This is a genomic window from Micromonospora sp. NPDC005174, from assembly GCF_040608495.1.
Taxonomy (GTDB): domain Bacteria; phylum Actinomycetota; class Actinomycetes; order Mycobacteriales; family Micromonosporaceae; genus Micromonospora.
Genome location: NZ_JBEXIJ010000017.1, coordinates 27,258 through 82,602, shown reverse-complemented (window position 1 = coordinate 82,602; position 55,345 = coordinate 27,258). Strand labels below are relative to the sequence as shown.

Here is a 55,345-nt window from a genome sequence, read left to right as displayed (position 1 = left end):
CCACGAGGGCGCCGCCGTCATGGACTGGATGGAGCAGGAGCAGGAGCGTGGTATCACCATCACCTCCGCTGCCACCAAGTGTGAGTGGAAGGGCCACACGATCCAGATCATCGACACGCCTGGCCACGTCGACTTCACGGTCGAGGTCGAGCGGTCGTTGCGGGTCCTGGATGGTGCGGTCGCGGTCTACGACGGTGTCGCTGGCGTGGAGCCGCAGACCGAGAACGTCTGGCGGCAGGCCGACAAGTACAACGTCCCGCGGATGTGCTTCGTCAACAAGCTCGACCGGACCGGCGCCGACTTCTTCCGCTGCGTGCAGATGATGATCGACCGGCTGAACGCCACCCCGCTGGTGCTCCAGATCCCGATCGGGCTCGAGGGCGACCACATCGGTGTCGTCGACCTGATCGGCATGCGCGCCCTCACCTGGCGCGGGGAGACCCAGAAGGGTGACGACTACGCGATCGAGGAGATCCCGGCCGACCTGGCCGACTCCGCGGCCGAGTGGCGCGAGAAGCTGATGGAGACCCTCGCCGACGTCGACGACTCGGTGATGGAGAAGTACCTGGAGGGCGAGGAAATCTCCGTCGAGGAGATCAAGGCCGCCATCCGGCGTGCCACCATCGCCGGCAAGGCCAACCCGGTGCTGTGCGGCTCGGCGTTCAAGAACAAGGGCGTCCAGCCCATGCTCGACGCCGTGGTCGACTTCCTGCCGTCGCCGCTGGACGTCCCGGCGATCGAGGGTACGGCCACCGACGGTGAGACCCCGCTGCTGCGCAAGCCGTCCAACTCGGAGCCCTTCTCCGGTCTGGCCTTCAAGATCCAGACGGACAAGCACCTCGGCAAGCTCACCTACGTGCGCGTCTACTCCGGCACGCTCGACTCCGGCTCCCAGGTGGTCAACTCCACCAAGGACCGCAAGGAGCGGATCGGCAAGATCTACCAGATGCACGCCAACAAGCGTGAAGAGCGTCCGTCGGCGCAGGCCGGCGACATCATCGCCGTGCAGGGTCTCAAGCAGACCACCACCGGCGACACGCTCTCGGACCCGGCGAACCCGGTCATCCTTGAGTCGATGACCTTCCCGGAGCCGGTCATCTCGGTGGCGATCGAGCCGAAGACCAAGTCCGACCAGGAGAAGCTGGGCACGGCCATCCAGCGCCTGGCCGAGGAGGACCCGACCTTCCGCGTCCAGCTGGACGAGGAGACCGGTCAGACGGTCATCTCGGGCATGGGTGAGCTGCACCTGGACATTCTGGTCGACCGGATGCGCCGCGAGTTCAACGTCGAGGCCAACGTCGGCAAGCCGCAGGTGGCGTACCGCGAGACCATCCGCCGCAAGGTGGACAAGGTCGAGTACACCCACAAGAAGCAGACCGGTGGTTCCGGCCAGTACGCCCGCGTCATCGTGAGCGTCGAGCCGCTGCCGCTGGACAACGACTCGCCGACCTACGAGTTCGCCAACGCCGTCAGCGGTGGTCGCATCCCGCGGGAGTTCATCCCGTCGGTCGACGCCGGTGCGCAGGACGCCATGCAGTACGGCATCCTCGCGGGCTTCCCGCTCGTCGGTGTGAAGCTGACGCTGCTGGACGGTCAGTACCACGAGGTCGACTCGTCGGAAATGGCATTCAAGATCGCCGGCTCGATGGTGATGAAGGACGCGGCCCGCAAGGCCGACCCCGCGTTGCTCGAGCCGATGATGGCCGTTGAGGTCACCACTCCTGAGGAGAACATGGGTGACGTCATCGGCGACCTCAACTCCCGCCGCGGCATCATCCAGGCGATGGAGGAGCGCAGCGGCGCCCGCATCGTGAGGGCTCTGGTGCCGTTGTCGGAGATGTTCGGCTACGTCGGCGACCTGCGGTCGAAGACCCAGGGCCGGGCTAGCTACAGCATGCAGTTCGACTCCTACGCCGAGGTTCCGCAGAGCGTCGCGAAGGAGATCATCGCAAAGGCGACGGGCGAGTAACTTCCCCGAGCAGGTGATTCGTGGTCGGTCGCGGGTGGTTTTCCCGCCCGCGGCCACCACGATCGGATCGCGTGAGACCGGGCCTGTAGGCTTCATCGCCGCAGAACCCACAATGGCTCTCCGGCCGTCAGGCCGGAAAGGCTGTCGACAGAGTCCTAAGCGCCGACCGGCGCGCCGGGCGTACGAACCAAGAAGTCCACAGGAGGACACCAGTGGCGAAGGCTAAGTTCGAGCGGACTAAGCCGCACGTCAACATCGGCACCATTGGTCACATCGACCACGGTAAGACGACGCTGACGGCGGCCATCACCAAGGTCCTGCACGACCAGTACCCGGACCTGAACCCCTACACGCCGTTCGACGAGATCGACAAGGCGCCGGAGGAGAAGGCCCGCGGCATCACGATCTCGATCGCGCACGTCGAGTACCAGACCGAGTCGCGGCACTACGCGCACGTGGACTGCCCCGGCCACGCGGACTACATCAAGAACATGATCACCGGTGCCGCGCAGATGGACGGCGCGATCCTGGTGGTCGCGGCGACCGACGGCCCGATGCCGCAGACCCGTGAGCACGTGCTGCTCGCGCGTCAGGTTGGCGTGCCGTACATCGTCGTGGCGCTCAACAAGAGCGACATGGTCGACGACGAGGAGCTCCTGGAGCTCGTCGAGCTCGAGGTCCGCGAGCTGCTCTCCTCGCAGGAGTACCCGGGTGACGACCTGCCGGTCGTCCGGGTTTCGGCGCTGAAGGCCCTCGAGGGTGACCCCGAGTGGACCGGCAAGCTGCTGGACCTGATGACCGCTGTCGACACCTCGATCCCGCAGCCGGAGCGCGAGGTCGACAAGCCGTTCCTGATGCCGGTCGAGGACGTCTTCACGATCACCGGTCGTGGCACCGTCGTCACCGGTCGCGTGGAGCGCGGCGTTCTCCTGCCGAACGAGGATGTTGAGCTCGTCGGTATCAAGGAGAAGAGCTTCAAGACCAAGGTCACCGCGATCGAGATGTTCCGCAAGACCCTGGACGACGCCCGCGCAGGCGAGAACGTCGGCCTGCTGCTGCGTGGCACCAAGCGCGACGAGGTCGAGCGCGGCATGGTCGTCGTGAAGCCGGGCTCGAACACCCCGCACACGGAGTTCGAGGCGACGGTCTACATCCTCTCCAAGGAGGAGGGTGGCCGCCACACCCCGTTCTTCCAGAACTACCGTCCGCAGTTCTACTTCCGGACCACGGACGTCACCGGTGTCGTCACCCTCCCCGAGGGCACCGAGATGGTCATGCCGGGTGACAACACCACCATGTCGGTGAAGCTGATCCAGCCCATCGCCATGGAGGAGAACCTCAAGTTCGCGATCCGCGAGGGTGGCCGCACCGTCGGCGCCGGGTTCGTCACCAAGATCCAGAAGTGACCTGGGTAACCCCGATTAGACCCGCCGCCGGTCGTGCGGCATACTAGTCAGGTTGCGTAACGACAGATCGTCGCCTGTGTTCGGCTTGCGCTGAACCTCCGGGTGGCGGGACAGTCGAGCGTAGGGTGGTTGGCGGCCCAGTCGCCAACCACCCTCGCACGGCGTTCAGGTCGCGGTAGTGCGATCGGCGCCTTGACCCACCGCGCGGTCAGCACCACTCCGGAAGCTCGGGGCGGAGCCTGGCCCGAGGGCGCGACACGCCCGACCGCGGGGGTCGGCGAAGTGGGCCTGTGCCAGCCGGTGCAGGCGCCCGCAACACAGCGGCATCGAGAGAAGGAACAGAAGCCACCATGGCGGGACAGAAGATCCGCATCCGGCTCAAGGCCTATGACCACGAGGTCGTCGACTCCTCGGCTAGGAAGATCGTCGAGACGGTGACGCGCACCGGGGCGCAGGTCGCGGGCCCGGTGCCGCTGCCCACGGAGATCAACCGTTTCTGCGTTATCCGCTCGCCGCACAAGTACAAGGACTCGCGCGAGCACTTCGAGATGCGCACGCACAAGCGGCTGATCGACATCATCGACCCGACCCCGAAGACGGTCGACTCGCTCATGCGCCTCGACCTGCCGGCTGGCGTCGACATCGAGATCAAGCTGTAGGGACCGGACAAATGGACAGGCAAGTCAAGGGGATCCTGGGCGCCAAGCTCGGCATGACCCAGGTCTGGGACAACAACAAGGTTGTTCCCGTGACCGTGGTCGAGGCCGGCCCGTGCGTCATCAGCCAGGTTCGTAGCGCCGAGAAGGACGGTTACTCCGCGGTCCAGCTCGCCTACGGCACGATCGACCCGCGCAAGGTCAAGAAGCCGGTCAGCGGGCACTACGCGAAGGCGGACGTGGCGCCGCGCCGGCACATCGTCGAGCTGCGCACCACGGACGCCGGGGAATACTCGCTGGGCCAGGAGGTCACGGTCGAGGAGTTCCCGATCGGCGTCACGATCGACGTCACCGGCAAGACCAAGGGCAAGGGCTACGCGGGCCCGATGAAGCGGCACGGCTTCCATGGTCTGCGCGCCAGCCACGGTGTCGAGCGCAAGCACCGCTCGCCCGGTTCCATCGGCGCCTGCGCCACCCCGGGTCGTGTCTTCAAGGGCACCCGGATGGCCGGCCGCATGGGCGGCGTGCGCTTCACCGTGCAGAACCTCACCGTCCAGGCGGTCGACACCGAGAACAACCTGCTGCTCGTCCGGGGTGCCATTCCTGGTCCCAAGGGCGCGCTGGTTCTGGTCCGTACCGCGGCCAAGAGCAAGGTGAAGAAGGGCGGTGCGGCCAAGTGACCACCGTTGACGTGCGCACCGTCGAGGGCACCACCAGCGGCTCCGTGGAGCTGCCGGCGGACATCTTCGACGTGCAGGCCAACGTCGCGCTGATGCACCAGGTCGTGGTGGCCCAGCTCGCGGCGGCCCGACAGGGCACGCACAAGGCCAAGACCCGCGGCGAGGTCGCCGGTGGCGGCAAGAAGCCGTACAAGCAGAAGGGCACCGGTCGCGCCCGGCAGGGCTCGATCCGCGCGCCGCAGTTCGCCGGCGGTGGCGTGGTGCACGGTCCCGTGCCGCGTGACTACAGCCAGCGGACCCCGAAGAAGATGAAGGCCGCCGCGCTTCGCGGTGCCCTCTCCGACCGGGCCCGCGCCGGCCAGGTGCACGTCGTCGAGGCGTTCGTCTCGGGCGAGAAGCCGTCGACCAAGGCCGCCCTGGCCACGCTGACCAAGCTCACCGAGGCCCGTCGGGTCCTGGTCGTGCTGAGCAGCACCGACGAGCTGAACTGGGTGTCGCTGCGCAACGAGCCGCGGGTGCACCTGATCGAGTCCGGCCAGCTGAACACGTACGACGTGCTGGTGGCCGACGACGTGGTCTTCACGAAGGACGCCCTGGACGAGTTCCTGGGTGTGCCCGCCGAGACCACCGAGGAGGGTGGCAAGTGAGCACGATCGCCGACCCGCGCGACATCATCGTCGCGCCGGTCGTCTCGGAGAAGAGCTACAGCGAGCTGAACCGGAACTGGTACACCTTCCTGGTGCACCCGGACGCGAACAAGACCGAGATCAAGATCGCTATCCAGCAGATCTTCGACGTCCGCGTCCTGACGGTCAACACGCTCAACCGCCAGGGCAAGCGCAAGCGCACCAAGACCGGCTTCGGTCAGCGCAAGGCGACCAAGCGGGCGATCGTGAAGCTGGCTGACGGTGACCGTATCGAGGCCTTCGGCGGCCCGGTCAGCTGAGGGGTGTAGACAATGGCTATCCGTAAGTACAAGCCGACGACGCCGGGCCGTCGTGGCTCCAGCGTCGCCGACTTCGCCGAGATCACCCGGTCCACGCCGGAGAAGTCGCTGCTGGCTCCGTTGCCGAAGAAGGGCGGGCGTAACGCCCACGGCCGGATCACCACGCGGCACCACGGTGGCGGTCACAAGCGCCAGTACCGTCTGATCGACTTCAAGCGGGTCGACAAGGACGGCGTGCCGGCGAAGGTCGCTCACATCGAGTACGACCCGAACCGCACGGCGCGCATCGCGCTGCTGCACTACGCCGACGGCGAGAAGCGGTACATCCTCGCGCCGAAGGACATAAAGCAGGGCGACCGCGTCGAGTCCGGTCCGGGCGCCGACATCAAGCCGGGTAACAACCTGCCGCTGCGCAACATCCCGGTCGGTACGACGATCCACAACGTGGAGCTGCGTCCGGGTGGCGGGGCCAAGCTGGCCCGCTCGGCCGGCGTCGGCATCCAGCTGCTCGGCCGTGAGGGCGCGTACGCGACCCTGCGTATGCCGTCCGGCGAGATCCGGCGTGTGGACGTGCGCTGCCGCGCCAGCATCGGCGAGATCGGCAACGCCGACCAGTCGAACATCAACTGGGGTAAGGCTGGCCGTATGCGGTGGAAGGGCAAGCGCCCGACCGTCCGTGGTGTCGCCATGAACCCGGTCGACCACCCGCACGGTGGTGGTGAAGGTAAGACCTCCGGTGGTCGCCACCCGGTCAACCCGCAGGGTAAGCCCGAGGGCCGCACCCGCCGTAAGGGCCAGGCGAGCGACAAGCTGATCGTCCGCCGCCGCTACGCCACGCGTAAGCGCGGCTGAGGGAGATAAGACATGCCTCGCAGCCTGAAGAAGGGCCCGTTCGTCGACGACCACCTGCTCAAGAAGGTGGAAGTCCAGAACGACAAGGGTTCCAAGAACGTGATCAAGACCTGGTCGCGGCGCTCGACGATCATCCCCGAGATGCTCGGGCACACGATCGCCGTGCACGACGGACGCAAGCACGTCCCGGTGTTCGTGACCGAGGCGATGGTCGGGCACAAGCTCGGCGAGTTCGCGCTGACCCGCACCTTCAAGGGTCACGAGAAGGACGACCGGAAGAGCCGTCGGCGCTGACGCCGCCAGGCATACGGATAGAGGGAACAAGGGGTTACAGCGATGCCAGGAAAGGGCGACGCTCCGGTGCTTCCGGGCGCGCGGGCGGTTGCGCGGCACGTGCGCATCTCGCCGATGAAGGCGCGCCGGGTGGTCAACCTCGTCCGCGGCCTGCCCGCGAAGGAGGCGCTCACGGTGCTGCAGTTCGCGCCGCAGGCTGCGAGCGAGCAGGTGTACAAGGTGCTCGCTAGCGCGATCGCCAACGCGGAGAACAACGAGCGGCTGGACCCTGACGCGTTGCTCGTCAGCGAGGCGTTCGTGGACGAGGGCCCGACGATGAAGCGGTTCCAGCCGCGGGCGCAGGGTCGGGCGTACCGGATCCGCAAGCGCACCTGCCACATCACCGTGGCGGTCGAGGCGGTCGCGCCGGCAGCGCCGAGGAAGGCCGCGGCCAAGAAGGCCGCTCCGGCCACGGAGGCCGCACCGGCCGAAGCGCAGAGCAAGACGGAGGATGCCGAGTAATGGGTCAGAAGGTTCACCCCACTGGGTTCCGGCTCGGCATCTCGACCGACTGGAAGTCCCGCTGGTTCGCGGACAAGCTCTACAAGGACTACATCGGCGAGGATGTCAAGATCCGCCGCATGATGTCCAAGGGCCTCGAGCGTGCCGGGATTTCCAAGGTCGACATCGAGCGCACCCGCGACCGCGTCCGGGTCGACATCCACACCGCCCGGCCGGGCATCGTCATCGGCCGTAAGGGTGCGGAGGCCGACCGGATCCGCGGCGAGCTGGAGAAGCTCACCGGCAAGCAGGTCCAGCTCAACATCATCGAGGTGAAGAACCCCGAGTCGGACGCTCAGCTCGTCGCGCAGGGCGTGGCCGAGCAGCTGTCCAGCCGGGTCAGCTTCCGTCGGGCGATGCGCAAGGCCATGCAGTCGGCGATGAAGAACCCGGTCTGCAAGGGCATCCGGGTTCAGGTTTCGGGTCGCCTCGGCGGCGCCGAGATGAGCCGGACCGAGTTCTACCGTGAGGGCCGGGTTCCGCTGCACACGCTGCGGGCCAACATCGAGTACGGCTTCTTCGAGGCTCGTACCACGTTCGGTCGGATCGGTGTGAAGGTCTGGATCTACAAGGGCGACGCCGTCCCGGGCCGGGAGGCTCCGGCCGAGGCCGGTCCGTCCCGCCCGCGTCGTGGTGAGCGTGGCGACCGTCCCGAGCGTCCGCGCCGTGGTCGGTCGGGTTCGTCCGGCACCACGGCTGGTGGCACCGAGGCCGGTCGCGCTGCTGCGACCACCATCGCGCAGCAGGCCGAGACGCCGAGCGGCGAGCCGGTCGACAGCGCAGCTGTCGCCGCCGCTGCTGCTCCGGCAGAGACGCAGCAGGAGGGCTGACAGATGCTGATGCCGCGCAAGCCCCCGAAGGGCTTCCGCAAGCCGCACCACCCGGACCGCAGTGGCGCGTCCAAGGGTGGTAACCGGGTGGTGTTCGGCGAGTTCGGGATTCAGGCTCTCGAGCCGGCGTACGTGACGAACCGGCAGATCGAGTCGGCACGTATCGCGATGACTCGCCACATCAAGCGTGGTGGCAAGGTCTGGATCACGATCTTCCCGGACCAGGCCCTCACCAAGAAGCCCGCCGAGACCCGGATGGGTTCCGGTAAGGGTTCGCCCGAGTGGTGGGTCGCCAACGTCAAGCCGGGGCGGGTTCTCTTCGAGATGTCCTTCCCCAACGAGCAGACCGCGCGAGAGGCCATGCGTCGCGCGATCCACAAGCTCCCGATGAAGTGCCGCATTGTTACGCGCGAAGTGGGTGAATCCTGATGGCAGCGGGCGTTAAGGCGACCGAGCTGCGTGAGCTCTCCGAAGAGGAGCTGGTCACGAAGCTGCGGGAGGCCAAGGCGGAGCTGTTCAACCTCCGCGTACAGGCCGCAACCGGGCAGCTGGACAACAACCGGCGGTTGCAGGTCATCCGTCGGGAGATCGCCCGGATCTACACGATCATGCGTGAGCGCGAGCTGGGGCTCTCGGCCGCGCCGACTGAGGTGACTGCATCATGACCGAAGAGACTGCCACCGCCGCCGCGCGGTCGCGCCGCAAGGTCCGCGAGGGCCTGGTGACCAGCGACAAGATGGACAAGACCGTCGTTGTCGAGGTCGAGGACCGGGTTCGGCACGCGCTGTACGGCAAGATCATGCGCCGTACGGCCAAGCTGAAGGTGCACGACGAGCAGAACGCCGCTGGCACCGGTGACCGGGTTCTCATTATGGAGACCCGGCCGCTGAGCGCCACCAAGCGTTGGCGGATCGTGGAGATCCTGGAAAAGGCCAAGTAGCGAAGGCTCGAGCCCGGCGCTGCGTCGGGCGTAGGTTCCGCCAGGCTCCGGCCGCTCCGGCGGCCGGAGAACCGGCAGACATAGGAGATAGACGTGATTCAGCAGGAGTCGCGACTGCGCGTCGCCGACAACACGGGTGCTCGGGAGATCCTGTGCATCCGGGTTCTCGGTGGCTCGGGTCGGCGCTACGCGAGCATCGGCGACGTCATCGTGGCCACGGTCAAGGACGCGATCCCGGGTGCCGGTGTGAAGAAGGGCGACGTCGTCAAGGCTGTCGTCGTTCGCACGGCCAAGGAGAGGCGGCGGCCGGACGGCTCGTACATCCGCTTCGACGAGAACGCCGCCGTCATCATCAAGGACGGTGGGGACCCGCGCGGTACCCGCATCTTCGGCCCGGTGGGTCGGGAGCTGCGGGACAAGCGGTTCATGAAGATTATTTCCCTCGCGCCGGAGGTGTTGTGACCGTGAAGGTCAAGAAGGGCGACACGGTCGTCGTCATCGCCGGCAAGGACAAGGGTGCCAAGGGCAAGGTCATCGCGGCCTACCCGCGGCAGGACAAGGTCCTGGTCGAGGGCGTGAACCGGGTCAAGAAGCACACCCGAATCAGCACCACCCAGCGTGGCGCCAAGACCGGCGGCATCGTCACTCAGGAGGCCCCGATCCACGTCTCGAACGTGCAGGTCCTGGACTCCGACGGCAAGCCGACCCGCGTCGGTTACCGGTTCGACGACAACGGCCAGAAGGTCCGCATCGCGCGTAGCACCGGTAAGGACCTGTGATGACCACGGCTACCGAAAAGACCATGCCGCGCCTCAAGGAGCGGTACCGCAACGAGATCGTGGCCCAGCTGCGTGAGCAGAACAGCTACGGCAACCCCATGCAGGTGCCGCGGCTGGTCAAGATCGTCGTCAACATGGGTGTCGGTGAGGCTGCTCGCGACGCCAAGCTGATCGACGGCGCGGTCCGCGACCTCGCCACGATCACGGGCCAGAAGCCGCAGGTGCGGCGGGCGACCAAGTCCATCGCGCAGTTCAAGCTCCGCGAGGGCATGCCGATCGGCGCGAAGGTGACCCTCCGCGGCGACCGTATGTGGGAGTTCCTGGACCGGCTGCTGTCCATCGCGCTGCCGCGTATCCGTGACTTCCGCGGTCTGGACGGGCGCAAGCTCGACGGGCACGGCAACTACACGTTCGGTCTGACCGAGCAGTCGGTGTTCCACGAGATCGACCAGGACAGGATCGATCGCCAGCGGGGCATGGACATCACGGTGGTCACCACCGCCACGACTGACGACGAGGGTCGGGCGCTGCTCAAGCTCCTGGGCTTCCCGTTCAAGGAGAACTGAGATGGCCAAGAAGGCGCTGATCCTCAAGGCGGCCGCGAAGCCGAAGTTCTCGGTTCGCGCGTACACCCGCTGCCAGCGGTGCGGGCGTCCGAAGGCGGTCTACCGCAAGTTCGGGCTCTGCCGGGTCTGCATCCGGGAGATGGCCCACCGCGGTGAGCTGCCGGGTGTGTCCAAGGCTTCCTGGTAAGGGCGACCGCTTCCTGGCTCCGGCCGGGAACTCCTGTACCGATTAGGTATTGCTCTTCGCCGTAGGCCCGGGGCTGATGCCCCGGGAACCCCGGCGAGAAAGGCTGACGAAATCCATGACGATGACCGACCCGATCGCAGACATGCTCACGCGTCTGCGTAACGCCAACCAGGCGTACCACGATCAGGTGAAGATGCCCTACTCCAAGATCAAGGCGAACATCGCCGAGGTCCTGAAGGCCGAGGGTTACATCGCCACCTGGTCGGTCGAGGAGCCCGAGGAGGGCGCCGTCGGCAAGCGACTGGTCGTCGAGCTGAAGTACGGCCAGAACCGGGAGCGGAGCCTGGCCGGCATCAAGCGCGTGTCCAAGCCCGGTCTCCGGGTGTACGCCAAGTCGGACGGGCTCCCGCGGGTGCTCGGTGGGCTGGGCGTGGCGATCATTTCGACGTCCCAGGGACTGCTGACCGACCGGCAGGCCCGCAAGCGGAGTGTTGGCGGGGAAGTCCTCGCCTTCGTCTGGTAACGGGAGACTGGTAGAAATGTCGCGAATTGGACGTAAGTCGATCCCGGTGCCATCCGGCGTCGACATCACGATCGACGGGCAGACCGTCAAGGTCAAGGGCCCGAAGGGCGAGCTCCAGCACACCATCGCGGAGCCGATCACGGTCGAGCGCGCGGAGGACGGGCAGCTGAACGTCAACCGCCCGAACGACGAGCGCAAGGCCAAGGAACTGCACGGCCTGAGCCGTACCCTGGTCGCCAACATGATCGTCGGCGTGACCGAGGGCTACCGTAAGAGCCTGGAGATCGCCGGCACCGGTTACCGGGTCACTGCCAAGGGCTCGGACCTCGAGTTCGCGCTCGGGTTCTCGCACCCGGTGGTCGTCCCCGCCCCGGCGGGCATCACCTTCACGGTGGAGCGGCCGACCCTGTTCCACGTGGCCGGCATCGACAAGCAGCAGGTCGGTGAGGTCGCCGCCAACATCCGGAAGATCCGCCCGCCGGAGCCCTACAAGGGCAAGGGCGTCAAGTACCAGGGCGAGGTCATCCGCCGCAAGGCTGGAAAGGCAGGTAAGAAGTGAGCGCCACGCTGCTCAAGCGCCGCCGCGGCGTCGCCGCCAAGCGCGCCGTTGGGCGTGCGCGTCGGCACTTCCGCGTCCGCAAGAACGTCAGCGGTACGGCCGAGCGTCCGCGCCTGGTCGTCACCCGTTCGCTGCGGCACATGGTCGCCCAGATCGTCGACGACACCAAGGGTCACACCCTGGCGTCGGCGTCGACCCTGGACGCCTCGCTGCGCGGTGCGGAGGGCGACAAGAGCGCCCTCGCCGGCAAGGTGGGCGCCCTGCTCGCCGAGCGGGCCAAGGCCGCCGGCGTCTCCAAGGTCGTCTTCGACCGCGGTGGCAACCGGTACGCGGGGCGAGTCGCCGCGCTTGCCGACGCTGCCCGCGAAGCCGGGCTCGAGTTCTAACAACCCCGTCACGAGAGATAAGGAAGGCTGCTGATGCCAGGTCAACAGCGCCGTGGCGGCGGGTCCGGTGGCAACGAGGGTGGTCGCCGCGACAACCGCCGTGAGGGCGGCCGTGGAAACGCGCCCGTCGAGAAGACCCCGCACCTTGAGCGGGTCGTCGCGATCAACCGCGTCGCCAAGGTCGTGAAGGGTGGTCGTCGCTTCAGCTTCACCGCCCTGGTGATCGTGGGCGACGGCGACGGCACGGTCGGCGTGGGCTACGGAAAGGCCAAGGAGGTGCCCGCGGCGATCGCCAAGGGTGTCGAGGAGGCCAAGAAGCACTTCTTCAAGGTTCCGCGGATCGGCCAGTCGATCCCGCACCCGGTGACGGGTGAGGACGCGGCCGGCGTGGTGCTGCTCAAGCCGGCCTCGGCCGGTACGGGTGTCATCGCCGGTGGTCCGGTGCGTGCCGTGCTGGAGTGCGCGGGTATCCACGACGTGCTCTCCAAGAGCCTCGGCTCGTCCAACCCGATCAACATCGTGCACGCCACCGTGGCGGCCCTGAAGGGGCTTGAGTCCCCCGAGCAGGTCGCGGCGCGTCGTGGCCTGCCGGTGGAGGACGTCGCGCCGGCCGCCATGCTGGCGTCGCGTGCGGGGGTGGCGCGCTGATGGCACGCCTGAAGGTCACCCAGCTCCGGTCCGGTATCGGGACCAAGCAGAACCAGCGTGACTCGCTGCGTTCGCTCGGTCTCAAGCGGATCAACGACGTGGTGGTCAAGGAGGACCGGCCCGAGATCCGCGGCATGATCTTCACGGTCAACCACCTCGTGAAGGTCGAGGAGGTCGAGTAATGACGATCAAGGTGCACCACCTGCGCCCGGCGCCAGGTTCCAAGACCGCGAAGACCCGTGTGGGTCGCGGTGAGGGTTCCAAGGGCAAGACCGCCGGTCGCGGTACCAAGGGCTCCAAGGCCCGCAAGAACATCTCGGCGGCGTTCGAGGGTGGGCAGATGCCCATCCACATGCGTCTGCCGAAGGTGAAGGGCTTCAAGAACAGGTTCAAGGTGGTCTTCCAGGTGGTCAACCTGGACCGGCTCGCCGAGCTGTTCCCGAACGGCGGCCAGGTCGGCCCGCTCGAGCTGGTTGAGGCCGGCGCGGTCCGCAAGGGCCAGCCGGTCAAGGTCCTCGGCACCGGGGACCTTGGCGGGGTGGCGCTCCAGGTGTCGGCGCACGCGTTCAGCGCGTCGGCCAAGGAGAAGATCGCCGCCGCCGGTGGCTCCGTCACCGAGCTGTAAGGCGTACGACCTCGGCGCCCGTCCAGTTGCGAGCAACTGGCGGGCGCCTAGGTCTGCCTGGGGCCCATGCGCCCGGTAATATCGGAATCGGTTTATGTAGCCGGGCGCACCTGCCCGGAGCGGGACAGGGCTGTTAGAGTCCCATCCCAGCCATGGATTCCGGGCACTCGCCCGGGATGCACCCCGACCCGCCAGGGATCACCGGCGGCCCGCCTCGCGCAGGAGGAAGAAGTTGCTGTCCGCCTTTCTCAGTGCGTTCCGTACGCCTGACCTGCGCAAGAAGCTGCTGTTCACAGTAGGCATCATCGCGGTCTACCGGCTGGGTGCCACGCTGCCCAGCCCGGGCGTCTCGTACGGCAACGTGCAGAAGTGCCTTGACTCCATCTCGGGCGATACGACGGGCCCGCTGAATCTGCTCAACCTCTTCTCCGGCGGGGCGCTGCTCCAGCTCTCGGTCTTCGCGCTGGGCATCATGCCCTACATCACCGCGTCGATCATCCTGCAGCTGCTGACCGTCGTGATCCCGCGCCTCGAGCAGCTCCGCAAGGAGGGCCAGGCCGGCCAGGCGAAGATCACGCAGTACACCCGCTACCTGACGCTGGGCCTTGGTGTGCTCCAGGCGTCGGCGTTCGTGGCCCTGGCCCGTTCCGGCCAGCTGTTCCAGAACCGTTGCGACCAGTTCCCGATCATCCCCGAGGGCACCGGCATCCCGGACTGGTTGACGCTGGCCATCTTGGTGATCACCATGACCGCCGGCACCGGCATGGTCATGTGGCTCGGCGAGCTGATCACCGACCGCGGTGTCGGCAACGGCATGTCGGTCCTGATCTTCACCTCGATCGCGGCCCGGCTGCCCGGCGAGGGCTGGCAGATCAAGACCAGCAAGGGCTGGGACATGTTCGCCCTGGTCATCGCGCTGGTTCTGGTGGTCATCACCGCGGTCACCTTCATCGAGCAGGCGCAGCGCCGGATCCCGGTGCAGTACGCCAAGCGGATGATCGGCCGGCGGATGTACGGCGGCACCTCGACCTACATCCCGCTCAAGGTCAACCAGGCGGGTGTCATCCCGGTCATCTTCGGCTCGTCGCTGCTCTACCTACCGCAGCTGGCTCTCCAGTTCTTCGACCAGAACGACCCCGGCAAGATCCAGGCCTGGATCCAGAACAACCTGGTCGCACCGGCCAGCCCGATCTACATCACGGTCTACTTCCTGTTGATCATCTTCTTCACGTACTTCTACGTGTCGATCACGTTTAACCCGACCGAGGTCGCGGACAACATGAAGAAGTACGGCGGGTTCGTGCCGGGCATCCGTCCGGGCAAGCCGACCGCCGACTACCTGGACTTCATCCTCAGCCGGATCACCCTGCCGGGCGCGCTCTACCTGGGCATCATCTCGATCCTGCCGAACTTCTTCTTCATCTGGCTGGACAACCAGCAGTACCAGAACTTCCCGTTCGGTGGCACCGCTGTGCTCATCATGGTCGGCGTCGGTCTGGAGACCGTGAAGCAGATCGAGAGCCAACTGATGCAGCGGAACTACGAAGGGTTCCTGCGGTAGATGAGACTCGTTCTGGTTGGCCCGCCCGGCGCGGGCAAAGGCACACAGGCCGAGTTCATCGCCGCACACCTCTCGGTGCCCAAGATCTCGACCGGGGACATCTTCCGGTCGAACGTCACCCAGGGCACGCCACTCGGTGTCGAGGCAAAGCGCTACATGGACGCTGGCGAGCTGGTCCCGGACGAGGTCACCATCAACATGGTCCGGGATCGGCTGGCCGAGCCCGACGCCAGCGAGGGCTTTCTGCTCGACGGCTTCCCGCGGACCACTCCGCAGGCCGCCGCTCTGGACAAGCTCCTCGCTGACCTGGGCACCGCGCTGGATCTGGTCCTGGAGCTGGTGGTCGACGACGACGAGGTGATCCGGCGGCTCTCCGGCCGGCGTACCTGCCGGGGTTGCGGCAAGATCTGGCACGTCGAGTTCGACGCCACCACCCGTCCGGGCATCTGTGACCGGTGCGGCGCCGAGCTGTTCCAGCGCGACGACGACAAGCCGGAGACCATCGCGACCCGTCTGCGGGAGTACAGCGAGAAGACCGCCCCCCTGGTCGACTACTACGGCGCCCAGGGCAAGCTGGTCGGGATCGACGCCACGGGCCCCGTGGAGGACGTCACCACCCGGGCCATCGACGCGCTGCGGTCGTACGGCGGCTGAGGTCCCGCCGCATCGCGGCGGATAGAGTGCGAACAGCGGGGTACGCGAGACGTGCCCCGCTGTTTCGGCAACGAAAGGTAACCGCTCCATGCGTCGTCCCCAGCTGGACATCCAGCTGAAGACCCCTGACCAGATCGAGATGATGCGCGCCGCCGGTCTGGTGGTCGCCGAGGCCCTGCGTCGCATGCGCGAGGCGGTGGCGCCGGGCGTGAGCACCGCCGATCTGGATGCCATTGCCGAGTCGACGATCCGGGAGGCGGGTGCCGTCCCGTCGTTCAAGGGGTACCACGGCTTCCCGGCGTCGATCTGTTCCTCCGTGAACGAGCAGATCGTGCACGCGATCCCCGCGCCGGACCAGGTCCTGGCCGACGGCGATCTCATCTCGATCGACTGCGGCGCGGTGCTGAACGGTTGGCACGGCGACTCCGCGATCACCGTCGGGGTCGGTGACGTCGATCCGGCGCTGCTGAAGATGGCCGAGGTCGCCGAGGACGCCATGTGGGCCGGCATCGCCGCCGCTGCCCGCGGTGCGGCCAACGGCAAGGGCCGCCTCACCGACATCTCGCACGCCGTGGAGACCGCCGTTCGCAAGGGCGGCCGTTACGGCATCGTCGACGGTTACGGCGGGCATGGCATCGGCACTGAGATGCACCAGGATCCGCACGTGCTCAACCATGGCCGGCCGGGCAAGGGGCCGCGTCTGGTCCCCGGCATGGCGCTGGCGATCGAGCCGATGATCACCATGGCCTCGCCGCGCACGGTCGAACTGGCCGACGGCTGGACGGTCGTCACGCGGGACGGGTCGATCGCGGCGCACGTCGAGCACTCGATGGCGCTGTTGCCCGACGGCGTCTGGGTGCTCACCGCCTTCGACGGGGGCCGAGCCCGCCTGGGTGGCCTCGTGACGGCCCGCCAGCCCGCCGAGTCGACGACCTCCTGACCTCCGGCCCCGCCGGCGACCCTCGCCGCGTGACGCCAGCGCCAGCGTGTCGATCGACTCCGTATCGCCGCTGTGGCGGCATCAGATCGCTGGATCACCCTGAGATCGACGATGTGGTCCCGGGGCCGCCCGGCGGGTCGGGCACCGCTGGCGCGGCGGTGGCATGCTTGCCGGCATGGGCGGGCGCGACGAGATGCGGGCGGCGGACGCGGACCGGGAGACGGTGGCCGAGCGGTTGCGCTTAGCGCTCAACGAGGGCCGTCTGGACCTGCACGAGTACGACGAGCGGCTGCAACGGGCGTTTGCCGCGCGCACGTACGGCGAGTTGGACGCGCTGCTGACCGATCTGCCGCCGGTGATGCCGAAGCAGCGGTCTGCCCTGGAGGCGGTGCCGGCCGCCGGTGTGCCGGTCGGCAGTCCCGACGAGCCGGCCGCCGGTGTGGTGCGCAGGGTGACCGCCCGGTGGTTGGCTGAGGTCTGGTTGCCGTACCTGCGGGTGATTGCCGTCGTGGTGACCGTCTGGGCGGTGACCTCCCTGCTCAGTGGCGAGCTGCTGTACTTTTGGCCGGTCTGGGTGGCCGGGCCGTGGGGGGCGGTGCTGGCGATCCGCACGGTCGCGGGCCTGACCCGGGGTGAGCCACGACGTGAGGCCATCGAGCGGGAGCGCCGCCGCCAGCGCAAACGAGCCAAGCGCGAGCGCCGCCGCGAACTGCGAGCCACCGACCCAGACGAACCACACGATCCCCCCAGAACCCCCAGAACCCCCTGACCACCCCACCCACCGCCCGACCACCCCCCACCCACCCCCCACCCACCGCCCCACCCACCCACCCACCCCCACCGTCGATCATGAAGTTGTTGTCGCGACACGCCGTGATTGAGGGCAACAACTACATGATCAACGCGGTTTGGCGGCGCGGTTGAGCGCGGGTGGGGTGGCCGGTTTTGCGACGGCCCGCAGGCGGGCGTACACTTTCAGATCGGCGCACAGCGTCCACTCCGGCATGCCCACCCTGCGCTTCGGTGGGAGCTGGAGCCGCGGCTGGCGCGGGCTTCTGATTCTGATCAGATTTCCGTGTAAGACGTTGTGGGCCGCCCGGAGCAATCGACGTCAGGACAGCGGAGGACATGCCGAAAAAAGACGGAGCCATTGAGATCGAGGGTCGGGTCATCGAGCCCCTGCCGAACGCCATGTTCCGGGTAGAGCTCGCGAACGGCCACAAGGTGTTGGCTCACATCAGCGGCAAGATGCGGCAGCACTACATCCGCATCCTTCCGGAGGACCGGGTCGTCGTCGAACTTTCGCCGTACGACCTGACCCGCGGGCGCATCGTCTACCGCTACAAGTAGTCCTGACGACGGCCGGGAAGTCCCGTGTCCGTCTTCGACGTCCGGTGTCGCGCATGGCGCGTCCCCGGGCCAGATGGGGAGTAAGGCAACCGTGAAGGTCAAGCCGAGCGTCAAGAGGATCTGCAACAAGTGCCGGGTTATCCGCCGGCACGGCCGGGTCATGGTCATCTGCAGCGACCCGCGCCACAAGCAGCGCCAGGGCTGACTCAGTCCCACCGGCCGTGATACGGCCGGTCGGATCGGTCCCGGCCGCAGATCCAGGCAGCACAGCACATGCTCGTCCCAGCCGCGAGCGGTACGCAGCGCGTACTCAGTCGTGGTTGACCCCCGGTCGGAGGCCGGGGCCCGCTTGGGCAGCGACCGATCCCGGTCGCCGGCGCTGACAGCGTCGGAAGGACGGGACGGCCGGTAGCGGGGTGGGACGGGTCCACACCTCCGCCACACATCACGAGGAGTACGCCCGCACATGGCACGTCTAGTCGGCGTGGATCTCCCCCGCGAGAAGCGGATGGAGATCGCGCTCACCTACATCTTCGGGGTCGGTCGCACCCGCGCCCTGGAGACACTCGCCGCTACCGGCATCTCGCCGGACAAGCGCGCTCGGGACCTCACGGACGAGGAGCTCGTGCAGCTCCGCGACCACATCGAGGGCAACTACAAGGTTGAAGGCGACCTGCGCCGCGAGGTCGCCGCTGACATCCGCCGCAAGGTCGAGATCGGCTGCTACGCCGGCATCCGGCACCGCCGGGGCCTGCCCGTGCGTGGCCAGCGGACCAAGACCAACGCGCGGACCCGCAAGGGCCCGAAGCGGACTGTCGCCGGCAAGAAGAAGCCCGGCAAGAAGTAGTTCTTACCCGGATGACGGGGTCGGCCGCCGTCGAGGCGGGCCAAGCCGCAACCCAGTCCGGAAAGTCAACTAGGAGCGCACAGACTTATGCCACCGAAGGCTCGTGCCGGAGCCGCTGTAAAGAAGGTCCGGCGCAAGGAACGCAAGAACGTCGCCCACGGGCAGGCGCACATCAAGAGCACGTTCAACAACACCATCGTGTCCATCACGGACCCGACCGGTGCGGTCATCTCCTGGGCCTCCGCTGGCCAGGTGGGCTTCAAGGGCTCCCGCAAGTCGACTCCGTTCGCCGCGCAGCTGGCCGCCGAGGCCGCCGCGCGTCGCGCCATGGAGCACGGCATGCGCAAGGTCGACGTGTTCGTCAAGGGCCCCGGCTCCGGCCGGGAAACCGCCATCCGTTCGCTGCAGGCCGTGGGCCTCGAGGTCGGGCAGATCGCCGACGTCACCCCGCAGCCGCACAACGGGTGCCGTCCGCCGAAGCGTCGCCGGGTCTGAGAGGTAGAGAGAGATGGCTCGTTACACCGGTGCAGACTGCCGCCGTTGCCGGCGGGAGAAGATGAAGCTGTTCCTCAAGGGCAGCAAGTGCGATGGTCCGAAGTGCCCGTTCGAGTCCCGGCCGTTCCCGCCCGGGCAGCACGGCCGCGGCCGCACCAAGGAGACGGAGTACCTGCTCCAGCTCCGTGAGAAGCAGAAGGCCCGTCGTGTCTACGGCGTGCTGGAGAAGCAGTTCCGCGGTTACTACGAGGAAGCCGTCGGCAAGCAGGCCAAGACCGGTGAGGTCCTCCTGCAGATCCTCGAGTCGCGGCTGGACAACGTCGTTTACCGGGCCGGCTACGCCCACTCGCGGGACATGGCCCGCCAGCTGGTCAAGCACGGTCACTTCACGGTGAACGGCAAGAAGGTCGACATCCCGTCGTACCGCGTCAAGGAGCACGACATCATCGAGGTCCGGGGTAAGAGCAAGGAGCTCACCCCGTTCGTGGTGGCGCAGGCTCAGGCCGGTTCGAAGACGGTGCCGGCCTGGCTGGAGGCTATCCCCAGCCAGATGAAGGTGCTCGTGCACTCCCTCCCGGCCCGGCAGGTCATCGACACGCAGGTCCAGGAGCAGCTGATCGTCGAGCTCTACTCCAAGTAGTCGGGCTCGTTGCGGTGGTCCGCCCTTCGGGGCGGGCCACCGGAACAGTTTGTGTCGCGGACGTCAAATAGCGGGCGTCCCGGAAGAGAAGAGACAACATGCTCATCAGCCAGCGACCCTCCCTCTCCGAGGAGTCGATCAACGAGACCCGGTCGCGGTTCGCCATCGAGCCGCTCGAGCCGGGCTTCGGCTACACCCTGGGCAACTCGCTGCGGCGCACGCTGCTGTCGTCGATCCCGGGTGCGGCGGTCACCTCGATCAAGATCGACGGCGTGCTGCACGAGTTCACCACGATCCCCGGTGTCAAGGAGGACGTGGTCGAGCTCGTCATGAACATCAAGGAGCTGTGCGTCAGCTCCGAGCACGACGAGCCGGTCAGCATGTACCTGCGCAAGCAGGGCCCGGGCGACGTGACGGCGGGCGACATCCAGCCCCCGGCCGGCGTCTCGGTGCACAACCCGGACCTCAAGCTCGCGACCCTGAACGGCAAGGGCCGGCTCGACATGGAGCTGACCGTCGAGCGGGGCCGGGGCTACGTGACGGCCGCACAGAACAAGCAGTCCGGTGCCGAGATCGGCCGCATCCCGGTGGACTCGATCTACTCGCCGGTGCTGAAGGTGACCTACCGCGTCGAGGCGACCCGCGTCGAGCAGCGCACCGACTTCGACCGGCTCATCATCGACGTCGAGACCAAGCCGTCGATGGGCCCGCGCACCGCGCTGGCCTCCGCCGGTTCGACGCTGGTGGAGCTGTTCGGGCTGGCCCGCGAGCTGGACGAGACGGCTGAGGGCATCGACATCGGGCCGTCCCCGCAGGACGCCCAGCTGGCGGCTGACCTCGCTCTGCCGATCGAGGAGCTGGACCTGACCGTCCGCTCCTACAACTGCCTCAAGCGCGAGGGCATCAACTCCGTTGGTGAGCTCATCGGGCGTACCGAGGCCGACCTCCTCGACATCCGCAACTTCGGTCAGAAGTCGATCGACGAGGTCAAGATGAAGCTCGCCGGGATGGGTCTCGGGCTGAAGGACTCGGCTCCGAACTTCGACCCGGCGCACGTCGTGGACACCTTCGGCGAGGCCGACTACGACACCGACGACTACCGCGAGACCGAGCAGCTCTAGTCCGCGCTGCCGCCACAACTGAGGAGCACCAAAAATGCCCACGCCCACCAAGGGCCCCCGCCTCGGCGGCAGCCCCTCGCACGAGCGGCTGATGCTCGCCAACCTGGCCACCGCGCTGTTCCAGCACGGCAAGATCCAGACCACCGAGACGAAGGCCCGGCGGCTGCGTCCGCTGGCCGAGCAGCTCATCACCAAGGCCAAGCGCGGCGACCTCGCCTCGCGGCGGCGGGTGCTGGGTGTCGTCAAGGACAAGGACGTCGTCTACGCCCTGTTCGACCAGATCGCGCCCCGGTACTCCAACCGCCCCGGCGGTTACACCCGGATCGTGAAGACCGGTCCGCGCAAGGGTGACAACGCGCCGATGGCCATCATCGAGCTGGTGGAGGAGCTTCAGGTCGCCGAGCCGAAGGCGAACAAGAAGACCGCCGCCCGCAAGGCCGCGCAGCAGGACAAGGTCGAGGCGCTCGCCCCGGCCGAGGAGGCTCCGAAGTCGGCCGACGTCGACCAGGACTCCGAGGCGCCGGTGTCGGCCTCCGGTGACACCGCCGAGGCGCGCGAGGACAGCGACCTCGCCACCGAGGAGAACAAGGCCTGACCTCGGGCATCAGTGCGGGCCCGGCACCCCTTTCGGGGTGTCGGGCCCGACCCGTAACAGGAGGTACGAGGTGGACGAGCGGATTCGGCTGCGGCTGGACGTCTCGTACGACGGCGCGGCTTTCTCCGGCTGGGCGCCCCAGCCGACGCGGCGGACCGTCGCCGGGGTGCTCGTCGAGACCCTGGATCTGGTCCTGGGAGCGGGCACCGCGACCGGTCTGACCGTCGCGGGTCGGACCGATGCCGGGGTGCACGCCTCCGGTCAGGTCTGCCACCTGGACCTGCCCGTCGAGGTGTGGCGGGAGCACGAGGGACGGCTGCTGCGCCGGCTGGCGCGGCTGCTCCCCACCGACGTGCGGGTGCGGGCGATGACCGAGGTGCCCGCCGACTTCGACGCCCGCTTCTCGGCCACCTTCCGACGGTACGAGTACCGGGTGACCGACGCCCCGTACGGCGCGGAGCCGCTGCGCCGGCACGAGGTGTTGGCCTGGCCGCGCGCGCTGGACCTGGCGGCCCTGAACACCGCTGCCGAGGGTCTGGTGGGTGAGCACGACTTCGCCGCGTACTGCCGGCGCAAGGAGAACGCGACGACGCTGCGCGAGGTGACCCGACTGGACTGGCGGCGTGACCCGGACGGCGTCCTGGTCGCCACCGTGCAGGCCGACGCGTTCTGCCAGGCGATGGTGCGCAGTCTCGTGGGGGCGATGCTCGCGGCCGGCGACGGTCGCCGGCCGGTGCGGTGGCCGGGCAGTCTGCTCGACCGGCAGGAGCGTTCCAGCGAGGTGACGGTGGCTCCGGCGCACGGGTTGACGCTGGTGGCGGTCGGCTACCCGGACGACCCGGCCGACTACGCCCGACGCGCGGACCTGACGCGTCGGCTGCGCGTACCGGTCGAGGGCTGACGACTGCTGCATCCGATCGGCACCGGGACCCACGCGGGCCGGGCCGGGACGACGACGGGTGTGCCACCTTCTCGGCGGCACACCCGTTGAGACGCGGTGACGGATCAGTCGCCGGGCAGATCGTCGTCCCCGCTGCCGTTCTGGCTGCCGCTTCCCTGGGTGGGCGCTGGCGTCGGCTGCTCGGCCGTGCCGGTCTCGGCTCGCCGTTGCAGGACACCGCGGCTCAGGTGTACCTCGATCATGTCGAACAGGATTTCCCGGATCCTGGTGTCGCCGGACCTGACCGCGGTGCCGTCGGCGCGGACCACCAGCGCGTACGCCAGGTAGTGGCCCCGGACCTGCCAGCCGACCCGAGCCGGGGCGCTGGTCAGCGCGTCGGTGTCGGCGCCGTCGGTGAGGCCACGGAACCGACCCTGCCGGTCGTCGAGGATCTGCCGGATTCGGTCCCGAGCCCGCTCGGCGCTGACCTTGTCGGTGAGGTTGAACAGGCCGGTGGTGATCAGGTGGTCGCCGCCGGGGGCCCGCAACGTCGCCCGGACGACCTGGTTGCAGCCGAGCAGGACCAGCAGGTTGGCGACCTCGTCGGTGGCGGCGACGGCACAACTGCCGCTGGACTGGGTCTTGAGCACCTGGTAGGCGGCCTGTCCGTCGGCAAGTTTGAGCTCCTTGCCGGGGAAGAGTTCCTTCGCGGTGAGCGGCGCCTGGTCGGTGAACCGGGAGTCCAGATCCTGCCGTTGGGCGGGAGCCGACGCGGAGGCGTTCGGCTGGTACGTCGGGGTGGGCTGAGGGTCCGGATCGCGATCCGCCAGGAGCGCGGCGGCGCCCAGACCGCAGAGCGCGAGCAGCACGAGGACGGCTGCGCCGCCGACCAGTACCTGCCAGAGCCTCCCGCCTCCGCGCCGCGCGGGCGTCTCCACCGGTTGGGCCGACGTGTAGACCTGGCTGCGGGGAGCCGCGATCGGGGCGCTGACGCGGGCGGGCGGCGGCGGTTGGGTCGACGGCAGCACCAACTGGTTGGGTCGGGGCAGCGACGGCGCGGGGAACCGCGACGGTGAGGGGCCGGCTGGCGGAGGCGGACCGGCGCCGAGCACGTCCAGGTCGGACCCGGGCTCGGGGTCCTCGAATGCGTCCTCTTCGGACTCGTACCGATACACCATGTCGCCCAGAGTAGGAGTGATTGTCCCTTTAGGGGATAATATTGGGGAAATGTAGGTGTGGGCAGTGTCGTGACCCGCCGGAGCCGGTGCGAGAATTGCCGCGTGACCGGCGACCACTACTTCACCGCGCAGCCCGCCAGCGACGCACCGGCGCGCGAGGTCGAATTCTCCGTCGCCGACCGCGACTACCGGCTCGTCTCGGCCGGTGGTGTCTTCTCCGCCAGCCGTCTCGACCCCGGCACCGCCGTACTCCTGCGCAAGGCCGACCTGCCCGCCGCCGACACCACCGGCGACCTGCTCGACCTCGGCTGTGGGTTCGGCCCCATCGCGTGCGTCCTGGCCGACGTGGCACCGGCGAGCACCGTCTGGGCGGTCGACGTCAACGCCCGCGCCCGCGACCTCACCACCGCCAACGCGGCGAGGATCGGTGCCGGCGACCGGGTCCGGGTGAGCGCGCCGGACGACGTACCGGCGGATCTGACGTTCGCCGAGCTGTGGTCCAACCCGCCCATCCGCATCGGAAAGGACGAGCTGCACGAGCTGCTGCTGCGCTGGCTGCCCCGACTCGCCCCGGACGGCGTGGGGTGGCTGGTCGTCGCCCGGCACCTCGGCGGCGACTCGCTCCAACGCTGGCTCACCGACCAGGGCTGGCAGGTCGAGCGGCACGCCAGCCAGAAGGGCTTCCGGGTGCTGCGCGTCACCCGGTAATTGGATGTCCCTGGCGGCCCCGGCTGGGGCAGTATCCCCGCGTGGGATACGTGGACGTGGCAGCGGTCGGGCACAGCCTGCCGGACGGTCGGGAACTCTTCGCCGACGTGTCGTTCCGGGTCGGTGAGGGGGCCAAGGTCGCCCTGGTCGGGCCGAACGGCGCGGGCAAGACGACGCTGCTGAGAATGGTCGCCGGTGACCTGCCGATCCAGACGGGCGGCGTCGCGCGCGCCGGCGGGCTGGGCGTGATGCGGCAGTTCATCGGCATGATCGGTGACGAGACGACGCTGCACGACCTCGCCCTGTCGCTGGCCCCGCCGGCGCTGCGCGACGCCGGCCGCCGGCTCGGCGAAACCGAGGCGGCCATGCGGGCGGCCGAGGCCCACGGCAAGTTCAGCAACACCGCGGGCAAGGCACAGCTGGCGTACGCCGATGCGCTGGGCGCCTGGGGCGAGGCCGGCGGGTACGACGCCGAGGTGCTGTTCGACACCGTCGCGACCATCGTGCTCGACCAGCCGTGGGACGCCGTTCGGGAGCGGCCGGTGCGCACGCTCTCCGGCGGGCAGCAGAAACGGTTCGCCCTGGAGCTGCTGCTGCGCGGCCCGGACGAGGTGCTGCTGCTCGACGAGCCGGACAACTTCCTCGACGTGCCCGGCAAACGGTGGCTGGAGGCGCGGCTGCGCGAGTCGACGAAGTCGGTGCTCTACGTCTCACACGACCGCGAGTTGCTGGCCCAGACCGCCGACCGGGTGGTGGCCGTCGAGGGCGGCAGCGCCTGGGTGCACCCCGGTGGCTTCGCCAGTTGGTACGAGGCGCGGGTCGCCCGGCACGCCCGCCTCGACGAGCTGCGCCGACGCTGGGACGAGGAACACCAGAAGCTGCGCGAGCTGATGCTGATGTACAAGCAGAAGGCGGCGTACAACGACGGGTTGGCCTCGCGCTACCAGGCCGCGCAGACCCGGCTGCGCAAGTTCGAGGAGGCCGGGCCTCCGCCCGTACCCCCGAAGGACCAGGACATCCGGATGCGGCTGACCGGCGGGCGGACCGGCAAGCGCGCGGTCGTCTGCGACAAGCTCGAGCTGGACGGCCTGACATTCCCCTTCGACCTGGAGATCTGGTACGGCGACCGGGTGGCGGTCCTCGGTGCCAACGGCACCGGCAAGTCGCACTTCCTGCGGCTGCTGGCGCGCGGTGGCAGCGACCCGGACCCGGCGAACGGGCCGGTCGACGGCGCGGGTGCGCTCGCCCCGGTGGCGCACGACGGTGTGGCCCGGCTCGGCGCGCGGGTCCGTCCTGGGCACTTCTCGCAGACCCACGACCGACCGGAGCTGATGCGGAAGACGCTCGTCGAGATCCTGTGGCGGGGTGACGAGCACCGCCAGGGGATGGACCGGCACGCGGCAATGGGGGTGCTCAGCCGGTACGAGTTGGCCGGGCAGGGTGACCAGCGCTTCGGCACCCTCTCCGGTGGGCAGCAGGCCCGTTTCCTGGTGCTGCTACTGGAGCTGTCCGGGGCGACTCTGCTGCTGCTCGACGAGCCGACCGACAACCTCGACCTGGCGAGCGCCGAGGCGCTGGAGGTCGGCCTGAACGCCTTCGAGGGGACGGTGATCGCGGTCACCCACGACCGGTGGTTCACCCGCTCCTTCGACCGGTTCGTGCTGTTCCGCAGTGACAACGAAGTGGTGGAGACCCCGGAACCCGTCTGGGACGTCGGCTGATCGGTCGTCGGGCAGGAGGGCGTCCGGCCGGCATAGGGTGGATCTCGTGACTGAGATGACCTATCGCCGGCTGGGCGACTCCGGGCTCGTGGTGTCCGTCGTCGGAATCGGCTGCAACAACTTCGGCCGCAAGCTCGACCTCGACGGCACGCGAGCGGTGGTGGACGCGGCCCTGGACGCCGGGATCAACCTGTTCGACACCGCCGACATCTACGGCGAACCGCAGGGTGGCTCGGAGGAGCTGCTCGGGCAGGCGCTCAAAGGCCGCCGGGACGACGTCGTGGTGGCCACCAAGTTCGGCATGGACATGAACGGCCTCAACGGGCCCGACTTCGGCGCCCGGGGCGCGCGGCGCTACATCGCCCGCGCGGTCGAGGCGTCGCTGCGTCGGCTCGGCACCGACCACATCGACCTCTACCAGATGCACGAGCCCGACCCGGGTACGCCGATCGACGAGACCCTCGCCGCCCTGGACGACCTGGTCCGCGACGGCAAGGTGCGCTACCTGGGCAACTCCAACTTCGCCGGCTGGCAGGTCGCCGACGCGGACTGGGTCGCCTCGTCCAACGGCCGGGCCCGCTTCATCAGCGCGCAGAACCACTACAGCCTGCTGGAACGCTCGGTGGAGGCCGAGGTGATCCCGGCCTGCGAGCGGTTCGGCCTCGGCATGCTGCCGTTCTTCCCGCTCGCCAACGGCCTGCTCACCGGCAAGTACAAGCGCAGCGAGCAGCCGCCGGCCGGCAGCCGCCTCTCCGGCGGTGGCCGGTACGCCGACCGGCTCGCCGCCGCGGACTGGGACACCATCGAGGCGATCGAGGCGTACGCGAACGAGCGGGGTCTGACGATGCTCCAGGTGGCGATCGGTGGGCTGGCCGCCCAGCCGGCGGTGACCTCGGTGATCGCCGGTGCCACCACCGCCGAGCAGGTGCACGCCAACGCCGCCGCCGGCACCTGGGAGCCGACCGACGACGACCTGACGGCCCTGCGCGACATCCTCTGAGCCCGGTGCCGTCCCGGTTCCGTCGCTCGACGGCTCGCCGCGCTTGATCCACTCGCGTTCCTTGAAGTCGGGGTGACCTGTTGCGCGGGACACCCCGACCTCAGGGAAGCCGAGTCGATCACGAGTCGGTCAGATGGTGGTGCGGCGGCGGCCGAACAGCATGGCCACCCCCATCGCCAGGGCGACGACGACCAGGCCGGCCGCCGCGTACGGCCACCAGCCCGTGCCGCCCGCGCCGTCAGCCGTTCTGGTCACCGCGACCGGCTCCGGCGGGGGCGGAGACTGCGCGGCACGGGCCTGCACCGTTGCGGTGGCCTCACCCGGCAGTGGGGCGGGGGAGTTCACCGTGACCTTCCAGGTGCCGGCGGTGAGCACCGGACCGCTGCTGTAGAAGCCCTGCCCCTCAGGCTGCGGCTCCAACTGCACCGGCCCGATTTCCTGCCCGTCCGGGCCGGTGGCGGTGAGGATCAGTCGCACCACCCGGTCCAGCCGACGCCCGTCGGGGTAGGTGGCCTGGATGGTGACCCCCTCGGCGCCGTCGCCGGCCACCATGAGTTTGAGCTTGTCGGCCTGCCCTGCCCGGGCGGCCTGAGCAGCCTGAGCGGCCGCCGGGGCAGCGGCGAACACGGTCAGGGTCAGTCCGACCAGGACGGCGGCGACCACCGTGCGGATACGCGTCATGGACGTCCACTCCCTCATGAGGGAGGCCCCTCCCCGACACCGGAGCGTCGGGAAGGGGCCTCGATCGGATCAGAGCTGGCGACCGGGTGCCAGCCGGGTGGCGTCGCCACCGAGCCGGCCGGTGCCCTTGACCGGCTCGCCGTCATTGGCCTTGACGCCGGCCTTGCTGGCCGTACCGCCGAGCCGCACGATCATGGCGTCGGCGTCCCGGGTGAGGGTGTCCCGGATCTCGGCCTCGGCCACCAGGGTGGCGTCGGCGGCGAGGTCCCGGAACTGGGTCAGCTGCTTGACCGCCTTGTTGTCGTTGCCGGCCGCCTCGGCCTGGCGGGCCGCGTCGAGCTTGGCCGTCAACTGCTTGTGCGCCTTGGCCGACAACCGTCCCGTCGCCTTGAACCGGTCCAGCAGGAACTGCATGTCCCGGAACGAGGTGGTGACGAAGAACCGGACGTTCGAGGTCGTCGTGTTGCCGGCCTTGTCGGTCGCGGTGACGGTCAGCTCGTGCAGGCCGAGCGACAGCTCGTACATGGCCTGCAGGGTGCCGCTGGCGTACGCCTTGCCGTCGAGCTGGCCGACCACGGACGCGATGCCCGAGGTCGGGTCGACGGCCTGCCACGACACCCGTACGTCCTGGCTGTCGCCGTAGAGCTGGCCGTCGGCGACACCGGAGACCAGCAGCGTCGGCTTGGTGCCGTCGATCTTCAGGATCGCCGACTTGAGCGTCTCGACGTTGCCCGCCTTGTCGGTCGAGCGGTAGAGCAGCTCGTGCTGCCCGTCACCGGTCACCGCGACCGGCTCCGAGTACGGCGTCCACGCGCCACCGTCCAGCGACCACTCGACCGTCTTCACACCGGAACCGGCGTCGGTCGAGGTCAGCACCACCGGGATCGTCCCGTTGTGCCAGCCCGCGTCGTTCGCCGGAGCGAACGTCGCCGTGGTGACCGGTGCGGTGGCGTCGATCTTGACCGAGACGGTCTTCGTCGACTCCACGTTGCCGGCCTTGTCGGTCGAGCGGAACCGCAGCTCGTGCTCGCCGTCGCCGCTGATCGCCACCGGCGCGGTGTAGTCCGTCCAGGCGGTCGCGGAATCCAGCTGGTACTGCGTACCGGCCAGTCCGCTGCCACCGGCCTCGTCGGCGGCGGTCAGGGTGACCGTCACCGGCCCGGTGTACCACCCGTCGGTGGGGGTGCCCGACACCGCCGCCGTCGTCACCGGAGCGGTCTCGTCAACCGCCCTGGTGCTGAGCCGGAAGTAGTCGAACGCGGCCGTCTTCGACGCCGTCTGGTTGGCGCCGAGGGTGAACAGACCGACCTTCGGGGTGGCACCCACCGCGCTGTTGGTCAGCGCCTGCAACGCGGTCCAGGTCGTCCCGTCAGCCGAGTACGACGCGGTGAAGGTGTCACCGGTGCGGGCCAGCCGCAGGTACCACACCGCCGAGGTCAGGCTGGCTGCCTCCGGCTGCGGGTTCTGCACCACCCCGGCGATCTCGCTGCGGAACTCGATCCGCCGCGTCACCGCCTGGCCAGCCTGGTTGTCCGCGATGAAGTCGAACTTCACATAGTTGTCGTCGTCGGCCTGCACGAGCAGACCGGCCTGCTGGTACTGCTCGTTCAGCAGACTGCCGTCGACCTTCGTCTCCAGGGTCCAGTCGCCCGAGGGCGCGGTCTGGAGGATGAAGTTCTTCGGCCCGGTGTTGTCGGTGCCGTAGATGTCACCGTTGGGCACGTCGATCCGCAGCGCGCCATCGGTCACCCGGTAGCCGTTGGGGTCCTCCCGCAGGATCGCGTCCCACCGGCACTTGTCCAGCGTGCTGCCGGTGAACTCGTCCGACGGCTCGACCGGGCCGGCCGGAGCGTCCGGCGTGACCACGAACGAGTCGAACGCCGCGTCCACCACGGGCGCCTCGGTGCCTCCGTTGAGCGCGAAGACCCCGATCCGCGGGTTGGTGATGCCGGCGAGCGCGGCCGAGCGGCCGACCGAGGTGAACGTCTGCCCGTCGCCCGAAACCGCGGCGGTCAGGTTCGTCCCGTCGCTGGTGATCCGCAGGTACACGGTGTCACCCGCCGGCGCGTCAGCGGCGTCGGCAGCGTCGTTACGCGGCGTCGCGGCCGTCTCGGAGATGAACTCCACCCGACGGCTGCCGTTGTACAGCAGGTCCACCTTGGCGTAGTTGTCGTCGTCGCCGTACACCAGCAGGCCCGCCTGCTGGTAGTTGGCCGTCACCGGAAGCGTGACCTTGGTGGTCATCTCCCAGGCACCCGTCGGCGCCGCCTGGAGCACCAGGTTGGTGGCGTCGTTGCGAGCGCCGTAGAGGTCACCCACCGAGGTGGGCAGCTTCAGCGCGCCGCCACTGAGGGAGTAGAGCTGGTTCTCCCGGACCACGCTGGTCCACCGGCCCTTGTCCAACGTGTTGCCGTTGAAGTCGTCCGAACGCGCCCCGAAGCAGGACGTGTCCGGCGCGGTCACCCGCACCGGCACCGTTGCGTACGACTTGGCACCCTTGCTGTCGGTCACCGTGAGGGTGGCCGTGAAGGTGCCGACGCTGGTGTACGTGTGGCTGGCGTCCAGGGTGGACGCCGTACCGCCGTCACCGAAGTCCCAGGCGTACGTCAGCGGGGTGTCGCCCTCGGCGTCGGTGGCCGTGCCGTCGAAGGCGACGGTGACCGGCGCGGTACCGGTGGTCGGGGTCGCGGTGGCGGTGACCACCGGCGGCCCGTTCTCGGTGACGCCGCGACCGACGAAGTCCATCCAGTTGACGTTGAACAGCGAACCCGTTCCGCCGTTCGGGTCGCGGGCCACGAAGTACAGCGAGCCGCTCGCGGCACCGGTGACCGGCGCGCTCACGTCCGTGTACGTCTGCCACGCTCCGGTCGTCGGAACGGTGGCCGTGGCCACGATCGGTCCGTCGACCGCACCGGCGTGGACCTCGATCCGACCGCCGGCGGCGGCGGATGCGGCCCGGAACCGGATCTCGGTGATGTTGGTGAGGTTCGCCGGAACGAGCGACCACCAGTCGCCGTCCTCGATGAACGCGATGCTCTGGCCGCCACCGGCGGTGTCGGTCGCGGCCTCCCGCTGCACGCCGGCGTCTCCGCCGCCGGTGCTGCCCGCAACCCGTCCGGTGGCCGTGAAGTACTCGGCCTGCTTCTGCTTCGGCTGCAGGATCTCGATCTGCCGGCCGGTGAGCGCGCCGGACCCGCCAGCCCCACCCTTGTCGGTGTACGTGGCCTCGAAGACCGCGAACACGTTGGCCTCGGCGCCGTGCCCGGAGGCGAGCGACGTCTGGACCGTGCCGGTGCAGCCGGTGTGCTGCTCCAGCGGGTGGGCGTGCTCGTCGTGACCGAGCAGCACCTGGAGGTTCACCTTGGTGCAGTCGATCTGCCCGTCCTCGGGGTCGGTCACCGTGACCGTGTAACGGACCTGGTCACCCCAGTTGAAGAAGCCTCCGTCCGGCGGAAAGTCGATCTTCACCGTCGGTGCGGTGTTGCCCACGGTGACCGGCACGTTGGCGACCGCGGTGCGGCCCTTCGGGTTGGTCACGGTGAGCTGGGCGGTGTAGTTGCCCGCCGTGGCGTACGTGTGCGTCGGGTTGGCCTCGGTGGAGGTCTGCCCGTCGCCGAACGTCCACGCGTAGGTGAGCGCGCCGCCGTCCGGGTCCCGGGAGCCGGCGCTGGAGAACGTCACCGTCAACGGCGCCGGACCCGAGGTCGGGTTGGCGGTCGCCGCCGCGATCGGCGCACGGTCACCGGCGGTGTAGTCGATCCGGTAGACCCCGGAGTCGTCGTTGTTACCGCCGAAGCCGCTACCCCACTCGATCAGGTACAGCGCGCCGTCCGGACCGAACTCGAAGTCCATCGGGCGGATCATCGACATGCCGGGGAGGAGCTGGTTGATGTCCACCAACGACTTGCCGTCGGCGGTCATCTGCATCGTGTACATCTTGTTCTGGTTCCACTCGCCGAGCAGCGCCTTGCCGTCGAAGTAGGCCGGCCACTTGCGGGTCGAGTTGAGGTTGGCGTCGTACCGGTAGGCCGGACCGCCCATCGGGGCGCCACCGCCGCCGATCTCCGGGTACCGCGCGTCCCCGGCGTAGCCGTAGTCGACGGTGGCCGGAACGACCGGCGGGAGGTTGGTCAGGCCCGTGTTGTTGGGCGAGTTGTTCACCGGCGCGGCGCAGTCGAACTTCGGACCACTCGGACCGGACGGGAACGTGTAGTCGTTGTACGCCTCGTTCGTGCCCGTGCAGTACGGCCAGCCGTAGTTGCCGGGGGTCACGACGTTCCACTCGACCAGGCCACGAGGGCCCCGGTTCGGGTTGTCCGCGTTGGCGTCCGGCCCGTAGTCCCCGACGTACAGCGTGTCGGTCTTCGGGTCGGTGCCGATCCGGAACGGGTTCCGGAAGCCCATCGCGTAGATCTCGGGACGGGTCTTCTCGGTGCCCGGGGCGAAGAGGTTGCCGGACGGAACCGTGTACGTCCCGTTGTCCTCCGGGTGGATCCGGATCACCTTGCCGCGCAGGTCGTTCGTGTTGGCCGAGGTGCGCTGCGAGTCGTAGTCCTGGCGACCCGCCCGCTCGTCGAGCGGCGCGTACGCGTTGGACTCGAACGGGTTGGTGTTGTCACCGGTGGCCAGGTAGAGGTTGCCGGCGCTGTCGAACGTCATGCTGCCGCCCGCGTGGCAGCAGGTGTTGCGCTGGGTGTCGACCCGCAGCACCTGCTTCTCGCTCGCCAGGTCGATGGTGTCGCCGGTCACCGTGAACCGGGACAGCAGGTTGCGCGTGACGTTGTCGTTCGGGGCGTAGTACAGGTACACCCACTTGTTGGTGGCGAAGTCCGGGTCGAGCCGGATGCCGATCAGGCCGTCCTCGTTGCCGGTGAAGACGTCCAGGTCGACGGCGGTGACGGTGTTGCCGGTGTCCGGCTTGATGATCTGGACCCGACCGTCGCGCTCGATGTAGAAGACCCGCCCGTCGGGGGCGATGTCCAGCTCCATCGGGTTGCTGGTGTTGCTGTCCAGCGTGACCTTCTCGAAGCTGGAGGTCTTCGACGCGCCACAGTCGGCGTCGACCACGCCGGCCGCCGTCTGGATGCCACCGAGCAGGTGCTTGAGGAACTCGGGCTCGGCGTACGACTCACGGGTGTGCCCGCCGCCGGTGTACCAGGAGCGGCCACCGTCGAAGTCCTGACACCACGCCGTCGGGTGGTCGGCGCCCATCGCGCCGGCGCCCGGGGTGTAGCTCTTCTCGTCCAGGCTGGCCAGGACGTGCACGTCCGACCGGGGGTTGGTCTGGAAGTTGTACCACTCGTCGAACCGGGACCAGCGCTCCGGCAGTCCGGTGGTGGACGGGTGGGCCGGGTCCTCCACCTTGACGGTGGCCTGCTGGTTCTGCGGGTGGTTGGCGAAGTACGCGCCGACCAGGTCGCCGTACCAGGCCCAGCTGTACTCGGTGTCCGAGGCGGCGTGGACGCCGACGTAACCGCCGCCGGCCTTCACGTACCGCTCGAAGGCCGCCTGCTGGTCGGCGTTCAGGACGTCACCGGTGGTGGAGAGCCAGATCACAGCCTTGTACTTGGCGAGGTTGGCGTCGCTGAACGCGGCACCGTCCTCGGTGGTGTCCACCGTGAAGCCGTTGGTGGCACCGAGTTGCTGGATGGCGGCGATGCCGGTGGGGATGGCGTCGTGCCGGAAACCGGCGGTCTTCGAGAAGACCAGGACGGAGTAGGGGTCGGCCGCTGCGGCCTTCGCTGCCTTCGGTGGTGTCTTCTGCACCACCTTGGAGAAGGGAGTCGCGGCTTGCGCGTCTCGCGGTGGGACCTGCGCTGCGACCGGAGCCGCCTGCGCCGGAGACCCGATCAGGGCCGTCGACGCGAGCGCGAGGGACAACAGGGTAGCGGTGAGTGGTACGGGGGCACGACGAGAACGGGACACGCCGCCTCCAATGTCGCGGTGGACAGGACTCGCGGGGCCGGCTCGCCGAAGACCGTCCCAGATGGAGCCGGTGGAGACGCCGTGCCAGGGCGTCCACGCCGGCATTTTGTCGATTCGCTGAACAAATTAGTTCTGCTGCATCGATGTCCGGCAAGATGCCGGCGGGTAACGGTTCTGCAACGGCGGGCGACATTCCGAACAGGACCGGAGAAAGTACCCCGATCGATCTCTCGCGCCGGGGCGGCGGGCTCTCCCTTGGCAGCGGAGGCGATGTGTCGTACGGTGACACGCAAGTAACCCACGGGAGCCCGGTGTACCGGGCTGAGAGGGGGGCTGACAGCCCCCGACCGTCGAACCTGATCCGGGTAATGCCGGCGCAGGGAGGAGCGTTGCCGTGCCGTCCCTCGGCCGACTGCATCTGATCACCGACACCCGACCCGGGCGCGATCCACTCACCGTGGTCCGGGCCGCCCTCGCGGCGGCCCGCGCCGACCTCGTCGTGCAGGTCCGGGTGGAGGACTCCGCCACCGACCGCGAGGCGTACGACCTGGCCGCCCGGGTGCTGGCGCTGTGCGCGCCGTACGGCGCGACGTGCCTGGTCAACGACCGGCTGCACGTGGCGCTCGCGGTGGGCGCCGCCGGTGGCCACGTCGGCGCCGACGACCTACCGGTCGCCGCGGCCCGGCACGTGCTCGGCGCAACCGGCGTGCTGGGCGCCACCGCCCGCGAGCCGAGGACCGCGATCGAGGCCGTCGTCGCCGGGGCCAACTACCTGGGCGTCGGCCCGTGCCACGCCACGAGCACCAAGGTCGGTCTGCCCGACCCCATCGGGACCGTCGGGATACGCGACGTCGCCGACGCCGTCGACGTGCCGGTCATCGCGATCGGCGGGGTGACCGCCGACCGGGTGCCGGCGCTCCGGACCGCCGGGGCGTACGGGGTGGCGGTGGTCGGGGCGATCTGCTCGGCCGCCGACCCCGCGCGGGCGACCGCCGAACTGCTGCGGGCGCTGGCGTGACGCGTACCGAGGTGGCGGTGGTGGGCGGGGGCCCGATCGGGCTGGCCGTCGCGTGGCGCTGCGCCAGCCGGGGCCTGCGCGTCGAGGTACACGACGCGGCACCCGGATCGGGGGCGTCGGGCGTCGCCGCCGGGATGCTCTCTCCGGTCGCCGAGGCGTACTTCGGTGAGCGTGGGCTGACCGAGCTGCTGGTGGCCTCCGCCGCCCGTTGGCCCACGTTCGCCGCCGAGCTGACCGAGGACAGCGGCACCCTCATCGGCTACCGGACCGAGGGCACGCTGATGGTCGGGCTGACCGGTGACGACCTGGCCGAGGCCCGCCGGCTCTGGGCGTACCAACAGGGTCTTGGTCTGCCGGTGACGCCGCTGCGCCCCACCGAGCTGCGCGACCGCGAGCCGGCGCTCGCCCCGCGGGTGCGCGGCGGCGCGCTCGCGCCCACCGACCACCAGGTCGATCCCCGGCTGCTGGTACCGGCGCTGCGCACGGCCGCGCGGCGGGCCGGCGCGGCGTTCGTGCCGCGACCGGTCCGGCGGCTGTCCGACGTGGACGCGAGGGTCACCGTGGTCGCGGCCGGCTGCGGTGCCGCCGCCCTCACCGGACTGCCCGTGCGGCCGGTGAAGGGCCAGATCCTGCGGCTGCGTGCGCCCGGCGGCGTCGCGCCGGGCTTCCGGCACGTGATCCGGGGGTACGCCGACGGCGAGCACGTCTACCTGGTGCCCCGCACCGACGGCGAGGTGGTGCTCGGGGCGACGGTCGAGGAGCGGTCGGACACCACAGTCACCGCCGGCGCGGTGCAGCGACTGCTGCGCGCCGGTGTCGACCTGCTACCCGAGCTGGCCGAGTACGACCTGGTGGAGGCCGTCGCCGGTCTGCGGCCCGGCACCCCGGACAACGCGCCGATCCTGGGGCCGCTGCCCGGCCGGCCGGACGTGCTCGCCGCCACGGGACACCACCGGCACGGCATCGTGCTCACCCCGGTCACCGCCGAGGCGATCACCGACCTGGTGCTCACCGGAGTGCCCGACCCGCTGCTCACCGGGTTCGGTGCCGACCGGTTCGCCGGCCCGATGCGCGGTTTCGAGGAGGAGTGATGAAGTTGACGGTGAACGGGACCGGGCGCACTGTCCCCGGCGGCGCGTCGGTGGCCGATCTGGTCGGTGACGTCGCGCCGCACCAGCGTGGCGTCGCGGTCGCGGTCAACGGCGAGGTGGTGCCCCGGACCGGCTGGCCGGTCACGGAGCTGCACGACGGCGACCGCGTCGAAGTGCTCACCGCCGCGCAGGGCGGGTGAGCGGCGTGCCGTTCGAACTGGGTGGGGCGACGTTCGGCTCGCGGCTGATCCTGGGCACCGGTGGGGCCGCGAACCTGCACGTACTGGAACAGGCGATCCGGGCGTCCGGTACGGAGCTGGTCACGCTGGCGCTGCGCCGGGTGGACACCGCGCCGGGCACCGGGGGAGGGCTGCTGGAACTGCTGGACCGGTGCGGGGTACGGCTGCTGCCGAACACCGCCGGCTGCCACACCGCGACCGAGGCGGTGAAGGTGGCCCGGCTGGCGCGCGACGCGTTCGACACCGACTGGGTGAAGTTGGAGGTCATCGGCGACGAACGGACGCTGCTGCCCGACGGGGTGGAGCTGCTCCGCGCCGCCGAGGAACTCGTCGCGGACGGCTTCACGGTGCTGCCGTACACCAGTGACGACCCGGTGCTCGCCCGCCGCCTCGCGGACGTGGGCTGCGCCGCGGTGATGCCCGCCGGCGCGCCGATCGGTTCGGGGCTCGGCATCGGCAACCCGCACCACATCCGGCTGATCCGGCAGAGCGTGGACGTGCCGGTGATCCTCGACGCCGGCATCGGCACCGCGTCCGACGCGGCGCTGGCCATGGAGCTGGGCTGCGACGCGGTCCTGCTGGCCAGCGCGGTCACCCGGGCCGCCGACCCGGTGGCGATGGCGACGGCGATGCGGTACGCCGTCGAGGCCGGACGCCTCGCCGCGGGCGCGGGCCGGATCGCCCGGCGTTTCCACGCCCTGCCCTCCACTCCCGACGAGGGAAGACCGGACCTGTGACGGGGTTGGTGCCGCCGGGGGTCGTCCTGTTGACCGACCGGCTGGTCGCCACGGGCGGTCTCGAACGTGTCGTGGCGGGGGCGGTCGCCGGGGGAGTGCGTTGGGTCGTGCTGCGGGAGAAGGACCTGCCCCGCGCCGAACGCGCCGCTCTCGCCGTCGACCTGCGCGCGATCCTCGCCGACGTCGGCGGGACCCTCGTCGTGGCCGGCCCCGACCCGCTGGGCGGCGACGCCGTCCACCTGCCGGCCGCCGGCCCGTACCCGCCGCCGGCCCTGCCGCTGGTCGGCCGATCCTGCCACAACGAGACCGAACTGAACCGCCTGACCACCGAGCACTACGCCACAATCTCCCCGATCTGGCCCACCCGGACAAAGCCCGGCTACGGCCCACCCCTGGAAGTCGCCGGCCTGCGCGCGCTCGTCGCGGCCAGCCCGGTGCCCGTCCTAGCGCTCGGGGGGGTGGAGACGCCAGAACAGGTAACGGCCTGCGTCGAGGCAGGAGCCAGTGGAGTGGCAGTCCTGGGCGCACTCATGCGAGCAGAGAACCCATCCTCGATCGCCCAACTGATGACTAGCGCCTTCGAAGAGGCGGTCACCCAGAAGGTCCCAACAGGCCGGCACGGTCGGCCGCAGCCCCGAAGCGCAACCAAAGAGGAAAGATGACCCCGACGACAACCCTCACCATCGCCGGCTCCGACTCCGGCGGCGGCGCCGGAATCCAGGCGGACCTCAAGGTCTTCGCGGCGCTCGGCGCGTACGGCACGAGTGTCCTGACAGCGGTCACCGCGCAGAACACCCGGGGTGTCGACGCCGTCCTGCCGCTGCCGCCGCGCACGGTCGCGGAGCAGTTGGACAGCGTGCTCGTCGACTTCACCGTGGGCGCGGTCAAGACGGGGATGCTCGGCACGCCGGCCGTCGCCGACGTGGTGGCCCAGGCCGCCCGGGACGGCCGGTTGCCCCAGCTCGTCGTCGATCCGGTGCTGGTCGCCACGAGCGGCCACCGGCTGGGCGTGGTGGGCGCGGTGGAGCGGCTGCTCCCGTACGCGCGGGTGGCGACGCCGAACTGCGCGGAGGCCGCGGCCATCACCGGACGCGGCGTGGACGACGTGCCCGCGATGGTCGTGGCCGCCGAGGCCCTGGCCGCCGGCGGTCCGGAGTACGTGGTCGTCACCGGTGGTGACGTGGGTGGGGACGAGGCGGTCGACGTGCTGTGCGGCGGCGGTGTCACCACCCTGCTGCGCGCGCCCCGGGTGGACACCCGGCACACCCACGGCACCGGTTGCTCGTTCTCGGCGGCCATCGCCGTGCGGCTCGCGCTGGGCGATCCGGTGCCGGCGGCCGTGCAGGTCGCCAAGGAGTACGTGTTCCGCGCGCTGACCGGCGGGCGGAGTTGGGAGCTGGGCGCGGGGCGCGGACCGCTGGATCACTTCGGCTGGTCCGCCTGATCACCAGGGAGGTTGTCATGCAGGCACGAGGCAAGGTGTACGTCGAGGGTTCGCGGCCGGATGTGCGGGTGCCGTTCGCGGAGGTGGCGCTGACCGGCGACCATCCGCCGGTGCGGCTCTACGACACGTCCGGCCCGGGATCGGACCCGCAGGTGGGGTTGCCACCGCTGCGCGGCCCGTGGATAGCCGAGCGGGGTGACGTGGCACCGGTGCGGGGCGCGGGTACGCCGTTGGCCGGGATGGACGGTCGTCGTCCGACGCAGCTCGCGTACGCGCGGGCCGGCGTGGTGACGCCGGAGATGGAGTTCGTGGCGATCCGGGAGAACGTCGACCCGGAGCTGGTGCGGGCCGAGATCGCCGCCGGTCGGGCGGTGCTGCCGCTCAACGTGAACCACCCGGAGTGCGAGCCGGCGATCATCGGGAAGGCGTTCCTGGTCAAGGTGAACGCCAACATCGGCACCTCGGCGGTCAGCTCGTCGGTGGCCGAGGAGGTCGAGAAGTTGACCTGGGCCACCCGCTGGGGCGCGGACACGGTGATGGACCTGTCCACCGGCAAGCGGATCCACGAGACCCGCGAGGCGATCGTGCGGAACTCGCCGGTGCCGATCGGGACGGTGCCGATCTACCAGGCGTTGGAGAAGGTCGGCGGCGACCCGGTGAAGCTGAGCTGGGAAGTGTTCCGGGACACCGTCATCGAGCAGGCCGAGCAGGGCGTCGACTACATGACGGTGCACGCCGGGGTGCTGCTGCCGTACGTGCCGTTGGCCGTCGACCGGGTCACCGGGATCGTCTCCCGGGGTGGCTCGATCATGGCGGCCTGGTGCCTGGCGCACCACGAGGAGAACTTCCTCTACACCAACTTCGCCGAGCTGTGCGCGATCCTCGCCCGCTACGACGTGACGTTCTCGCTCGGCGACGGGCTGCGGCCCGGCTCGATCGCGGACGCCAACGACGAGGCGCAGTTCGCCGAACTGCGCACCCTCGGCGAGTTGACGACTGTCGCCTGGGAACACGACGTCCAGGTGATGATCGAGGGCCCGGGCCACGTGCCCATGCACAAGATCAAGGAGAACGTGGACCTCCAGCAGGAGTGGTGCCACGAGGCCCCGTTCTACACGCTCGGGCCGTTGACCACCGACATCGCGCCCGCGTACGACCACATCACCTCCGCCATCGGCGCGGCGATGATCGGCATGTTCGGCACCGCCATGCTCTGCTACGTCACTCCGAAGGAGCACCTCGGCCTGCCGGACCGCGACGACGTGAAGGCCGGCGTGATCGCGTACAAGATCGCGGCGCACGCGGCCGATCTGGCCAAGGGTCACCCGGGCGCGCAGGAATGGGATGACGCGTTGTCGAAGGCGCGGTTCGAGTTCCGCTGGGAGGACCAGTTCAACCTCTCGCTGGACCCGGAGACCGCTCGGTCGTACCACGACGCGACCCTGCCCGCCGAGCCGGCGAAGACGGCGCACTTCTGCTCGATGTGCGGTCCGAAGTTCTGCTCCATGAAGATCACGCAGGAGCTGAAGGAGTACGCGGCCCGTGGCATGAAGGACAAGTCGGAGGAGTTCGTCTCCGGCGGCGGAAAGGTCTACCTACCGCTGGCCTGACGGAGTGGCCGCTTCGGCCTGGTCAACTCTGGTTCCGGGAAGTCGGGGTGTCCTGGCCGGCAGGAAGGCCCGGATTCTCGGAACCAGAGTCAATCAAGCGGGTCGTTCACTCGCGGTGGTGACGGCCGGTGGAGCGCAGCGAGCGACGGCCGTTCTCCGGCTCGGGCTCGTTGTCGGTGACCGGCTTGCTGAGGCCGGCGACCCAGTCGACGAACTCCTCGTCCTGCGCGGGCAGCGGCTCCGCCGCGTCGGGCGCGGGCCGGCTCTCTTCGTCGGCCCGCACCCGGTTACGCCGGAAGAGGCCGCCGAGCCGCCCCCGCCGGGAGGACTGCCGCCCGTCGTCGGTGGACGCCCGCCCGGGATCGTCCGCCGGCTCGGCACTGCCGGCGGTGGTGGACGCACCGCCCTGCTCCGGTACGACCGGGGTGATCGACGGCGGCACGATGGACCTCGCCAGGGCGGCCATCGCGCTGGCCTGGTCGGTCCGGCCGGTCCTGCCGAGGGGCTGGCCCGGCGTGCTGACGGCTGGTCCGGTGGTGTCGGCGGTCGTGGCGGGCGATGCGCTTCCCTCGGGCGCGCTGGTGTTGTGGTCAGGCGTACCGGTGCTCTGATCCGGTGTTCTGGCGCGGCGGGTGGTGTCGAAGGCGTCCCAGGTGGGCACGCGGCTCAGGTCGGGCAGGGGTGCCCGGTGCCGGAAGCGGGGCGTCCAGTCGGTCGAGTCCTCGGCGCTCGCGGGCGTGTCCGCGGTCGGCGGTTCCGGGTCGGTCGACGCCGTGGTCCAGGACGGGATGGCCGACCAGGCGGGAGCCGCCGGCGTCCACCGGTCGCCCCCCGCGTCGCCGGCAGTGGGCTCGCCGAACAGCGACGTGCCGGCGCGGCCCTCGGTCGTCGCCTGTTCGGTGCGGCGGCCCACCCTGGACTTCGTGACCGGCGTGGAACCTTCGGCGGTCTCGGCGAGCCGGCTCGCATCCTCTTCGGCGGTCTGGGCCTGCGAGTCGGTTCCGGCAATCCGTGCCGCTTCGCCAGGCTCGGCGCTTCCACTCTCGGCGGAGGGGCGCGGCGTGTCCTGGTCGAGCGGCCGATCGGTGTCGACGCCTGTCACGTCGGCGCTCTTGCCGGCGCGGGTCGTCCGCTTGGCGCGTCCGCCGGTCGCTCCCTCGGTGCTCGTCCCGGTGGGTGCCGTTCCGGCCGTGGCCGTCGCGCTGGCGCTCGTCTCGGTGGGTGCTGTTCCGGTCGGTGCTGTTCCGGTGGCTGCGGCCGTGCCGTCGTCGGCGGCGGTTGTCGAGGTGGCGGCCGGGACGGACTTCGGCTTGCGCGCGCGACGCGGCTTGGGCGGGGACGCGTCGGCGGCCCGGTCGCCCGCGCTGTCCGCGCTCGACGTGCCTGCCACGTCCACGACCTGCGGATCCGTGCTTCGCATGCTCGGCGTGCCCGTGCTCGGCGTGCCCGCGCTCGGCGTGCCCGTGCTCGGCGTGCCCGTGCTCGGCGTGCCCGCGCTCGGCGTGCCCGTGCCCGTGCTCGGCGTGCGGGCGCTGGCCGTGGTCGGAGTGACGGTGGTGCCCGCGACCGGAGTGCCGGTCGCACCGGAGCTGTCCGTGGTGAGCGGAGCATCGGTGGCGAGCGGGGCCACGGTGCCGCTGATCGTCGTGCGGTCGCTGCCCGGCGCGTTGCGGCCAGGCGTGTCGCTGTTACTCGCGCTGTCGCCCACCGCGTCGGGCGTCGGGCTGACGGCTGTCGTCCCGGCCGTGGGGGGCTTCGCAACGGCACGGACCGGGTCGGCGGCACCGGCGGTCGCGTCCTCGTCGTGACTCGACGGCTGCCGCCCGGCGGTGAACTCGCCGGTCGGGTCGGTCAGCCAGGAGGCGCGGGGCGGCGTGGGGTCGTGCCGCTCGCTGGCGGCGGACGCGTCCCGGGTCGCGGCGTCCCCTGCCGACTCGGCGGTGTCGGACCGCTGGCGGGGGCCGGCGGGTCGAGGGGCCTGGCCCGGGTGCGTCGCCTCGGCGGGGACCGGGCCGTGCTGGCCGCTCGCGGTGGCAGACGGCCAGTCCCAGTGGGCGGGGACGGTGCGTACACCGGGGGTGTCGTCACCGGCGCGCGGACCCGGAGCCGTCTCGACCAGCTGTCCGCCGGCGTGCCCGGAGTGGTCCTCGGTTCGATCCGTCGACGTCACCGGCTCGCTGCCCGGCAGCGTCGGGCCGGCGGGCAGCGGGCGCAGGATGTCGGTCGGCGTGATCGCCTCGGAGTCGGCGGCGCGGACGCCGAGAGGCCAGCGCAGCAGGGCGGCGGCCGTCGCGCCGAGGGCGCCAGCGAGGACCGCGATCAGCGCTGCGTAGTAGGGGGTCGTCTGGTAGCGGTCGACGGCGTCGCCAGGGCCCGCGGCCAGGTACGCGAATGCCACCAGCACCGGACCGGCCACCCCGGTCGCCGCGCTGATCAGCGGGACCTGGCCGCGCCAGCGGGCCAGTCCGGCGGTCGCCGCTCCCGCGAGCAGCGCCACGATCGGCAGCAGGAGCAGCGCCAGGCTCTGCGCGGCGGCGGCGTCCAACCAGTTCGGTTCGAGTACGCCGAGTCGGACCGTGGGCAGCGGACCGGTCGTGCCGAGTGACGGCAGGACGGAGATCAACGCCAGCAGCCAGATCGTCCCCGCCACGGCCGCCATGTTCCAGCCCAGTTCCGGCCGGAGCAGTACGGCGATGGCCGCCCCCGCTCCGACGACCGCCCCGAGGATGGCGCAGATGCCGACCGCCCAGACCGGGTCCACCGAGATCAACTCGGCGGCTCGGGCGGGCTGCATGCAGAGCGGGGCGACGGCTGTCGCGCCGAGCGCGGCGGCGCCACCGATGGCCAGGTGCCGGCCGGTGCTGGCCGGCGGGGTGTCCCGGCGGGCCAGACGTCCGGTCAGGACGGCGCCGGCGACGGCGGCGTTCGCGGCGAACCAGCCCACCCAGACGAGCTGGGCCGGCCACTGGTTGACGGTCGAGCCGGTGAAGGCGCCGGTGAGCCGGACGATGCCGAAGCCGTACGCGACGCCGAGTTGGCCGGCTCCGGCCAGCACGCTCACCCCGAGCGCGGTGAGCAGCAGTCTGCCCCAGGTCCGATAGGCCATGTCCGGCACGTTACGCACCTGGTACACCCGATCGCCACCGGCGCGCCGCGCGGCGCGCCGAGGCGCGCCCGGCGGGTCTACTTGAGTTCGACCAGTCGGGCCAGGTATGTCGTGTCCCCGACATTGGTGAGCATGTGCACCGCTCCGGGGTCGCGGTAGACGACCCCACCGGTGGGCTCGTCGGCGTCGATCCGGGTGCCGTCGATGGTCTGCACGACGTTCTTCGCGCCCTGGATCGCCACCACCAGGTAGGGGTGGTCGTGCCGGTGCAGGGGCTGGCGCTCGCCCGGTTCGAGCCGGATGTGCCAGACCCGGACCCGGTCGTTCTCGTACACGATCTCCTGGCCCACGGGCCCGAGTTCGGTGCCGTCGATCACATCGGTCATCGTCCACCGTCCAGTTGGGGAAGCACCTCGGCGGCGATCAGTTCGAGGTGGTCGAGGTCGTCGAGGTCGGTGAGGCGTAGGTGCACCCGCGTGGCGCCGATCCCGGCGAACTCGCCGATCCGCTGCACCAGCTCTGCCGGCGAGCCGACCACCGGGTCCTCCGGTGGCAGCGCGCTCTTCTCGTGCAACGGCGCGGCCCGGCGGGCGGCCTCCGCGTCGGTACGTCCGACGGCCACCACGATCCCGGCGGAGAGCACCAGCGGGGCTCGCCCTCTCTCCGCCCGACCCACCCGGTCGCACGCCTCCCGGACGCGGTCGTACGCTCCGGCGGTCTCGGCCACCGACTTGAACGGCATGTTGAACTCGTCGGCGTACCGGGCGGCCAGCTCGGGGGTCCGCTTGGGACCGCGTCCGCCCACGATGATCGGCGGGCCGGGCACCTGCGCCGGTTTGGGCAGCGCGGGGGCGTCCACCAGCCGGTAGTGGTCACCGGTGAAGCTGTACGTCTCGCCCAGCGGGGTGGACCACAGCCCGGTGATCACCTCGAGCTGCTCGGCCAGCCGGTCGAACCGCTCGCCGACGGCCGGGAACGGAATGCCGTACGACGTGTGCTCGCGCTGGTACCAGCCCGCGCCGATACCGAGGTCGACCCGGCCGCCGCTCATCTGGTCGACCTGTGCGACGAGCACGGCGAGGGGGCCGGGCAGGCGGAAGGTCGCCGACGTCACCAGGGTGCCCAGCCGGATCCGTTCGGTCTCCCGGGCCAGCGCGGCGAGGGTCAGCCAGGCGTCCGTCGGGCCGGGCAGGCCGCTGTCGTCGCCCATCGACTGGTAGTGGTCGGCGCGGAGGAAGCCCTCGAAGCCGCCCGCCTCGGCCAGTCGGGCGAACCGGAGCTGGGTGTCGTAGTCGGCGCCCCGGTGCGGCTCGGTGAATACCGACACCCGCATGGTCATCGTCCCTCCACGCCGGCCGCGGCCGGCTGGTCGCGTTCCATCAACAGCTCGTGCAGGTCGGCGCTGACCTGGGCGACGTCGGCGAGGTGGGCGTTGCGGCCCAGGGTGCGCGGGCGGGGGATGGCCACCTCGACCACCTTGCGGATACGGCCGGGGCGGGGGCTCAGCACGACCACCCGGTCGGCGAGCAGCACCGCCTCGTCGATCGAGTGGGTGACGAAGACGATGCTCGGCTTGTTCTCCATGTGCACGCGCTGGAGTTCGCCGGAGAGTTCCTCGCGGGTGAGCGCGTCGAGCGCGGAGAACGGCTCGTCCATCAGCATCACCCGGGGTTCACCGATGAGCGACCGGCACAGCGACACCCGTTGCTGCATGCCGCCGGAGAGCTCGTGCGGCAACCGCTTCTCAAACCCGGCCAGGCCTGCCACGTCGAGCAGTTCCCGGGCCCGCTCGCGGTGCTTGGCGCGACTCCAGCCGAAGATCTCCACCGGCAGCAGGACGTTGTCCAGGACACTGCGCCACGGCAGCAGCGCCGGCTTCTGGAACAGCATGGCGATGTCGCGGCGGGGTCGGGTGATCGGCGTACCGGCCACGGTGATCTCGCCGGAGGTCAACGGGAGCAGCCCGGCGATCAACCGCAGCAGGGTGGACTTGCCGCAGCCGGAGCGCCCGAGGATGGCGACGAACTCGCCCTCGGCGACGTCGAGGTCGATGCCGCGAAGGGCCTCGACCTGGCCGGACCGGCCTTCGAAGGTACGCGACACCCCGGACAGTCGGATCATCTGCGGCGGACCTCCGCTGAGTGGACGGTCAGGAATCCGACAAGGCTAGCCGCCCTGTTGACATGTCGCGCCGTCCGGGGTCGTCGTCAGGTTGTTTCCGATCCGCAACCCGGTACGCCTGGCGTCGCAACTGTGGGTTTCTCGTACGCTGTGGCCGCGAAGAGTCCCCTCACGATGGCGGTGCCCGGCTTGCCCCTCCCGCCGGTGCCGTCGCGACAACCCCCTCCGGTGGCCCCCGGCCCCGGTCGGAAAGGACATGGTGCTACTGATGAGAAGGCTGACCCGTACGGTCGCTACGGCCGCGCTGGCCACCGCCCTCGCCCTCGTCTCCGCCTGCAGCAGCGGGTCGGACTCGTCCGACGCCAAGGGCGGCAAGGACGGAGCGTTGGAGAAGGTGACCTACCTCACCTCCTTCGGCAACTTCGGCCGTGACTCCTACGCCTGGGTGGCGAAGGAGAAGGGCTTCTTCAAGGAGGCCGGTTTCGACGTCGAGATCAAGGCCGGCCAGGGCACCGGCGGCGTGATCCAGACGGTCGTCGGCGGCCAGGCGGACTTCGGGCCGATCGACCTCACCGGCGGTCTGCTCCAGCTCGGCAACGGTCAGGCGAAGGACTTCACCGCCGTGGCCGCGATCCAGCAGCGCACGATGGCGGGCATCGCCACCGTCGAGGGCAAGAACATCAACTCGCCCAAGGACCTTGAGGGCAAGAAGCTCGCCGACACCCCCGGCTCCGTGGTGCGCAACCTGTTCCCGACGTACGCCCGGCTCGCCGGCGTGGACGCCAGCAAGGTGACCTGGGTCAACGGTGAGGCGCAGGCGCTGATCGGCACGCTGGCCTCCGGCTCGGTGGACGGCATCGGCCAGTTCGTCGTCGGTCAGCCGACGATCGAGGCGGTGGCCAAGAAGAAGGCCGTCATGCTGCCGTACAGCAACGTGATGCAGGACCTCTACGGCAACGTGCTGATCACCTCCAGCAAGATCGCCAAGGAGAAGCCCGAGATGGTGAAGCGTTTCACCACTGCGCTGCTCAAGGGCCTGGAGTACAGCCTGGCGAACTCCAAGGAGGCCGGCGAGATCCTGAAGAAGAACGTCGACGCCGCCAACCCGGTGGCCGCCGCCGCCGAGCTGGACCTGATGGCCGCGTACGTGCGCTCCGGCAACTCCGGCACCGCGATCGGCACGCTGGACAGCGGCCGCGTGGCGAAGAGCATCGCGATTCTGCAGGGCGCGGGCGCGCTCAAGCAGAACATCACCCCCGAGCAGATCATCGACTTCAGCCTCGCGCCGAAGGCCTGATCGTCCGGTCGTCACCAGGGGGTACGTCCCGCCGGTCTCCGGTGGGGCGTACCCCCGTCGCTCGTCGGCCCCCGGGTCGGCGATTCACGAGGAGGACAAGATGACCGACGTCCGCTCAGCCGAGCCGGCGGTGACGGTGCCCCCACCCCCGGGTGCCGGACTCCAGGCACGTCGGGCGGGTCGGGGCGCCGGCCTGCGCGCGGGGACCGGGGCGGCGCTGCTGCCCGCGGCCGGTCTCGTGGTCGCCCTGGCCGTGTGGTGGCTGGTCGCCCGGCTGGAACTGGTCCACCCGGCCGCCCTGCCGCCGCCGGGGGGTGTGCTCACCGCGTTCGTCGACAAGCCCGCCCAGATGCTGGAGCACACCTGGTCCACCCTGCTGGAGATCCTGATCGGGTTCGTCCTGTCGGCCGCCGCGGGTGTCCTGATCGGACTGTCCCTGGCCAGTTCCCGGACGGTCGAGCGGATGTTCACCCCGCTGCTGGTGGCGGTGAACGCCGTGCCGAAGATCACCCTGGGTCCACTGCTGGTGGTGGCGCTGGGTTGGGGTCAGAGGCCGATCCTGACCATGGTGTTCCTGCTCTGCTTCTTTCCCATCGTGCTGTCCACCGCGACGGGTTTGACCACCACGCCGGCCGACCTGGCCGAGCTGGTCCGGTCCTGGAACGCCTCCCGCTGGCAGGCGTTCCGCAAGGTGCGGTTCCCGGCGGCGCTGCCACAGATCTTCGTCGGGCTCAAGGTGGCCATGCCGCTGGCGGCCATCGGTGCGGTGATCGGTGAGTTCCAGGCCGGGGAGAAGGGCCTGGGGTACGTCATCACGCAGTACGCGGGCGTCGGCGACACCGCCACCGCCTGGGCGGCGATCATGCTGGTGGCGCTGGTCAGCATCCTGCTCTACAGCGCACTCGTGCTCGTCGAGCGGATCGCGCTGCCCTGGGTGCGGGAAACCACCAGCAGCCGCTGATCGCGTCCGCCACGCCAAAAGCAGGTGGCACGCGTAGGTCTTGGACAGTTTCCGTTCTCAGCTCACAGTTCTCAGCTAACGGAAACTGTCCAAGATTGCCGGCGATGGCGGATGCAGCGGTACGCCGCGGCCGTGCTGGGAGGCGTTTCAACGCGGATGTTCGACGATCGGCCTGCGGAACGGTCCCCATCCCACGAACCGGTCGTAGAGGGCTCGAGGGCTCGGCCCGTCGTGCGGGTTGAGGTGGTAGAGGTCGCGCATGGCCTCGTAGAGCAGCCCGGCCAGGTAGATCGACAGGCTCGGCATCTTGTTCTCGTACTCGGCTTTGAGCATGAGTCGCGCGGTCGCGCACGGCCACGGCTGACCGTCGGCGCGGCACGCCCAGTGCGGCCGTAAGGGCGTGTGCGGCGGGGCCTGGCCGTGCCGACGCGGACGGTCCGTAGCCGGCCCCCGCTCGGGGCCGGAAACCTGCGTAGAGATCATTTGTAACCTCCGTTCGCCCGGAACTCTTCCGCCCGAGTCAGGCGATCCACCCGGCCGACCTCGTCAACCCGGAATGCCTCGGTGTGCGCCGTGACCCAGGCCGGGAGTTGTGGGGCAGGGCGACTCGCAGGCACTTCCGGGGCGTGTTGGCTGCGCCAGAACCTGAAACGCACGGTGCCTCCTTCGTGCTGTCGTCTGGAGAGGGGCCGCCCCCGCAAGTGCTCGCCGGGCAGGGGCGGCCCCGGCACGAACGCGTCCGCCAGGTTCGGGTCCTCCACCGGCCGCGCCGTCTACAAGCACCCTGCGGGCAGTGACGGGACAAAAACAGCCCGTAGGGGATATGGTCGCGAGACATTCTGCGCATCCCTGGAGAGACGTCGTGAACGATGCGTTGCGCGCAGCGCTGGCCGAGTCAGGGCATTCGATCGAGTCTCTGGCCGGGCTGGTAGGCGTCGATCGAAAAACGGTCGCACGGTGGATCAATCATGACCACATACCCCATCCCCGTCACCGGGAGGCCGCAGCCGGCGTACTCCGTCGGCCCATCGGGGACATCTGGCCGGACACATCAAGACGTCGTGAGCCAGTTTGGTTCAGGCCGTGGCAAGAAATCGAGCGTGAGGCGGTCTCGCTACGCTCGTATCAGTCGGTCGTCCTGCCCGGCCTTCTCCAAACCGAGGCGTACGCCCGCGCGGTGCTCGCCGGTGCCGACGTGATCGCCCGCAGCGACATTGAGCGCCACCTAGCCTTTCGGCTCGCCCGCCAGAGCATCCTGACCCGCGAAGACCCACCACGCTTCACGGCCGTCGTCGACGAGGCTGTCCTGCGGCGGCCGGTCGGCGGCCGGGCCACCATGCGCGAGCAGGTACATGCCCTCATCGTCATGTGCGAGGCCCCGCACGTACGAGTGCACATCGTTCCCGCGACGGTCGGCGCGTACGCTGGCTTGAACGGTCCCTTCGTGATCGCTGTAGGAGCCGAGCAACAAATTGCCGGCTACCTCGACAATCAGCTTCAGGGGGAAGTCGTCACCGGCACAAAGGACATAACAGCGATACTCGCAGCGTGGGAGAACGTACGCGGCGAGGCGCTGTCCCACTGGCAGTCCGTCGACCTACTTACGGAGATGGCAGAGACATGGACATGACCGGCGCACAGTGGCGCAAGAGCACCCGCAGCAGCGGCAACGGCGGCGATTGCGTCGAGGTTGCCGACAACCTTCCCGGCGTCGTTGGTGTCCGGGACTCGAAGGACCAGGCAGGTCCGGCGCTGTCCTTCAGTTCGGCGGCCTGGCGGGCTTTCATCGACATGGCAAAGACCCTTGACGCGGCCTGACTAGCACTACGCGAAGGCCCCCGGACCTCATGAGAGGCGGCAGCATCATGGACCTGAGCGGCGCGCAGTGGCGCAAGAGCACCAAGAGCGGCAGCAACGGCGGGAACTGCGTCGAGGTGGCCGACAACCTTTCCGGCGTCGTTCTCGTCCGTGACACCAAGGACCGCGACGGCGCAACGCTGACCTTCGGGCCCTCGCAGTGGCAGGGCTTCGTCGACCTGGCGAAGGCTATCGGCCCCGTCTCCTGACTCAGCACCACGCGAAGGCCCCCGATTCGGGGGCCTTTGGCATGCCCCGGTCACGAACGTTCGTGCGGGAACGGGATCACCCTCGCCGTCGGCTACGCGGCGCTCGCCGGCGCGGCCCAGTTCGTACTCCTGAATTGCGGGAGCCGGCCTCCAGAGGAGGCCGGCCCTTTTCGCTCACGGTGACGCGGAGGGGTGGTGGCCTACCGTGCCCGGCGCAGGGATCAAGCCTGACCGCCCGGAGCCGGGCGCGGTAGGCCACCACCCCCCAAGCCGGAGCCGGTTACCCCGCCAACCGCCACCGGCCGTTGCGCGCGACAAGCGTGGTGAGCGCCTGCGGCATGAGGCCGGAGTGGTTGTCGGGCGTCATGCGGATCGGGCCGGAGAGGCCGTCGATCTGGGACGTCTCCAACACGTCGCGGATGCCGCCCCGGTCGACCTTCCCCGCCGGCCCGCCGGCCCGCAGCTCGGCGTCGACGATCAACTGGATCGCGTCGGCGGCGAACGAGGAGGAGCCGTTGTAGCCGCCGTAGCGGGCCGTGTAGTCCTGGAACCACTGCCGCCGGGCCGCCTTGGCCGGCGTGGTGGCGATCACGTCGTCGATCACCATGGTCTGGGTGAAGACCATCGTGGCCTTCTCGGTGGCTCGGGCCGCCGCGCCGAGGAAGAGGTCCCCGGCCGCGCCCGCGTCGAAGAAGAGCGACCCGCGGAACGCGGCCTGCTGTGCGCTCGTCGCGGCCAGCGCGGCCTGCTCCGGCGGAGTCCAGACGACCAGCGCGTCGGGCTTGAGCTTGGCCAGCTTGCCGACCTGCTGGCCGACCTCGGTGTCGGTGGTCTTCACCGACTCCTCGCCGGCCACCTTGATGGTGGCCTTGCCCAGTTCGCGACGCAGCGCGACCACGCCCTCGCGGCCGTAGTCGTCGTTGCTGGCGAGCAGGGCCACCTTCTTGACGTTCTTGCGGCGCAGTTCGGTGGTGAGGGCGGAGGCGCTGTCGGCCGCGTTCGGGCCCAGCTTGAAGACGTAGCGACGGTCGGCGACCGGGCTCGAGATCGCCCCGGAAGCGGCGAGCGCAATGGTGGGAATCTGCTTCTCGTTGATGACGCCGACCGCGCCGACCGCGCATTCGTTGCAACCGCCCATGACGATCGCGCTGACCCGCGAATCGCTGCTGAAGTCGGCGATGTTGCGCAGTGACTCGGCGGCGTCGGAACGGTTGTCCTTCACCTTCAGGTCGATCTTCCGGCCGTTCAGTGCTCCGGAGGAGTTCAACTGGTCCCTCTTGAGTTCCAGCGCGCGCTGGTATGCCCGGCCCATTGGCGCGGCGGCACCGGAAAGTTCGAGGTCGGCGGCGATCACGATCGGACTCGTGTCCTGCTCCGCCTCGCCGAACTGACAGCCGGTGAGCGTGGTGGCCACTAAGGCCGATGCGAGCGCCGCGATGGTCGCGGAGCGGATGGGGCTCAACTCAGTCCTCCAGGTGCGGGCGCGGGCGCAGCCCGGTCACCGCCGCTAATCCGTCCTCACTGGAGGACGGGATCTCGTCTGCCGTACGGTGTGTGCGCGAAGCCTGCAAAACCTTGCCAATGGCCGGCGCTGTGGTCAAGCGCGGACCCCGGTTGCATTCTCGGGACGGCCATCCCACATGCTGGGGTAACGCAATGTTTGCAAAACCTCACTTTGCATACACGCGTGACCACTCTGGAGTTACATGCCCTGTTCAGGGGCTTGCGGAAATGAAGGTATCAGTTGACCGGATCAAGGGTTCCGCGCCGTCCGACCGTTTCCTACCTCACTGCGGCTTCCCAAACACGATCTTCTCTGATGAAATCGCGGCCGTGCCGCGCGTGGTCCCCTCCGCTCCCGGCGCGGCTCGGCGGGTCAGGCGGGGAAGAAACGACGGAGGCGATGTCGTGAGCACCGGACCGACGACCCTGCCCGCGCTCGGCGGCGATACCGGGCGTACGCGCCGGCGCATGCCGAGACTGCGGGACGCCCGGATCCGGTCCAAGTTGGCGCTGATCCTGGTCGTTCCGGTGGCCGCGGTGATCGCGCTGGCCACCGTCCGTCTCATCTCCGTGGGTGAGGGCGCCTACGACGCCACCCGGGCCCGATCGCTCACCGCGCTGGCCATCGACGTCAGCGCGCTGACCCAGGACCTCCAGGCCGAGCGCATGGCGGCGGCGGCCTACCTGGCAGCTCCGCAGCAGCCGGCCGACGCGTACAACCTTCGGGTACGCCAGACGCAGCAGCGGGTGGACGAGTACCGCGCCGAGCGTGACCGGATCGGCGAGGTGCCGACGGCGTTGCGGGACCGGCTGGCGGCGATCGACGACCACCTGGCCACCCTCGACGGCACCCGTCAGGAGGTGCTGGACCGCCGGCAGATGGCGGTCGCCGAGGCGGTGCTGCGCTACGGCGTGATCCTCACCGACCTGGTCAGCTACGGCGACGGGCTGGCCCAGCTACCCGGCGACGAGAGCCTGTCGGACAGCCGCCGGGCGGTCGCCGCGTTCGCCCGCGCCAAGGCCTCCGTCGCCGAGGAGGAGGCGGTCGCCTTCACCGCGCTGACCGCCGGCCAGCTCGACCCGGAGCAGTTCTCCTCCTTCGTGGCGACGCTGACCAGCCAGCAGGAGGCGCTTGTCGCCTTCTCGCTCGCCGCCGACCCGGTGCAGCGGGCTCTGGTCGACAGCACCGTCTCCGGTGACGCGGTCGGTCTCTCCGACCGGGTCGCCAGCGACATCACCCGTTCGGTCGGGCAGCGCCCGCTGGTGAGCGCGCAGGACGCCACCGCCGCCATCGGCGCGGTCAACGACCTGATGCGCTGGGCCGAGATCCAACTACAGGACCGGCTGCTCGAGCAGGCCGACGAGGCGCGCTCGGACGTCATCCGGCAGGCCGTGGTCGAGTCGATCCTGGTGCTGCTCACCCTGATCATCGCCGTGTCGCTGGCCGTTGTGCTGGCCCGGTCGCTGAACGACTCGCTTCGCCGCCTGCGCGAGGGCGCGCTCGCGGTGGCCAACCACGACCTTCCCGACGCCGTGCAGCGACTGCAGAACATGGGCAGCGTCGGCGACGGCGGCGTGGACGAGATCGTCCGGCAGGTACGGGACCCGATCCAGCTCAACAGCCGCGACGAGGTCGGCCAGGTGGCGTCGGCCTTCAACGTCGTCCACCGCGAGGCGGTGCGGGTCGCCGCCGAACAGGCCGCGCTGCGGACCAGCGTCTCGGCGATGTTCCTCAACCTGGCTCGCCGCAGTCAGACCCTGGTCGACCGGATGATCGGCGAGCTCGACGCGATCGAGCGCGGCGAGGAGGACCCGAAGCGGCTGGCCCAGCTCTTCGAGCTGGACCACCTGGCCACCCGAATGCGCCGCAACGACGAGAACCTGCTGGTCCTGGCCGGCGCCGACTCGGCCGTACCGCGCCGTGACGACGCGCTGGTCGTGGACGTCCTGCGCGCCGCGCAGTCCGAGGTGGAGCTCTACAACCGCATCGAGTTCGGCACCGTCGACACCGACATCTCGGTGGCCGCGCACGCGGTCAACGACGTGGTACGTCTCGTCGCGGAACTGCTCGACAACGCCACCCGGTTCTCACCGCCGAACACCACTGTCGTCGCCGACGGTCGCCGCATCCGGGACTACGTGCTCATCCAGATCGAGGACCGCGGGCTCGGCCTCACCGACGAGCAGCTCGACTCGCTCAACCGCCGGTTGGCCGCCCCGCCGAGCGTGGACGTCGCCGCGTTCCGGTTGATGGGTCTGGCCGTGGTGAGCCGACTCGCCTCCCGCTACGGCATCCGGGTGGAGCTGCGGCGCAACGTCGAGGGCGGCACCGTCGCCCAGGTGACGCTGCCCGCCGCCACCGTGATCCTGCCCAGCGGCCGTGGCCGCGATCAGGCGATCACCCGTCCGCGCCAGCCGATGGCCGTCGAGCAGACGCCGCTCACCCCGGTCGGCCACGCCGAGTCGTACGCCGGCGCGACCGCCTCGGCGGCGACTCTGCCGGACCAGTGGCGGACCAACGCCCCGGCCCCCGCGCAGTGGCAGTCCCCGCTCGACGCGCGGGACACCGCCCCGGCGGTGCAGGCCGGCGGCTACGCCGGGGCGCGCCCGACGATGCCGCCCACCGCCGCGCCGTCCGTTCCGGTGCCGCCCAACCGCCCGGCGTACGGCGGCGGCGTCTCGGCGGGCAGCCCCACCGTGGCGTACCCGACCATCGACGCCCTGCCCCGGCGGGGCGCGACGGCCGACACCCCGGACGGCCGGAACGCGCCGGTGCTGCCGGTCGGCCCGGTCGCCGGGCCGGGCGCGGTCGCCCCGCCGGCACCGCCCGCGAGGCCGGCACCGCCCGTGCAGCCCGTCGTGCCGGCCCCGTCCATGCCGCCCGCGGTGCCGCCGACGCCTCCCGCGCCGGTCAGCACCCGGCCGGAGTTCCCCGCCGAGGCGCCGATCTTCCGGGAGATGGAGGCGGTCTGGTTCCGGTCGCACGGCGACGACGCCACCGCGATCTTCACCCGGCCACAGTTCGACACCCCGCCCGCACCCGTCGACGGCGGCTCGCGTGCGACAAACGGTGTTCCGTCGACCACCGCGTCCGCGCCGGCCACCACGCCGGCCCGACCGCCGCTGCCCACCCGGACCCCGGGCAGTTCCGAGGGCACCGGAGCACAGAGCGTGGGGAGCATGGACGGATTCGGGACCGCGAAGACCGCTGGTCGGGGCGCCTCGACACCGACACCGCCACCGTCGTACAGCGCGCCGCCGGCCGCACCGACGGCACCGGTCGCCGCCCCCGCGCCGGCCGCGGCCCCGCCGGGCCCGGACCCGGACGCCTGGCGGACGGCCGCCGACGAGGGGTGGACGCTGGCCAGCCGGGCCGCCGAGCCGGCCGCCGCCGGCACCACCCGTTCGGGTCTGCCCAAGCGGGTGCCGCAGGCGCAGCTCGTGCCGGGCGGCATCGAGCCCAAGAGCGGTCGGGACCGCAGCCGGCGGACCCCCGACGAAGTACGCGGCCTGTTGTCGGCCTACCACCGTGGCGTGCAGCGCGGTCGAACGGCCGGTACGGACCTGAACAGCACCTCGACCAAGGAGAGCCGATGAACAGGCCAGCTGCCATGCAGGACATGGGTTGGCTGCTCACCAACTTCGCCGACAGCGTGGCGGGCATCGCCCACGTGGTGGCGGTGTCCGCCGACGGGCTGCTGCTCGCGTCCTCCCGGGACCTGCCGGGTGACCGGGCGGACCAGCTCGCCGCGATCACCTCCGGCGTGGTGAGCCTGACCGAGGGCGCGGCACGGATGTTCAGCGCGGGCGGGGTGTTGCAGACCGTCATCGAGATGGACAGCGGTTACCTCTTCCTCATGTCGATCAGCGACGGCTCGTCGATGGCCGTGCTGGCCGCGCGGAGCTGCGACGTGGGTCAGGTGGGTTACGAGATGGCCCTGCTGGTGGAGCGGGTGGGTGCCGCGCTGGTGCCGCTGCCACGGGACGCGGTGCGTTCGTAGTGCCGCGAACCGGCGTGCGGCCCGCGCGCCGGAACAGGGAGGGGAGGCGGTGTGTGCCGACTCCGCGGGGGACGAGGAGGTGATCGGGGATGGACCAACGACGCGCTGACCCGCGCGGCGCTCTGGTACGCCCGTACGCGGTCACCCGTGGTCGTACCGAACCCCGGCAGGACATCGCTCTCGAGGCGGTCCTCACGGCCTCTCCCACCCAGGTTGCCGAGTCCCGCTTCGCGGGGCACGACAAGCACCGCATCGCCACGGTCTGCGAGGGCCGTGCACAGTCGCTGGCGGAGATCGCCGCGTACACCCGGATGCCGCTGGGCGTCGCCCGGGTACTGGTCGCCGACATGGTGGCCGAGAGCCTGCTGACGTTACACACTGCTGCTCCCGCCGAGGGGTTCGAGGAGCGGATGGAACTGCTTGGAAGGGTGCTAAGTGGACTTCGCAGGCTATGACCCCGCTGGGGGGG

62 protein-coding genes and 1 riboswitch (1 of these 63 running past the window's edge) are annotated in these 55,345 nt (G+C 70.0%); of the genes, 53 read left to right on the top strand and 9 right to left on the bottom strand.

Annotation, left to right across the window (positions count from 1 at the left end; genetic code table 11):
- The 35 genes from fusA to truA form a co-directional block, all read left to right on the top strand.
- Positions 1–1,969: the 3' portion of an elongation factor G gene (gene fusA / locus ABZU91_RS19775; RefSeq protein ID WP_355242168.1), read on the top strand. 128 nt of this gene lie to the left of the window's left edge; 1,969 of the gene's 2,097 nt are visible here — the last part of the coding sequence; the start codon falls outside the window, past its left edge; its stop codon occupies positions 1,967–1,969.
- A 212-nt stretch (positions 1,970–2,181) separates the two neighbouring features.
- Positions 2,182–3,375, top strand: coding sequence for an elongation factor Tu (gene tuf / locus ABZU91_RS19770; RefSeq protein WP_355242165.1), 1,194 nt, complete (start codon positions 2,182–2,184; stop codon positions 3,373–3,375).
- 350 nt (positions 3,376–3,725) lie between these two features.
- A complete protein-coding gene (gene rpsJ / locus ABZU91_RS19765) occupies positions 3,726–4,034 on the top strand; it encodes a 30S ribosomal protein S10 (RefSeq protein ID WP_007073037.1) in 309 nt (102 codons plus the stop codon).
- Positions 4,035–4,045: 11 nt separating this feature from the next.
- Positions 4,046–4,711: a 50S ribosomal protein L3 gene (gene rplC, locus ABZU91_RS19760; RefSeq protein ID WP_355242162.1), complete on the top strand. Its 666-nt coding sequence runs from the start codon at positions 4,046–4,048 to the stop codon at positions 4,709–4,711.
- Positions 4,708–5,358 carry a 50S ribosomal protein L4 gene (rplD, locus tag ABZU91_RS19755; protein ID WP_030329890.1) on the top strand — a complete coding sequence of 217 codons (651 nt, stop codon included), beginning with the start codon at positions 4,708–4,710 and terminating at the stop codon, positions 5,356–5,358. The genes rplC and rplD overlap by 4 nt, the downstream gene beginning before the upstream one ends.
- A complete protein-coding gene (rplW, locus tag ABZU91_RS19750; RefSeq protein WP_088998352.1) occupies positions 5,355–5,657 on the top strand; it encodes a 50S ribosomal protein L23 in 303 nt (100 codons plus the stop codon). The genes rplD and rplW overlap by 4 nt, the downstream gene beginning before the upstream one ends.
- 12 nt (positions 5,658–5,669) lie before the next feature.
- Positions 5,670–6,509, top strand: a complete 840-nt coding sequence (rplB, locus tag ABZU91_RS19745) for a 50S ribosomal protein L2 (RefSeq protein WP_355242158.1) — start codon at positions 5,670–5,672, stop codon at positions 6,507–6,509.
- Positions 6,510–6,521: 12 nt separating this feature from the next.
- Positions 6,522–6,803, top strand: coding sequence for a 30S ribosomal protein S19 (rpsS, locus tag ABZU91_RS19740; protein WP_007465299.1), 282 nt, complete (start codon positions 6,522–6,524; stop codon positions 6,801–6,803).
- A gap of 42 nt (positions 6,804–6,845) precedes the next feature.
- Positions 6,846–7,304 carry a 50S ribosomal protein L22 gene (gene rplV / locus ABZU91_RS19735; RefSeq protein ID WP_007465297.1) on the top strand — a complete coding sequence of 153 codons (459 nt, stop codon included), beginning with the start codon at positions 6,846–6,848 and terminating at the stop codon, positions 7,302–7,304.
- A complete protein-coding gene (rpsC, locus tag ABZU91_RS19730; RefSeq protein ID WP_007465294.1) occupies positions 7,304–8,173 on the top strand; it encodes a 30S ribosomal protein S3 in 870 nt (289 codons plus the stop codon). The genes rplV and rpsC overlap by 1 nt, the downstream gene beginning before the upstream one ends.
- 3 nt (positions 8,174–8,176) lie before the next feature.
- Positions 8,177–8,602: a 50S ribosomal protein L16 gene (gene rplP / locus ABZU91_RS19725; protein ID WP_053653940.1), complete on the top strand. Its 426-nt coding sequence runs from the start codon at positions 8,177–8,179 to the stop codon at positions 8,600–8,602.
- On the top strand, positions 8,602–8,838 hold the full coding sequence (rpmC, locus tag ABZU91_RS19720; protein ID WP_007465283.1) for a 50S ribosomal protein L29: 237 nt from the start codon (positions 8,602–8,604) through the stop codon (positions 8,836–8,838). The genes rplP and rpmC overlap by 1 nt, the downstream gene beginning before the upstream one ends.
- Positions 8,835–9,113, top strand: a complete 279-nt coding sequence (gene rpsQ, locus ABZU91_RS19715; protein ID WP_355242152.1) for a 30S ribosomal protein S17 — start codon at positions 8,835–8,837, stop codon at positions 9,111–9,113. Before rpmC ends, rpsQ begins: the two co-directional genes overlap by 4 nt.
- A 93-nt stretch (positions 9,114–9,206) precedes the next feature.
- The gene (gene rplN, locus ABZU91_RS19710) at positions 9,207–9,575 is read left to right on the top strand and encodes a 50S ribosomal protein L14 (RefSeq protein WP_007465279.1); all 369 of its coding nucleotides are present in this window, start codon (positions 9,207–9,209) and stop codon (positions 9,573–9,575) included.
- Positions 9,572–9,892 carry a 50S ribosomal protein L24 gene (gene rplX, locus ABZU91_RS19705; RefSeq protein WP_355242147.1) on the top strand — a complete coding sequence of 107 codons (321 nt, stop codon included), beginning with the start codon at positions 9,572–9,574 and terminating at the stop codon, positions 9,890–9,892. Before rplN ends, rplX begins: the two co-directional genes overlap by 4 nt.
- A complete protein-coding gene (gene rplE, locus ABZU91_RS19700) occupies positions 9,892–10,458 on the top strand; it encodes a 50S ribosomal protein L5 (protein ID WP_355050758.1) in 567 nt (188 codons plus the stop codon). The genes rplX and rplE overlap by 1 nt, the downstream gene beginning before the upstream one ends.
- 1 nt (position 10,459) lies before the next feature.
- Positions 10,460–10,645 (top strand): type Z 30S ribosomal protein S14, encoded by a 186-nt coding sequence (locus ABZU91_RS19695; RefSeq protein ID WP_007073023.1) that lies wholly within the window; start codon positions 10,460–10,462, stop codon positions 10,643–10,645.
- A 115-nt stretch (positions 10,646–10,760) separates the two neighbouring features.
- Positions 10,761–11,168, top strand: a complete 408-nt coding sequence (gene rpsH / locus ABZU91_RS19690) for a 30S ribosomal protein S8 (RefSeq protein ID WP_007465270.1) — start codon at positions 10,761–10,763, stop codon at positions 11,166–11,168.
- A gap of 16 nt (positions 11,169–11,184) precedes the next feature.
- Positions 11,185–11,727, top strand: coding sequence for a 50S ribosomal protein L6 (gene rplF, locus ABZU91_RS19685; RefSeq protein ID WP_355242142.1), 543 nt, complete (start codon positions 11,185–11,187; stop codon positions 11,725–11,727).
- Positions 11,724–12,113, top strand: coding sequence for a 50S ribosomal protein L18 (gene rplR / locus ABZU91_RS19680; protein WP_030329901.1), 390 nt, complete (start codon positions 11,724–11,726; stop codon positions 12,111–12,113). Before rplF ends, rplR begins: the two co-directional genes overlap by 4 nt.
- Before the next feature lie 33 nt (positions 12,114–12,146).
- Complete coding sequence (gene rpsE / locus ABZU91_RS19675; protein ID WP_007465263.1) at positions 12,147–12,761, top strand: 30S ribosomal protein S5; 615 nt, start codon at positions 12,147–12,149, stop codon at positions 12,759–12,761.
- Complete coding sequence (rpmD, locus tag ABZU91_RS19670) at positions 12,761–12,943, top strand: 50S ribosomal protein L30 (RefSeq protein ID WP_030329904.1); 183 nt, start codon at positions 12,761–12,763, stop codon at positions 12,941–12,943. The genes rpsE and rpmD overlap by 1 nt, the downstream gene beginning before the upstream one ends.
- A complete protein-coding gene (rplO, locus tag ABZU91_RS19665; RefSeq protein WP_355242137.1) occupies positions 12,943–13,386 on the top strand; it encodes a 50S ribosomal protein L15 in 444 nt (147 codons plus the stop codon). The genes rpmD and rplO overlap by 1 nt, the downstream gene beginning before the upstream one ends.
- A gap of 232 nt (positions 13,387–13,618) precedes the next feature.
- Entirely contained in the window at positions 13,619–14,947 is a 1,329-nt protein-coding gene (gene secY / locus ABZU91_RS19660) for a preprotein translocase subunit SecY (protein ID WP_355242134.1), read from the top strand.
- Positions 14,948–15,601: an adenylate kinase gene (locus tag ABZU91_RS19655; protein ID WP_088950228.1), complete on the top strand. Its 654-nt coding sequence runs from the start codon at positions 14,948–14,950 to the stop codon at positions 15,599–15,601. It begins immediately after the preceding gene.
- 88 nt (positions 15,602–15,689) lie between these two features.
- Complete coding sequence (gene map, locus ABZU91_RS19650; protein ID WP_355242131.1) at positions 15,690–16,541, top strand: type I methionyl aminopeptidase; 852 nt, start codon at positions 15,690–15,692, stop codon at positions 16,539–16,541.
- Positions 16,542–16,734: 193 nt separating this feature from the next.
- Complete coding sequence (locus ABZU91_RS19645; RefSeq protein ID WP_355242358.1) at positions 16,735–17,310, top strand: DUF1707 domain-containing protein; 576 nt, start codon at positions 16,735–16,737, stop codon at positions 17,308–17,310.
- A 359-nt stretch (positions 17,311–17,669) separates the two neighbouring features.
- Positions 17,670–17,891: a translation initiation factor IF-1 gene (infA, locus tag ABZU91_RS19640; protein WP_007073013.1), complete on the top strand. Its 222-nt coding sequence runs from the start codon at positions 17,670–17,672 to the stop codon at positions 17,889–17,891.
- 91 nt (positions 17,892–17,982) lie between these two features.
- Positions 17,983–18,096 (top strand): 50S ribosomal protein L36, encoded by a 114-nt coding sequence (rpmJ, locus tag ABZU91_RS19635; RefSeq protein ID WP_043965539.1) that lies wholly within the window; start codon positions 17,983–17,985, stop codon positions 18,094–18,096.
- A 261-nt stretch (positions 18,097–18,357) separates the two neighbouring features.
- Positions 18,358–18,738: a 30S ribosomal protein S13 gene (gene rpsM / locus ABZU91_RS19630; protein ID WP_007465236.1), complete on the top strand. Its 381-nt coding sequence runs from the start codon at positions 18,358–18,360 to the stop codon at positions 18,736–18,738.
- 87 nt (positions 18,739–18,825) lie between these two features.
- The gene (gene rpsK / locus ABZU91_RS19625; protein WP_030329919.1) at positions 18,826–19,233 is read left to right on the top strand and encodes a 30S ribosomal protein S11; all 408 of its coding nucleotides are present in this window, start codon (positions 18,826–18,828) and stop codon (positions 19,231–19,233) included.
- A gap of 13 nt (positions 19,234–19,246) precedes the next feature.
- Positions 19,247–19,873 carry a 30S ribosomal protein S4 gene (gene rpsD / locus ABZU91_RS19620; RefSeq protein ID WP_007465229.1) on the top strand — a complete coding sequence of 209 codons (627 nt, stop codon included), beginning with the start codon at positions 19,247–19,249 and terminating at the stop codon, positions 19,871–19,873.
- Between the two features lie 98 nt (positions 19,874–19,971).
- Positions 19,972–20,994: a DNA-directed RNA polymerase subunit alpha gene (locus ABZU91_RS19615; RefSeq protein ID WP_007465227.1), complete on the top strand. Its 1,023-nt coding sequence runs from the start codon at positions 19,972–19,974 to the stop codon at positions 20,992–20,994.
- A gap of 34 nt (positions 20,995–21,028) precedes the next feature.
- Positions 21,029–21,589, top strand: coding sequence for a 50S ribosomal protein L17 (gene rplQ / locus ABZU91_RS19610; protein ID WP_355242124.1), 561 nt, complete (start codon positions 21,029–21,031; stop codon positions 21,587–21,589).
- Positions 21,590–21,659: 70 nt separating this feature from the next.
- On the top strand, positions 21,660–22,490 hold the full coding sequence (gene truA / locus ABZU91_RS19605) for a tRNA pseudouridine(38-40) synthase TruA (protein WP_355242121.1): 831 nt from the start codon (positions 21,660–21,662) through the stop codon (positions 22,488–22,490).
- A 104-nt stretch (positions 22,491–22,594) separates the two neighbouring features.
- Here truA and ABZU91_RS19600 read toward each other — a convergent pair whose 3' ends face one another.
- Positions 22,595–23,647: a hypothetical protein gene (locus ABZU91_RS19600; RefSeq protein ID WP_355242118.1), complete on the bottom strand. Its 1,053-nt coding sequence runs from the start codon at positions 23,645–23,647 to the stop codon at positions 22,595–22,597.
- 102 nt (positions 23,648–23,749) lie between these two features.
- Between ABZU91_RS19600 and ABZU91_RS19595 the strand changes: the two genes are divergently transcribed.
- From ABZU91_RS19595 to ABZU91_RS19585, 3 genes are read left to right on the top strand one after another with little or no spacing between them, the layout of a single operon-like run.
- Entirely contained in the window at positions 23,750–24,355 is a 606-nt protein-coding gene (locus tag ABZU91_RS19595; RefSeq protein ID WP_355242115.1) for a methyltransferase, read from the top strand.
- 41 nt (positions 24,356–24,396) lie between these two features.
- Complete coding sequence (locus ABZU91_RS19590) at positions 24,397–26,076, top strand: ATP-binding cassette domain-containing protein (RefSeq protein WP_355242112.1); 1,680 nt, start codon at positions 24,397–24,399, stop codon at positions 26,074–26,076.
- A gap of 37 nt (positions 26,077–26,113) precedes the next feature.
- On the top strand, positions 26,114–27,076 hold the full coding sequence (locus tag ABZU91_RS19585) for an aldo/keto reductase (RefSeq protein WP_355242109.1): 963 nt from the start codon (positions 26,114–26,116) through the stop codon (positions 27,074–27,076).
- 129 nt (positions 27,077–27,205) lie between these two features.
- Here the strand turns inward: ABZU91_RS19585 and ABZU91_RS19580 are convergent, their stop codons facing one another.
- Entirely contained in the window at positions 27,206–27,757 is a 552-nt protein-coding gene (locus ABZU91_RS19580; protein ID WP_355242106.1) for a hypothetical protein, read from the bottom strand.
- Between the two features lie 69 nt (positions 27,758–27,826).
- Positions 27,827–33,682: a ThuA domain-containing protein gene (locus tag ABZU91_RS19575; protein WP_355242103.1), complete on the bottom strand. Its 5,856-nt coding sequence runs from the start codon at positions 33,680–33,682 to the stop codon at positions 27,827–27,829.
- Positions 33,683–33,972: 290 nt separating this feature from the next.
- A riboswitch (TPP riboswitch) is annotated at positions 33,973–34,082 on the top strand.
- Between ABZU91_RS19575 and thiE the strand changes: the two genes are divergently transcribed.
- From thiE to thiC, 7 genes are all read left to right on the top strand, one after another.
- Entirely contained in the window at positions 34,077–34,700 is a 624-nt protein-coding gene (gene thiE / locus ABZU91_RS19570) for a thiamine phosphate synthase (RefSeq protein WP_355242099.1), read from the top strand. It overlaps the preceding riboswitch by 6 nt.
- A complete protein-coding gene (gene thiO, locus ABZU91_RS19565) occupies positions 34,697–35,791 on the top strand; it encodes a glycine oxidase ThiO (protein WP_355242096.1) in 1,095 nt (364 codons plus the stop codon). The genes thiE and thiO overlap by 4 nt, the downstream gene beginning before the upstream one ends.
- Entirely contained in the window at positions 35,791–35,991 is a 201-nt protein-coding gene (gene thiS, locus ABZU91_RS19560; protein ID WP_355242093.1) for a sulfur carrier protein ThiS, read from the top strand. The genes thiO and thiS overlap by 1 nt, the downstream gene beginning before the upstream one ends.
- Complete coding sequence (locus tag ABZU91_RS19555) at positions 35,988–36,767, top strand: thiazole synthase (RefSeq protein WP_355242090.1); 780 nt, start codon at positions 35,988–35,990, stop codon at positions 36,765–36,767. Before thiS ends, ABZU91_RS19555 begins: the two co-directional genes overlap by 4 nt.
- The gene (locus ABZU91_RS19550; protein WP_355242087.1) at positions 36,764–37,429 is read left to right on the top strand and encodes a thiamine phosphate synthase; all 666 of its coding nucleotides are present in this window, start codon (positions 36,764–36,766) and stop codon (positions 37,427–37,429) included. Before ABZU91_RS19555 ends, ABZU91_RS19550 begins: the two co-directional genes overlap by 4 nt.
- Positions 37,426–38,211, top strand: coding sequence for a bifunctional hydroxymethylpyrimidine kinase/phosphomethylpyrimidine kinase (gene thiD, locus ABZU91_RS19545; RefSeq protein WP_355242084.1), 786 nt, complete (start codon positions 37,426–37,428; stop codon positions 38,209–38,211). The genes ABZU91_RS19550 and thiD overlap by 4 nt, the downstream gene beginning before the upstream one ends.
- A 17-nt stretch (positions 38,212–38,228) precedes the next feature.
- Entirely contained in the window at positions 38,229–39,821 is a 1,593-nt protein-coding gene (thiC, locus tag ABZU91_RS19540; RefSeq protein ID WP_355242081.1) for a phosphomethylpyrimidine synthase ThiC, read from the top strand.
- A 106-nt stretch (positions 39,822–39,927) separates the two neighbouring features.
- Here thiC and ABZU91_RS19535 read toward each other — a convergent pair whose 3' ends face one another.
- The 4 genes from ABZU91_RS19535 to ABZU91_RS19520 form a co-directional block, all read right to left on the bottom strand.
- On the bottom strand, positions 39,928–42,927 hold the full coding sequence (locus ABZU91_RS19535; protein WP_355242078.1) for a hypothetical protein: 3,000 nt from the start codon (positions 42,925–42,927) through the stop codon (positions 39,928–39,930).
- 77 nt (positions 42,928–43,004) lie between these two features.
- Positions 43,005–43,313 (bottom strand): cupin, encoded by a 309-nt coding sequence (locus ABZU91_RS19530; protein ID WP_266246239.1) that lies wholly within the window; start codon positions 43,311–43,313, stop codon positions 43,005–43,007.
- The gene (locus tag ABZU91_RS19525; RefSeq protein WP_355242356.1) at positions 43,310–44,260 is read right to left on the bottom strand and encodes an LLM class F420-dependent oxidoreductase; all 951 of its coding nucleotides are present in this window, start codon (positions 44,258–44,260) and stop codon (positions 43,310–43,312) included. The genes ABZU91_RS19530 and ABZU91_RS19525 overlap by 4 nt, the downstream gene beginning before the upstream one ends.
- A gap of 2 nt (positions 44,261–44,262) precedes the next feature.
- Positions 44,263–45,048, bottom strand: coding sequence for an ABC transporter ATP-binding protein (locus ABZU91_RS19520; RefSeq protein WP_355242075.1), 786 nt, complete (start codon positions 45,046–45,048; stop codon positions 44,263–44,265).
- Between the two features lie 268 nt (positions 45,049–45,316).
- Between ABZU91_RS19520 and ABZU91_RS19515 the strand changes: the two genes are divergently transcribed.
- Positions 45,317–46,345 carry an ABC transporter substrate-binding protein gene (locus ABZU91_RS19515; RefSeq protein ID WP_355242072.1) on the top strand — a complete coding sequence of 343 codons (1,029 nt, stop codon included), beginning with the start codon at positions 45,317–45,319 and terminating at the stop codon, positions 46,343–46,345.
- 100 nt (positions 46,346–46,445) lie between these two features.
- On the top strand, positions 46,446–47,306 hold the full coding sequence (locus ABZU91_RS19510; RefSeq protein ID WP_355242069.1) for an ABC transporter permease: 861 nt from the start codon (positions 46,446–46,448) through the stop codon (positions 47,304–47,306).
- A gap of 147 nt (positions 47,307–47,453) precedes the next feature.
- On the opposite strand, the gene ABZU91_RS19505 is transcribed toward ABZU91_RS19510, so the two are convergent.
- The gene (locus ABZU91_RS19505) at positions 47,454–47,789 is read right to left on the bottom strand and encodes a hypothetical protein (RefSeq protein WP_355242066.1); all 336 of its coding nucleotides are present in this window, start codon (positions 47,787–47,789) and stop codon (positions 47,454–47,456) included.
- 379 nt (positions 47,790–48,168) lie between these two features.
- On the opposite strand from ABZU91_RS19505, the gene ABZU91_RS19500 reads away from it, so the two are divergent.
- From ABZU91_RS19500 to ABZU91_RS19490, 3 genes are read left to right on the top strand one after another with little or no spacing between them, the layout of a single operon-like run.
- Positions 48,169–48,936, top strand: a complete 768-nt coding sequence (locus ABZU91_RS19500; protein WP_355242063.1) for a helix-turn-helix transcriptional regulator — start codon at positions 48,169–48,171, stop codon at positions 48,934–48,936.
- Positions 48,927–49,124: a DUF397 domain-containing protein gene (locus ABZU91_RS19495; protein WP_355242060.1), complete on the top strand. Its 198-nt coding sequence runs from the start codon at positions 48,927–48,929 to the stop codon at positions 49,122–49,124. The genes ABZU91_RS19500 and ABZU91_RS19495 overlap by 10 nt, the downstream gene beginning before the upstream one ends.
- A 47-nt stretch (positions 49,125–49,171) precedes the next feature.
- Positions 49,172–49,372 (top strand): DUF397 domain-containing protein, encoded by a 201-nt coding sequence (locus ABZU91_RS19490; RefSeq protein WP_355242057.1) that lies wholly within the window; start codon positions 49,172–49,174, stop codon positions 49,370–49,372.
- Positions 49,373–49,652: 280 nt separating this feature from the next.
- Here ABZU91_RS19490 and ABZU91_RS19485 read toward each other — a convergent pair whose 3' ends face one another.
- On the bottom strand, positions 49,653–50,834 hold the full coding sequence (locus ABZU91_RS19485; RefSeq protein WP_355242055.1) for an ABC transporter substrate-binding protein: 1,182 nt from the start codon (positions 50,832–50,834) through the stop codon (positions 49,653–49,655).
- A gap of 446 nt (positions 50,835–51,280) precedes the next feature.
- On the opposite strand from ABZU91_RS19485, the gene ABZU91_RS19480 reads away from it, so the two are divergent.
- From ABZU91_RS19480 to ABZU91_RS19470, 3 genes are all read left to right on the top strand, one after another.
- Entirely contained in the window at positions 51,281–54,472 is a 3,192-nt protein-coding gene (locus ABZU91_RS19480; protein ID WP_355242052.1) for a nitrate- and nitrite sensing domain-containing protein, read from the top strand.
- Complete coding sequence (locus ABZU91_RS19475) at positions 54,469–54,876, top strand: roadblock/LC7 domain-containing protein (RefSeq protein ID WP_007465177.1); 408 nt, start codon at positions 54,469–54,471, stop codon at positions 54,874–54,876. Before ABZU91_RS19480 ends, ABZU91_RS19475 begins: the two co-directional genes overlap by 4 nt.
- A gap of 89 nt (positions 54,877–54,965) precedes the next feature.
- Positions 54,966–55,331: a DUF742 domain-containing protein gene (locus tag ABZU91_RS19470; protein WP_007465174.1), complete on the top strand. Its 366-nt coding sequence runs from the start codon at positions 54,966–54,968 to the stop codon at positions 55,329–55,331.
- Positions 55,332–55,345: the final 14 nt, after the last annotated feature.

Excerpts from the sequence above, each read along its gene's own strand:
- rpsJ (WP_007073037.1), top strand. The coding sequence starts at position 3,726 with ATGGCGGGACAGAAGATCCGCATCCGGCTCAAGGCCTATGACCACGAG.
- rplC (WP_355242162.1), top strand. The coding sequence starts at position 4,046 with ATGGACAGGCAAGTCAAGGGGATCCTGGGCGCCAAGCTCGGCATGACC.
- rplB (WP_355242158.1), top strand. The coding sequence starts at position 5,670 with ATGGCTATCCGTAAGTACAAGCCGACGACGCCGGGCCGTCGTGGCTCC.
- rpsS (WP_007465299.1), top strand. The coding sequence starts at position 6,522 with ATGCCTCGCAGCCTGAAGAAGGGCCCGTTCGTCGACGACCACCTGCTC.
- rplV (WP_007465297.1), top strand. The coding sequence starts at position 6,846 with ATGCCAGGAAAGGGCGACGCTCCGGTGCTTCCGGGCGCGCGGGCGGTT.
- rpsC (WP_007465294.1), top strand. The coding sequence starts at position 7,304 with ATGGGTCAGAAGGTTCACCCCACTGGGTTCCGGCTCGGCATCTCGACC.
- rplP (WP_053653940.1), top strand. The coding sequence starts at position 8,177 with ATGCTGATGCCGCGCAAGCCCCCGAAGGGCTTCCGCAAGCCGCACCAC.
- rpmC (WP_007465283.1), top strand. The coding sequence starts at position 8,602 with ATGGCAGCGGGCGTTAAGGCGACCGAGCTGCGTGAGCTCTCCGAAGAG.
- rpsQ (WP_355242152.1), top strand. The coding sequence starts at position 8,835 with ATGACCGAAGAGACTGCCACCGCCGCCGCGCGGTCGCGCCGCAAGGTC.
- rplE (WP_355050758.1), top strand. The coding sequence starts at position 9,892 with ATGACCACGGCTACCGAAAAGACCATGCCGCGCCTCAAGGAGCGGTAC.
- ABZU91_RS19695 (WP_007073023.1), top strand. The coding sequence starts at position 10,460 with ATGGCCAAGAAGGCGCTGATCCTCAAGGCGGCCGCGAAGCCGAAGTTC.
- rpsH (WP_007465270.1), top strand. The coding sequence starts at position 10,761 with ATGACGATGACCGACCCGATCGCAGACATGCTCACGCGTCTGCGTAAC.
- rplF (WP_355242142.1), top strand. The coding sequence starts at position 11,185 with ATGTCGCGAATTGGACGTAAGTCGATCCCGGTGCCATCCGGCGTCGAC.
- rpsE (WP_007465263.1), top strand. The coding sequence starts at position 12,147 with ATGCCAGGTCAACAGCGCCGTGGCGGCGGGTCCGGTGGCAACGAGGGT.
- rpmD (WP_030329904.1), top strand. The coding sequence starts at position 12,761 with ATGGCACGCCTGAAGGTCACCCAGCTCCGGTCCGGTATCGGGACCAAG.
- rplO (WP_355242137.1), top strand. The coding sequence starts at position 12,943 with ATGACGATCAAGGTGCACCACCTGCGCCCGGCGCCAGGTTCCAAGACC.
- ABZU91_RS19655 (WP_088950228.1), top strand. The coding sequence starts at position 14,948 with ATGAGACTCGTTCTGGTTGGCCCGCCCGGCGCGGGCAAAGGCACACAG.
- map (WP_355242131.1), top strand. The coding sequence starts at position 15,690 with ATGCGTCGTCCCCAGCTGGACATCCAGCTGAAGACCCCTGACCAGATC.
- ABZU91_RS19645 (WP_355242358.1), top strand. The coding sequence starts at position 16,735 with ATGCGGGCGGCGGACGCGGACCGGGAGACGGTGGCCGAGCGGTTGCGC.
- infA (WP_007073013.1), top strand. The coding sequence starts at position 17,670 with ATGCCGAAAAAAGACGGAGCCATTGAGATCGAGGGTCGGGTCATCGAG.
- rpsM (WP_007465236.1), top strand. The coding sequence starts at position 18,358 with ATGGCACGTCTAGTCGGCGTGGATCTCCCCCGCGAGAAGCGGATGGAG.
- rpsK (WP_030329919.1), top strand. The coding sequence starts at position 18,826 with ATGCCACCGAAGGCTCGTGCCGGAGCCGCTGTAAAGAAGGTCCGGCGC.
- rpsD (WP_007465229.1), top strand. The coding sequence starts at position 19,247 with ATGGCTCGTTACACCGGTGCAGACTGCCGCCGTTGCCGGCGGGAGAAG.
- ABZU91_RS19615 (WP_007465227.1), top strand. The coding sequence starts at position 19,972 with ATGCTCATCAGCCAGCGACCCTCCCTCTCCGAGGAGTCGATCAACGAG.
- rplQ (WP_355242124.1), top strand. The coding sequence starts at position 21,029 with ATGCCCACGCCCACCAAGGGCCCCCGCCTCGGCGGCAGCCCCTCGCAC.
- ABZU91_RS19600 (WP_355242118.1), bottom strand. The coding sequence starts at position 23,647 with ATGGTGTATCGGTACGAGTCCGAAGAGGACGCATTCGAGGACCCCGAG.
- ABZU91_RS19580 (WP_355242106.1), bottom strand. The coding sequence starts at position 27,757 with ATGACGCGTATCCGCACGGTGGTCGCCGCCGTCCTGGTCGGACTGACC.
- thiS (WP_355242093.1), top strand. The coding sequence starts at position 35,791 with ATGAAGTTGACGGTGAACGGGACCGGGCGCACTGTCCCCGGCGGCGCG.
- thiD (WP_355242084.1), top strand. The coding sequence starts at position 37,426 with ATGACCCCGACGACAACCCTCACCATCGCCGGCTCCGACTCCGGCGGC.
- thiC (WP_355242081.1), top strand. The coding sequence starts at position 38,229 with ATGCAGGCACGAGGCAAGGTGTACGTCGAGGGTTCGCGGCCGGATGTG.
- ABZU91_RS19535 (WP_355242078.1), bottom strand. The coding sequence starts at position 42,927 with ATGGCCTATCGGACCTGGGGCAGACTGCTGCTCACCGCGCTCGGGGTG.
- ABZU91_RS19530 (WP_266246239.1), bottom strand. The coding sequence starts at position 43,313 with ATGACCGATGTGATCGACGGCACCGAACTCGGGCCCGTGGGCCAGGAG.
- ABZU91_RS19525 (WP_355242356.1), bottom strand. The coding sequence starts at position 44,260 with ATGCGGGTGTCGGTATTCACCGAGCCGCACCGGGGCGCCGACTACGAC.
- ABZU91_RS19520 (WP_355242075.1), bottom strand. The coding sequence starts at position 45,048 with ATGATCCGACTGTCCGGGGTGTCGCGTACCTTCGAAGGCCGGTCCGGC.
- ABZU91_RS19515 (WP_355242072.1), top strand. The coding sequence starts at position 45,317 with ATGAGAAGGCTGACCCGTACGGTCGCTACGGCCGCGCTGGCCACCGCC.
- ABZU91_RS19510 (WP_355242069.1), top strand. The coding sequence starts at position 46,446 with ATGACCGACGTCCGCTCAGCCGAGCCGGCGGTGACGGTGCCCCCACCC.
- ABZU91_RS19505 (WP_355242066.1), bottom strand. The coding sequence starts at position 47,789 with ATGATCTCTACGCAGGTTTCCGGCCCCGAGCGGGGGCCGGCTACGGAC.
- ABZU91_RS19495 (WP_355242060.1), top strand. The coding sequence starts at position 48,927 with ATGGACATGACCGGCGCACAGTGGCGCAAGAGCACCCGCAGCAGCGGC.
- ABZU91_RS19490 (WP_355242057.1), top strand. The coding sequence starts at position 49,172 with ATGGACCTGAGCGGCGCGCAGTGGCGCAAGAGCACCAAGAGCGGCAGC.
- ABZU91_RS19475 (WP_007465177.1), top strand. The coding sequence starts at position 54,469 with ATGAACAGGCCAGCTGCCATGCAGGACATGGGTTGGCTGCTCACCAAC.
- ABZU91_RS19470 (WP_007465174.1), top strand. The coding sequence starts at position 54,966 with ATGGACCAACGACGCGCTGACCCGCGCGGCGCTCTGGTACGCCCGTAC.